This is a genomic window from Variovorax sp. P5_A3 (assembly GCF_056400665.1).
The window spans coordinates 166258-216002 of the sequence record NZ_JBFUKW010000009.1; the positions used below are offsets into that span (position 1 = coordinate 166258).

At 65.7% G+C, this 49745-nt stretch carries 62 protein-coding genes and 1 pseudogene (1 of these 63 running past the window's edge); 11 read left to right on the forward strand and 52 right to left on the reverse strand.

Annotated elements, in window-relative coordinates; genetic code table 11:
* The 7 genes from atpG to AC1D3B_RS16585 all read right to left on the reverse strand — a co-directional run.
* Positions 1 to 36: the 5' end (the start) of a F0F1 ATP synthase subunit gamma gene (gene atpG / locus AC1D3B_RS16555; protein WP_478191745.1), read on the reverse strand. 840 nt of this gene lie to the left of the window's left edge; the window shows 36 of its 876 coding nt (coding positions 1-36); its start codon is at positions 34 to 36; its stop codon lies beyond the left edge, outside the window.
* Between the two features lie 21 nt (positions 37 to 57).
* Positions 58 to 1611 carry a F0F1 ATP synthase subunit alpha gene (gene atpA, locus AC1D3B_RS16560; protein ID WP_478191746.1) on the reverse strand — a complete coding sequence of 518 codons (1554 nt, stop codon included), beginning with the start codon at positions 1609 to 1611 and terminating at the stop codon, positions 58 to 60.
* A 36-nt stretch (positions 1612 to 1647) separates the two neighbouring features.
* Complete coding sequence (locus AC1D3B_RS16565) at positions 1648 to 2181, reverse strand: F0F1 ATP synthase subunit delta (protein WP_478191747.1); 534 nt, start codon at positions 2179 to 2181, stop codon at positions 1648 to 1650.
* A 7-nt stretch (positions 2182 to 2188) separates the two neighbouring features.
* Positions 2189 to 2659: a F0F1 ATP synthase subunit B gene (locus tag AC1D3B_RS16570; RefSeq protein WP_478191748.1), complete on the reverse strand. Its 471-nt coding sequence runs from the start codon at positions 2657 to 2659 to the stop codon at positions 2189 to 2191.
* 80 nt (positions 2660 to 2739) lie between these two features.
* Positions 2740 to 3003 (reverse strand): F0F1 ATP synthase subunit C, encoded by a 264-nt coding sequence (atpE, locus tag AC1D3B_RS16575; protein ID WP_019657641.1) that lies wholly within the window; start codon positions 3001 to 3003, stop codon positions 2740 to 2742.
* A 58-nt stretch (positions 3004 to 3061) separates the two neighbouring features.
* Entirely contained in the window at positions 3062 to 3931 is an 870-nt protein-coding gene (gene atpB / locus AC1D3B_RS16580; protein ID WP_478191749.1) for a F0F1 ATP synthase subunit A, read from the reverse strand.
* 12 nt (positions 3932 to 3943) lie between these two features.
* A complete protein-coding gene (locus tag AC1D3B_RS16585; RefSeq protein ID WP_478191750.1) occupies positions 3944 to 4432 on the reverse strand; it encodes an ATP synthase subunit I in 489 nt (162 codons plus the stop codon).
* A 173-nt stretch (positions 4433 to 4605) separates the two neighbouring features.
* Here AC1D3B_RS16585 and AC1D3B_RS16590 point away from each other — a divergent pair, with 173 nt between their 5' ends.
* Genes AC1D3B_RS16590 through lipA form a run of 4 tightly spaced genes read left to right on the forward strand, consistent with a single transcriptional unit; the run spans position 4606 to position 7532 of the window.
* On the forward strand, positions 4606 to 5511 hold the full coding sequence (locus AC1D3B_RS16590) for a D-amino acid aminotransferase (RefSeq protein WP_478191751.1): 906 nt from the start codon (positions 4606 to 4608) through the stop codon (positions 5509 to 5511).
* A complete protein-coding gene (locus AC1D3B_RS16595) occupies positions 5508 to 5816 on the forward strand; it encodes a YbeD family protein (protein WP_478191752.1) in 309 nt (102 codons plus the stop codon). The genes AC1D3B_RS16590 and AC1D3B_RS16595 overlap by 4 nt, the downstream gene beginning before the upstream one ends.
* Positions 5813 to 6499 carry a lipoyl(octanoyl) transferase LipB gene (lipB, locus tag AC1D3B_RS16600; protein WP_478191808.1) on the forward strand — a complete coding sequence of 229 codons (687 nt, stop codon included), beginning with the start codon at positions 5813 to 5815 and terminating at the stop codon, positions 6497 to 6499. The genes AC1D3B_RS16595 and lipB overlap by 4 nt, the downstream gene beginning before the upstream one ends.
* A 19-nt stretch (positions 6500 to 6518) precedes the next feature.
* Positions 6519 to 7532: a lipoyl synthase gene (gene lipA / locus AC1D3B_RS16605; RefSeq protein ID WP_478191753.1), complete on the forward strand. Its 1014-nt coding sequence runs from the start codon at positions 6519 to 6521 to the stop codon at positions 7530 to 7532.
* Here lipA and AC1D3B_RS16610 read toward each other — a convergent pair.
* The 20 genes from AC1D3B_RS16610 to AC1D3B_RS16705 are packed head-to-tail and all read right to left on the reverse strand — an operon-like array spanning position 7510 to position 26757.
* A complete protein-coding gene (locus AC1D3B_RS16610) occupies positions 7510 to 8913 on the reverse strand; it encodes a serine hydrolase domain-containing protein (protein ID WP_478191754.1) in 1404 nt (467 codons plus the stop codon). The genes lipA and AC1D3B_RS16610 overlap by 23 nt on opposite strands.
* Positions 8910 to 10268 carry a SulP family inorganic anion transporter gene (locus tag AC1D3B_RS16615; RefSeq protein WP_478191755.1) on the reverse strand — a complete coding sequence of 453 codons (1359 nt, stop codon included), beginning with the start codon at positions 10266 to 10268 and terminating at the stop codon, positions 8910 to 8912. Before AC1D3B_RS16615 ends, AC1D3B_RS16610 begins: the two co-directional genes overlap by 4 nt.
* A gap of 7 nt (positions 10269 to 10275) precedes the next feature.
* Entirely contained in the window at positions 10276 to 11085 is an 810-nt protein-coding gene (locus tag AC1D3B_RS16620) for a c-type cytochrome (RefSeq protein WP_478191756.1), read from the reverse strand.
* 7 nt (positions 11086 to 11092) lie between these two features.
* Positions 11093 to 11569 (reverse strand): DsrE family protein, encoded by a 477-nt coding sequence (locus tag AC1D3B_RS16625; protein WP_478191757.1) that lies wholly within the window; start codon positions 11567 to 11569, stop codon positions 11093 to 11095.
* Between the two features lie 13 nt (positions 11570 to 11582).
* The gene (locus tag AC1D3B_RS16630) at positions 11583 to 12635 is read right to left on the reverse strand and encodes a 3-oxoacyl-[acyl-carrier-protein] synthase III C-terminal domain-containing protein (RefSeq protein ID WP_478191758.1); all 1053 of its coding nucleotides are present in this window, start codon (positions 12633 to 12635) and stop codon (positions 11583 to 11585) included.
* Complete coding sequence (locus tag AC1D3B_RS16635; protein ID WP_478191759.1) at positions 12608 to 13591, reverse strand: hypothetical protein; 984 nt, start codon at positions 13589 to 13591, stop codon at positions 12608 to 12610. The genes AC1D3B_RS16630 and AC1D3B_RS16635 overlap by 28 nt, the downstream gene beginning before the upstream one ends.
* On the reverse strand, positions 13591 to 14472 hold the full coding sequence (locus tag AC1D3B_RS16640) for a hypothetical protein (protein WP_478191760.1): 882 nt from the start codon (positions 14470 to 14472) through the stop codon (positions 13591 to 13593). Before AC1D3B_RS16640 ends, AC1D3B_RS16635 begins: the two co-directional genes overlap by 1 nt.
* The gene (locus tag AC1D3B_RS16645) at positions 14469 to 15341 is read right to left on the reverse strand and encodes a hypothetical protein (RefSeq protein WP_478191761.1); all 873 of its coding nucleotides are present in this window, start codon (positions 15339 to 15341) and stop codon (positions 14469 to 14471) included. The genes AC1D3B_RS16640 and AC1D3B_RS16645 overlap by 4 nt, the downstream gene beginning before the upstream one ends.
* Entirely contained in the window at positions 15338 to 15940 is a 603-nt protein-coding gene (locus tag AC1D3B_RS16650; protein ID WP_478191762.1) for a hypothetical protein, read from the reverse strand. The genes AC1D3B_RS16645 and AC1D3B_RS16650 overlap by 4 nt, the downstream gene beginning before the upstream one ends.
* A complete protein-coding gene (locus AC1D3B_RS16655; protein ID WP_478191763.1) occupies positions 15937 to 17076 on the reverse strand; it encodes a type III PLP-dependent enzyme domain-containing protein in 1140 nt (379 codons plus the stop codon). Before AC1D3B_RS16655 ends, AC1D3B_RS16650 begins: the two co-directional genes overlap by 4 nt.
* Positions 17073 to 17333 carry an acyl carrier protein gene (locus tag AC1D3B_RS16660; protein ID WP_478191764.1) on the reverse strand — a complete coding sequence of 87 codons (261 nt, stop codon included), beginning with the start codon at positions 17331 to 17333 and terminating at the stop codon, positions 17073 to 17075. Before AC1D3B_RS16660 ends, AC1D3B_RS16655 begins: the two co-directional genes overlap by 4 nt.
* A 34-nt stretch (positions 17334 to 17367) precedes the next feature.
* A complete protein-coding gene (locus AC1D3B_RS16665; RefSeq protein WP_478191765.1) occupies positions 17368 to 18477 on the reverse strand; it encodes an ABC transporter permease in 1110 nt (369 codons plus the stop codon).
* The gene (locus AC1D3B_RS16670) at positions 18477 to 19391 is read right to left on the reverse strand and encodes an ATP-binding cassette domain-containing protein (protein WP_478191766.1); all 915 of its coding nucleotides are present in this window, start codon (positions 19389 to 19391) and stop codon (positions 18477 to 18479) included. Before AC1D3B_RS16670 ends, AC1D3B_RS16665 begins: the two co-directional genes overlap by 1 nt.
* A complete protein-coding gene (locus AC1D3B_RS16675) occupies positions 19388 to 20935 on the reverse strand; it encodes an acyl-CoA ligase (AMP-forming), exosortase A system-associated (RefSeq protein WP_478191767.1) in 1548 nt (515 codons plus the stop codon). Before AC1D3B_RS16675 ends, AC1D3B_RS16670 begins: the two co-directional genes overlap by 4 nt.
* 46 nt (positions 20936 to 20981) lie before the next feature.
* Positions 20982 to 22355: a hypothetical protein gene (locus AC1D3B_RS16680; protein ID WP_478191768.1), complete on the reverse strand. Its 1374-nt coding sequence runs from the start codon at positions 22353 to 22355 to the stop codon at positions 20982 to 20984.
* Positions 22352 to 23161 (reverse strand): outer membrane lipoprotein-sorting protein, encoded by an 810-nt coding sequence (locus tag AC1D3B_RS16685; protein WP_478191769.1) that lies wholly within the window; start codon positions 23159 to 23161, stop codon positions 22352 to 22354. The genes AC1D3B_RS16680 and AC1D3B_RS16685 overlap by 4 nt, the downstream gene beginning before the upstream one ends.
* The gene (locus AC1D3B_RS16690; protein WP_478191770.1) at positions 23154 to 24548 is read right to left on the reverse strand and encodes an ABC transporter permease; all 1395 of its coding nucleotides are present in this window, start codon (positions 24546 to 24548) and stop codon (positions 23154 to 23156) included. Before AC1D3B_RS16690 ends, AC1D3B_RS16685 begins: the two co-directional genes overlap by 8 nt.
* Complete coding sequence (locus tag AC1D3B_RS16695) at positions 24542 to 25252, reverse strand: ABC transporter ATP-binding protein (RefSeq protein ID WP_478191809.1); 711 nt, start codon at positions 25250 to 25252, stop codon at positions 24542 to 24544. Before AC1D3B_RS16695 ends, AC1D3B_RS16690 begins: the two co-directional genes overlap by 7 nt.
* Before the next feature lie 6 nt (positions 25253 to 25258).
* Positions 25259 to 26464, reverse strand: coding sequence for a beta-ketoacyl-[acyl-carrier-protein] synthase family protein (locus AC1D3B_RS16700; protein WP_478191771.1), 1206 nt, complete (start codon positions 26462 to 26464; stop codon positions 25259 to 25261).
* Positions 26461 to 26757 (reverse strand): acyl carrier protein, encoded by a 297-nt coding sequence (locus AC1D3B_RS16705; RefSeq protein ID WP_478191772.1) that lies wholly within the window; start codon positions 26755 to 26757, stop codon positions 26461 to 26463. Before AC1D3B_RS16705 ends, AC1D3B_RS16700 begins: the two co-directional genes overlap by 4 nt.
* A gap of 289 nt (positions 26758 to 27046) precedes the next feature.
* Between AC1D3B_RS16705 and AC1D3B_RS16710 the strand changes: the two genes are divergently transcribed.
* The 4 genes from AC1D3B_RS16710 to AC1D3B_RS16725 all read left to right on the forward strand — a co-directional run bounded on the left by AC1D3B_RS16710 (position 27047) and on the right by AC1D3B_RS16725 (position 31374).
* Complete coding sequence (locus tag AC1D3B_RS16710; protein WP_478191773.1) at positions 27047 to 28600, forward strand: class I adenylate-forming enzyme family protein; 1554 nt, start codon at positions 27047 to 27049, stop codon at positions 28598 to 28600.
* Positions 28581 to 29705, forward strand: a complete 1125-nt coding sequence (locus AC1D3B_RS16715) for an SLC13 family permease (RefSeq protein WP_478191774.1) — start codon at positions 28581 to 28583, stop codon at positions 29703 to 29705. The genes AC1D3B_RS16710 and AC1D3B_RS16715 overlap by 20 nt, the downstream gene beginning before the upstream one ends.
* 37 nt (positions 29706 to 29742) lie before the next feature.
* Positions 29743 to 30453 carry a helix-turn-helix transcriptional regulator gene (locus AC1D3B_RS16720; RefSeq protein ID WP_478191775.1) on the forward strand — a complete coding sequence of 237 codons (711 nt, stop codon included), beginning with the start codon at positions 29743 to 29745 and terminating at the stop codon, positions 30451 to 30453.
* A 72-nt stretch (positions 30454 to 30525) separates the two neighbouring features.
* Complete coding sequence (locus AC1D3B_RS16725; protein ID WP_478191776.1) at positions 30526 to 31374, forward strand: DMT family transporter; 849 nt, start codon at positions 30526 to 30528, stop codon at positions 31372 to 31374.
* Here the strand turns inward: AC1D3B_RS16725 and AC1D3B_RS16730 are convergent, their stop codons facing one another.
* The 9 genes from AC1D3B_RS16730 to AC1D3B_RS16770 all read right to left on the reverse strand — a co-directional run bounded on the left by AC1D3B_RS16730 (position 31375) and on the right by AC1D3B_RS16770 (position 38879).
* Positions 31375 to 32409, reverse strand: coding sequence for an NADP-dependent oxidoreductase (locus tag AC1D3B_RS16730; RefSeq protein WP_478191777.1), 1035 nt, complete (start codon positions 32407 to 32409; stop codon positions 31375 to 31377). It abuts the gene before it with no gap.
* Between the two features lie 89 nt (positions 32410 to 32498).
* A complete protein-coding gene (locus tag AC1D3B_RS16735; protein ID WP_478191778.1) occupies positions 32499 to 33782 on the reverse strand; it encodes a HAMP domain-containing sensor histidine kinase in 1284 nt (427 codons plus the stop codon).
* Positions 33779 to 34468, reverse strand: a complete 690-nt coding sequence (locus AC1D3B_RS16740; RefSeq protein ID WP_478191779.1) for a response regulator transcription factor — start codon at positions 34466 to 34468, stop codon at positions 33779 to 33781. The genes AC1D3B_RS16735 and AC1D3B_RS16740 overlap by 4 nt, the downstream gene beginning before the upstream one ends.
* Before the next feature lie 34 nt (positions 34469 to 34502).
* Complete coding sequence (locus AC1D3B_RS16745) at positions 34503 to 35006, reverse strand: DUF4260 domain-containing protein (protein WP_478191780.1); 504 nt, start codon at positions 35004 to 35006, stop codon at positions 34503 to 34505.
* Positions 35006 to 35455, reverse strand: coding sequence for a Spy/CpxP family protein refolding chaperone (locus tag AC1D3B_RS16750; protein WP_478191781.1), 450 nt, complete (start codon positions 35453 to 35455; stop codon positions 35006 to 35008). The genes AC1D3B_RS16745 and AC1D3B_RS16750 overlap by 1 nt, the downstream gene beginning before the upstream one ends.
* Before the next feature lie 139 nt (positions 35456 to 35594).
* Positions 35595 to 37394, reverse strand: a complete 1800-nt coding sequence (ptsP, locus tag AC1D3B_RS16755) for a phosphoenolpyruvate--protein phosphotransferase (RefSeq protein ID WP_478191782.1) — start codon at positions 37392 to 37394, stop codon at positions 35595 to 35597.
* A gap of 146 nt (positions 37395 to 37540) precedes the next feature.
* Complete coding sequence (locus AC1D3B_RS16760) at positions 37541 to 37810, reverse strand: HPr family phosphocarrier protein (protein WP_478191783.1); 270 nt, start codon at positions 37808 to 37810, stop codon at positions 37541 to 37543.
* On the reverse strand, positions 37779 to 38234 hold the full coding sequence (locus AC1D3B_RS16765) for a PTS sugar transporter subunit IIA (RefSeq protein WP_478191784.1): 456 nt from the start codon (positions 38232 to 38234) through the stop codon (positions 37779 to 37781). The genes AC1D3B_RS16760 and AC1D3B_RS16765 overlap by 32 nt, the downstream gene beginning before the upstream one ends.
* Before the next feature lie 111 nt (positions 38235 to 38345).
* Positions 38346 to 38879, reverse strand: a complete 534-nt coding sequence (locus AC1D3B_RS16770) for a hypothetical protein (protein ID WP_478191785.1) — start codon at positions 38877 to 38879, stop codon at positions 38346 to 38348.
* 102 nt (positions 38880 to 38981) lie between these two features.
* On the opposite strand from AC1D3B_RS16770, the gene AC1D3B_RS16775 reads away from it, so the two are divergent.
* Positions 38982 to 39482: a TlpA disulfide reductase family protein gene (locus tag AC1D3B_RS16775; protein WP_478191786.1), complete on the forward strand. Its 501-nt coding sequence runs from the start codon at positions 38982 to 38984 to the stop codon at positions 39480 to 39482.
* Positions 39483 to 39607: 125 nt separating this feature from the next.
* Here the strand turns inward: AC1D3B_RS16775 and AC1D3B_RS16780 are convergent.
* Positions 39608 to 39754, reverse strand: a pseudogene (locus AC1D3B_RS16780) (cytochrome c); the annotation flags it as partial.
* Between the two features lie 137 nt (positions 39755 to 39891).
* Here AC1D3B_RS16780 and AC1D3B_RS16785 point away from each other — a divergent pair.
* Both AC1D3B_RS16785 and AC1D3B_RS16790 read left to right on the forward strand, forming a co-directional pair.
* A complete protein-coding gene (locus AC1D3B_RS16785; protein WP_478191787.1) occupies positions 39892 to 40605 on the forward strand; it encodes a cytochrome b/b6 domain-containing protein in 714 nt (237 codons plus the stop codon).
* Complete coding sequence (locus tag AC1D3B_RS16790; protein ID WP_478191788.1) at positions 40602 to 41183, forward strand: GNAT family N-acetyltransferase; 582 nt, start codon at positions 40602 to 40604, stop codon at positions 41181 to 41183. The genes AC1D3B_RS16785 and AC1D3B_RS16790 overlap by 4 nt, the downstream gene beginning before the upstream one ends.
* A 36-nt stretch (positions 41184 to 41219) precedes the next feature.
* Here the strand turns inward: AC1D3B_RS16790 and AC1D3B_RS16795 are convergent, their stop codons facing one another.
* From AC1D3B_RS16795 to AC1D3B_RS16865, 15 genes are all read right to left on the reverse strand, one after another.
* Positions 41220 to 41726 carry a redoxin family protein gene (locus AC1D3B_RS16795; protein ID WP_478191789.1) on the reverse strand — a complete coding sequence of 169 codons (507 nt, stop codon included), beginning with the start codon at positions 41724 to 41726 and terminating at the stop codon, positions 41220 to 41222.
* A gap of 69 nt (positions 41727 to 41795) precedes the next feature.
* Positions 41796 to 42065, reverse strand: coding sequence for a 30S ribosomal protein S17 (gene rpsQ / locus AC1D3B_RS16800; protein WP_478191790.1), 270 nt, complete (start codon positions 42063 to 42065; stop codon positions 41796 to 41798).
* A 9-nt stretch (positions 42066 to 42074) separates the two neighbouring features.
* Complete coding sequence (rpmC, locus tag AC1D3B_RS16805) at positions 42075 to 42326, reverse strand: 50S ribosomal protein L29 (RefSeq protein ID WP_478191791.1); 252 nt, start codon at positions 42324 to 42326, stop codon at positions 42075 to 42077.
* Positions 42327 to 42340: 14 nt separating this feature from the next.
* On the reverse strand, positions 42341 to 42757 hold the full coding sequence (rplP, locus tag AC1D3B_RS16810) for a 50S ribosomal protein L16 (protein WP_028250943.1): 417 nt from the start codon (positions 42755 to 42757) through the stop codon (positions 42341 to 42343).
* A gap of 28 nt (positions 42758 to 42785) precedes the next feature.
* Positions 42786 to 43706 carry a 30S ribosomal protein S3 gene (rpsC, locus tag AC1D3B_RS16815; RefSeq protein ID WP_478191792.1) on the reverse strand — a complete coding sequence of 307 codons (921 nt, stop codon included), beginning with the start codon at positions 43704 to 43706 and terminating at the stop codon, positions 42786 to 42788.
* 16 nt (positions 43707 to 43722) lie between these two features.
* Positions 43723 to 44055 (reverse strand): 50S ribosomal protein L22, encoded by a 333-nt coding sequence (rplV, locus tag AC1D3B_RS16820; RefSeq protein WP_478191793.1) that lies wholly within the window; start codon positions 44053 to 44055, stop codon positions 43723 to 43725.
* 9 nt (positions 44056 to 44064) lie between these two features.
* Positions 44065 to 44343, reverse strand: coding sequence for a 30S ribosomal protein S19 (gene rpsS / locus AC1D3B_RS16825; RefSeq protein ID WP_007838132.1), 279 nt, complete (start codon positions 44341 to 44343; stop codon positions 44065 to 44067).
* 10 nt (positions 44344 to 44353) lie between these two features.
* On the reverse strand, positions 44354 to 45178 hold the full coding sequence (gene rplB / locus AC1D3B_RS16830) for a 50S ribosomal protein L2 (protein ID WP_478191794.1): 825 nt from the start codon (positions 45176 to 45178) through the stop codon (positions 44354 to 44356).
* A 2-nt stretch (positions 45179 to 45180) separates the two neighbouring features.
* A complete protein-coding gene (gene rplW / locus AC1D3B_RS16835) occupies positions 45181 to 45516 on the reverse strand; it encodes a 50S ribosomal protein L23 (protein WP_093162195.1) in 336 nt (111 codons plus the stop codon).
* Complete coding sequence (gene rplD, locus AC1D3B_RS16840) at positions 45513 to 46133, reverse strand: 50S ribosomal protein L4 (protein ID WP_478191795.1); 621 nt, start codon at positions 46131 to 46133, stop codon at positions 45513 to 45515. Before rplD ends, rplW begins: the two co-directional genes overlap by 4 nt.
* A complete protein-coding gene (gene rplC, locus AC1D3B_RS16845) occupies positions 46133 to 46813 on the reverse strand; it encodes a 50S ribosomal protein L3 (protein WP_478169980.1) in 681 nt (226 codons plus the stop codon). The genes rplD and rplC overlap by 1 nt, the downstream gene beginning before the upstream one ends.
* A gap of 179 nt (positions 46814 to 46992) precedes the next feature.
* Positions 46993 to 47496 carry a hypothetical protein gene (locus AC1D3B_RS16850; protein ID WP_478191796.1) on the reverse strand — a complete coding sequence of 168 codons (504 nt, stop codon included), beginning with the start codon at positions 47494 to 47496 and terminating at the stop codon, positions 46993 to 46995.
* A 41-nt stretch (positions 47497 to 47537) separates the two neighbouring features.
* Positions 47538 to 49139 carry a hypothetical protein gene (locus tag AC1D3B_RS16855; RefSeq protein WP_478191797.1) on the reverse strand — a complete coding sequence of 534 codons (1602 nt, stop codon included), beginning with the start codon at positions 49137 to 49139 and terminating at the stop codon, positions 47538 to 47540.
* A gap of 124 nt (positions 49140 to 49263) precedes the next feature.
* Positions 49264 to 49578, reverse strand: a complete 315-nt coding sequence (gene rpsJ / locus AC1D3B_RS16860) for a 30S ribosomal protein S10 (RefSeq protein WP_028250951.1) — start codon at positions 49576 to 49578, stop codon at positions 49264 to 49266.
* A gap of 23 nt (positions 49579 to 49601) precedes the next feature.
* Positions 49602 to 49745, reverse strand: a 144-nt coding sequence (locus tag AC1D3B_RS16865; protein WP_478084152.1) for an EF-Tu C-terminal domain-related protein, incomplete at its 5' end; no start/stop codon positions are given.

The window sequence follows — 49745 nt, forward strand, 5'->3', positions numbered from 1 at the left end:
TTTGATCTTGCCGCGGATTTCCTTACCAGCTGCCATTGGGGCTCCTTGCGTGGTCGATCAGGCGAACGACTTCTTGAACGACGTGACGGCTGCGGTCAGCTCGGCCTCGGCGTCCTTGTCGATGGCCTTGGCCTGTTCGATCTTGTCGAGCAGCGGACCATGGCTGGACTTGAGGAACTGGTGCAGGCCGTGTTCGAAAGGCAGAACCTTCTTGACGTCCAGGTCGTCCATGAAGCCCTTGTTCACCGCGAACAGCGAGGCACCCATCAGCGAGATGGGCAGCGGGCTGTACTGGGCCTGCTTCAGCAGTTCCGTCACGCGGGCACCGCGGTCGAGCTGCTTGCGGGTTGCTTCGTCGAGGTCGGAAGCGAACTGCGCGAAGGCAGCCAGTTCACGGTACTGCGCCAGGTCGGTACGGATACCGCCGGACAGGCCCTTGATGACCTTGGTCTGCGCCGACGATCCCACGCGCGACACCGAGATACCGGCGTTGATGGCGGGGCGGATACCGGCGTTGAACAGGTTGGTTTCCAGGAAGATCTGGCCGTCGGTGATCGAGATCACGTTCGTCGGAACGAAAGCGGACACGTCGCCGGCTTGCGTTTCGATGATCGGCAGTGCGGTCAGCGAACCGGTCTTGCCCTTGACTTCACCCTTGGTGAAGGCTTCGACGTAGTCGGCGTTCACGCGGGCTGCGCGTTCGAGCAGACGGCTGTGGAGATAGAACACGTCGCCGGGGTAGGCTTCGCGGCCTGGCGGGCGGCGCAGCAGCAGCGAGACCTGGCGGTAGGCCACGGCTTGCTTGGACAGGTCGTCATAGACGATCAGCGCGTCCTGGCCACGATCGCGGAAGTATTCGCCCATCGTGCAGCCCGAATAGGCCGACACGTATTGCATGGCGGCCGATTCCGAAGCGGAGGCGGCGACCACGATGGTGTATTCCATCGCGCCGGCTTGTTCCAGGGCACGCACCACGTTCTTGATCGACGAAGCCTTCTGGCCGATCGCGACGTAGACGCAGGTCATGTTCTGACCCTTCTGGTTGATGATCGCGTCGATCGCCACGGCCGTCTTGCCGGTCTGGCGGTCGCCGATGATCAGCTCGCGCTGGCCACGGCCGATCGGCACCATCGAGTCGATGGACTTCAGGCCGGTCTGCATCGGCTGGTCGACCGATTTACGGGCGATCACGCCCGGAGCGACCTTTTCGATCACGTCGGTCATCTTGGCGTTGACCGGGCCCTTGCCGTCGATCGGCTGGCCCAGTGCGTTCACCACGCGGCCGATGAGTTCGGGGCCGACCGGCACTTCCAGGATGCGGCCCGTGCACTTGACGGTGTCGCCTTCGGAGATGTGCTCGTACTCACCCAGAATCACGGCGCCGACCGAGTCGCGCTCGAGGTTCAGCGCAAGGCCGAACGACGGCGTGCCGTCGGCGCTGGGCGGGAACTCGAGCATTTCGCCCTGCATCGCGTCCGACAGGCCGTGCACGCGCACGATGCCGTCGGTCACCGACACCACGGTGCCTTCGTTGCGAATGTTCGCGCTGACGCCGAGACCCTCGATGCGGCTCTTGATCAGTTCGGAAATTTCTGCGGGATTGAGTTGCATGACTCTTTCCTTCTTTCTTTGTAAGGGCTGACGGCCTCAGGCGGCTGCCAGCGCAACTTTCATTTGTTCAAGACGCGCTTTGACGGAGGTGTCGAGCACCTCGTCGCCGACCACCACGCGGATGCCGCCGATCAGCGACGGGTCCTGCTGGACCGTGACCTGCAGCTTGCGGCCGAAACGCTTTTCGAGCGTCGCGGCGACGGTTCCGAGTGCGCTGGCATCGATGGGAAAGGCGCTGTACACCACGGCATCGGACGAACCGCTCTGCGCGTTCGCCAGCGTCCGGAACTGCTTCGCGATTTCCGGCAGGGCGGTGATGCGACCGTTCTCGAGCAACGCCGCCAGGAAGTTGTTCGCTGCGGGCGGCAGTGGCGAACCATGGGCGCCGGCGATCACACCGAGCACCTGTTCAGGCGTGGCCTTGGGGTTGTCCGCGAACTGCTGGAGTTCGGGATTGCCGGCGATGGCCGCGACGCTGTCGAGCCATGCGCTGGCACCGGCCAGGTCCGACGAAGACGCCTTGAACAGCGCTTCGGCGTAGGGACGTGCAATGGTGGCGAGTTCTGCCATGGCTTGATCAGAGTTCCGTTTGCAGGCGGGCCAGCAAATCGGCGTGGACGGCCGGATTCACTTCCTTGCGCAGGATCTGCTCGGCGCCCTTGACGGCCAGTGCAGCGACCTGCTCGCGCAGTGCTTCGCGCGCCTTGACGGCCTGCTGGTCGGCTTCGACGCGGGCGGCCGCAACGATCTTGTTGCCTTCTTCCGTGGCGCGGGCCTTGGCCTCTTCAACGATGGCCTGCGCACGACGTTCGGCATCGGCAAGACGCTGGGCGGACTCGTTGCGCGCCTGACCCAGTTCGACTTCCACGCGCTTGTTGGCGGCGGACAGTTCGGACTTGGCCTTGTCGGCGGCTGCGAGGCCTTCGGCGATCTTCTGGGCACGATCGTCCAGCGCCTTCGCGATCGGCGGCCACACAAACTTCATCGTGAACCCGACAAGAATCAGGAACACGATCATCTGGATGATCAGGGTACCGGTAATGCTCACTTTTCACCCTCTCTTTGGGAATGAATCCGAGGCCATTCAACGAAGAACGACATGGGTTCGACGAGAAAGCCTGGACCCGATTACTTCGGCAGGTTGGCGATTTGCGAGAGGAAAGGGTTGGCCGTTGCGAACCACAGCGCGATACCGGTACCGATAATGAACGCGGCGTCGATCAGACCGGCCAGCAGGAACATCTTGGTTTGCAGTTCGCCCATCAGCTCGGGTTGACGCGCGGCCGATTCGAGGTACTTGCTACCCATGATGCCGATACCGATACAAGCGCCGACAGCGCCCAGACCGATGATCAGGCCGGCGGCCAGTGCGACAAAGCTGATAACTTCCATGATGACTCCTAGAGGACTTTGGTTGAAGAGAAAAGAAAAACGAAATCGAACGGGGTGATCAGTGGTGATCGTGCGCCTGGCCCACGTAGACCAGCGTCAGCATCATGAACACGAAGGCCTGCAGCGTGATGATCAGGATGTGGAAGATGGCCCAGGCCGTGCCCGCGATGATGTGGCCCAGCGCCAGGAAGATGCCGGTGGCCGACAGCGTCCATGCGCCACCCATCAGGGCGATCAGCAGGAAGATCAGTTCGCCGGCATACATGTTGCCGAACAGACGCATGCCGTGCGAGACGGTCTTGGCGACGAACTCGATCATCTGCATCGCGAAGTTGAAGGGGTACAGCGCCCAGTGGTTGCCGAAGGGCGCGGTGAAGAGCTCGTGCACCCAGCCGCCCATGCCCTTGATCTTGATGTTGTAGTAGATGCAGATGAGCAGCACCGAGACCGAGAAGCCCATGGCCACCGAGAGATCGGCCGTCGGCACGACGCGCAGGTAGGCATGATGCGGATCACCGCCGGCGACGGTGTAGGCCTGCCCCCAGAGGTACGGGAGCAGATCGACTGGCAGCAAGTCCATCGCGTTGAGCATGAAGATCCACAGGAAGATCGTCAGCGCGAGGGGGCCGACGAACTTGCGGCTTTCCGCGTTGTGGACGATGCCCTTGGCTTGCTGGTCGACGACTTCGACCAGGATTTCGACGGCGGCCTGGAACCGGCCCGGCACGCCCGAGGTGGCCTTGCGAGCCGCCAGCCACAGAAGCCAGCAACCCAGCACGCCCAGCGCGATCGAGAAGAAGAGCGAATCGAAATTGAGAACGGAAAGGTCGGCGACCCCTCCGGGCTTGGAGCTTTGAAGATGCGTCAAATGGTGAACGATGTATTCACCAGCGGTCATCCCGTGTTCCGCAGCGTTTTCAGCAGCCATCCGTTACTCGTCTCAAAGTTTCAGGCGCCTGGGAGCCAGCATCACTGCCACCCAGGCCGCCTTCATTGTCACCACCAAGCCCACCAGCATCGCCGGCCAACTCAGCGCCACTACCAGCCTTGGCGCGGCGATCAGCATCGCCACCGTCAAGGCCATCTTGACCATTTCCCACAAGAAGAACCCGAACACCGCAGTGCCCGGATTCAGGGAAGAAAACCTCCCGGTCAGACCCCGTGCGAACACCGCAGAGGGAATGACCACTGCCAGCGCGCCATATCCGGCGGACCACCCTAGATTTTGCCTCCCTGTCAGACCCCAGGCGGCCAATGCCACCAGCAGCCCCGCAACGACCTGAATCGCGATCACGCGCCACGGCGAGATCGACGGCTTCCTGTCGCGCAGCCGTTGGGCCTCCTCGGCGGTCAACGGCTTGAAGTCGTCCTCCAGGTCAGGCATGTCCTCATGGACGTCCTTCGAGGCATCACGGGCGATTGTTTTCATTTCGAATGAAGCCCGGATGACGACCCAGAATTTCTACAAAGCCATTGATTATAGGTAAAAAGACACGCCAATCCGGCGGGTTCCAGGGGTGGATCGCGGAAATGATCCTTGCCCCTGACCGTGGAATCACCCTCGGCTTGGAAACCGTTGGGGCGGCCCCACCATAATTCCTCATGCACCCGATCACAGACGCTCTCCCCGACGCACCCTGCTACCTCGACGGCCACTTCACCCCGCTGCGGGATGCCAAAGTCAGCGTGCTGGACCGGGGCTTCATCTTCGGCGACGGCGTCTACGAGGTCGTCCCCGTGTACGGCGGCCATCTCTTCTGCTTCGACGAACACATGGCACGCCTCGGCCGCTCGCTGGCTGAACTGCAGATCAAGAACCCGCTGTCCGTCGCGCAATGGCGCAGCATTGCCACCCGCCTGATCGACGCCGCTCCAGCGACAGTGCGGGCGGGCATGCAGGGCGTCTACATCCAGGTGACGCGCGGCGTGGCGCCTCGGGATCATGCGATGCCGCAAGGTCTGACGCCGACGGTGTTCGTGATGGTCAACCCGATGAAACCGGTGCCCGAGGCGGTGCGCGCCAAGGGCGTGGCCTGCGTGAGCGCGCCGGACTTCCGCTGGCAGAAGGCGCACATCAAGAGCACCAGCTTGCTGGGCGCCGTGCTGGCACGACAGATCAGCATCGAGGCCGGCGCGGCCGAAACCATCATGTTCCGCGGCGACGGGCTCAGCGAGGCTTCGTCGAGCAATGTCTGGGTGGTCAGGAACGGCGCCGTCAGCGGTCCACCCAAGGACGAGTTGGTGCTGGCGGGCATTCGCTACGGCGTGATCGAGCGGATCTGCGCCGACGCCGGGATCCCCTTCACGCTGCGGCGCATTTCGCGCGAAGAGGTCTTCGGCGCCGACGAGCTTCTGCTGTCCTCGGCCAGCAAGGAAGTGCTGCCGGTCGTGACGCTCGACGGACAGACCATCGGAGCCGGTCGCCCCGGCCCCATCTATCAGGCGCTCTACGCCGGCTACCAGCAGGCGAAGGCGCGCAGCACGCACGACAACGGAGTCACCGCATGAGCACCCCCACCCCTCCGGACGCACCGGCCGCGGCCATCGACGCACGTAAGGAATCACTGATCGAGTACCCCTCGAAGTTCCCGATCAAGGTGATGGGCGCCAAGGTCGACGGCTTCGTGCATGCGGTGACGCTGATCGCGGAACAGTTCGACCCGACCTTCGACGCGTCGACGATCGAGCTTCGACCGAGCAAGGCCGGCAACTACCTGGGCGTGACGATCACCGTCACGGCGACCAGCCGCGAACAGCTCGACGACATCTACCGGGCCCTGTCGGGCCACCCCATGGTGAAGGTGGTGCTCTGAACGCTGCCTCGGCGCCTGAAGTCGCGCTGCTCGGCCGCGTCGACTACGCCGAGACCTATGCGGCAATGCGGCAGTGGACGCAGGATCGCGCCCCGGAGACGGCCGACGCGATGTGGATCTGCGAGCACGCACCGGTCTACACGCAAGGCTTGGCGGGCAAGCCCGACCATGTGCTGAACCCAGGCGACATCCCGGTGGTGCAGACCGACCGCGGCGGCCAGGTCACCTTCCACGGACCCGGCCAGGTGGTCGCCTACCCGTTGATCGACCTGCGGCGCGCCGGCTACTACGTGAAGGAATACGTCTACCGCATCGAGGAATCGGTGATCCGTACGCTGGACCATTTCGGCGTCACGGGCCATCGCATGGGCGGCGCGCCCGGCATCTATGTGCGGCTCGACGACCCCTTCTCGCATGCGGCACTGACCGGCCCGGTGCATCCCGACGACCCCTTCCGCGGTCTCGGGAAGATCGCCGCGCTCGGCATCAAGGTCAGCCGCCATTGCACCTACCACGGCGTCGCGCTCAACGTGGCCATGGACCTCGAACCCTTTGCGCGCATCAACCCTTGCGGCTACGCGGGGCTGAAAACCGTCGATCTTTCTACAATCGGCGTTCAAACAACCTGGGACGAAGCCGCGCGGGTGCTGGGCAGCAAGCTCGGCGCCTACCTCGCACCTTGAGCCCCGCCAGAGAGAAGCCATGAGCACACTCAACGTTGTCCGCGACGCGCAAAGCACCGAGGACTACAACCCCCTCGCCAAGCAGAAGGCCGCGGCCAAGCTCTCGCGCATCCCCGTCAAGGTCGTGCAGGGCGAAGTCCTGAAGAAGCCCGAATGGATCCGCGTCAAGGCCGGCTCGCCGACGACCCGCTTCTACGAGATCAAGCAGATCCTGCGCGAAAGCAACCTGCACACGGTCTGCGAGGAAGCCTCCTGTCCCAACATCGGGGAATGCTTCGGCAATGGCACCGCGACCTTCATGATCATGGGCGACAAGTGCACGCGGCGCTGCCCCTTCTGCGATGTCGGCCACGGCCGGCCCGATCCGCTCGACAAGGACGAGCCGCTCAACCTCGCCAAGACCATCGCCAAGCTGCGCCTCAAGTATGTCGTGATCACCAGCGTGGACCGCGATGACCTGCGCGACGGCGGCAGCCAGCACTTCGTCGACTGCATCCGCAACATCCGCGAGTTGTCGCCGCAGACGCAGATCGAGATCCTCGTGCCCGACTTTCGCGGCCGCGACGATCGGGCGCTCGAAATCCTCAAGGCCGCCCCGCCGGACGTGATGAACCACAACCTGGAGACCGCGCCTCGCCTCTACAGGGAAGCGCGCCCGGGCAGCGACTATCAGTTCAGCCTCAACCTGCTGAAGAAGTTCAAGGCACTGCATCCGAATGTGCCGACCAAGAGCGGCATCATGGTCGGCCTCGGCGAGACCGACGAAGAGATCCTGCAGGTGATGCGCGACATGCGCGCGCACGACATCGACATGCTGACGATCGGCCAATACCTTTCGCCCAGCAACAGCCACCTGCCGGTGCGCCGCTACGTGCATCCGGACACCTTCCGGATGTTCGAGGAAGAGGCCTACAAGATGGGCTTCAGCCACGCGGCCGTGGGTGCGATGGTGCGCAGCAGCTACCACGCGGACCAGCAGGCGCACGCCGCCGCCACGCACGCGGCAGACGTCAACGCGTTGCCGCAAGCCTGACGCCCGCCTGCGGAGGCAGGCGCGGACGCAGGCTCTCGATCGCCGCCGCCACCAGGCGATTGATGCCCACGATGTCGTAGCGCTCGGTGTGTGTACGGCCCAGTCGCACCACGACCAGTTGCTCCGAGGGCACGACCACCACGTACTGCCCCAGGTTGCCCAGCGCGTAGAAAGCATCTGCCGGGACATCGGGCATCGGGCGCCTGCCCGAGCCGGCACGGCGATTGATCCACCAGCCCGCGCCGTAGGGCGTCCCCAAGGTCGGCGTGGTCGACCAGTCCACCCAGCCCTCCGGCAACAGGCGCTGCCCTTTCGCCGTGAGCCCGTCGCGCCGGTACAGTTCGCCGAAGCGCGCCCAGTCGCGCGCCGAGGCCAGCACGTAGTGCCCGCCGACCGGTGTTCCGGACTCGTCCATTTCCATCGTGGCATGTCGCATGCCCACAGGACCGAACAAGCGCTCGTGCGCGAAGCGCTGCACCGCGTCGGCATTGCCGCCGACCGCGTCGCGAACCTCGCGCGCCGCGAGCTGCGTGCTTGCGCTGCTGTAGCCCCAGCGCCTGCCCGGCGGCGCGAGGACGCGAGCCTGACGGGCGAACGCGGCCATGTCTTGGCCGTGCACGTAGAGCATTCGATTGGAAGGATCGAAGCCGCTGCCCACCTCGTCCAGGTCGAGGCCGCTCGTCATGCGCATGAGTTGCTCGAGCTTGATGCCCGCCCTCTCCCCGACGGCCCAGGCGGGCCTCGTATCGACATTCAACCGACCTTCGCGCACGAGCACGCCGACCAGTGCATTGGTCACCGACTTGCTCATCGAGAACCCGAGCAAGGGCGTGTCGGGCCCGTAGCCCGACGCGTAGCGCTCGCCGATCACGCGTCCCTTGCGCATGACCACGACAGCCTTGGTATGGCGCGCGGCATGCGGGTCGTTTTCGGCGAAAGCCTCGGCCAGCGCCGACTGCAGGATCGGTGACCGTGCGGTGATCGCGGCGCCTTCGGACGGCCCCGGCGCGGCGGACCGCGCGGAAACGCCGGCTGCGGGCACACGCGCGTCGTGATCCTCGACCAGCATGCATCCTGTGGCGCCAAGATAAGCCGCGCGACTCGCGAACGCACCGCCGATGGTGGCTCGAACTTCGTGGCGCTCTCGATCAACTTCGTAACGCGTGAGCGGTGCCACCCAGCGAAACCCCGGACGAGGCGCCAGACTCTCACCGAAGGCCTCCTGCGGATCCAGTCCGCCGACGAAAGTGTCCGAGCAGATGTCGTGGGCCGTGACGCCCGTCGCGACGCGCAGCGCCAGATCCGGCCGCAGCCACGCGCCGAGCCCCCAAATTCCGACACAGAGAAGGGCCGCGACAAGCGACCCGCGCAAGAGTTTCATCCTGAAGATTCCGGAGGCTCCGCAGGCCGGCCGCGGGTCTGGTTCAGGACCAGTTGCACGATCACCAGAACGATCGCGAGCAGCAGCGTGGTCTCAATGCCCGCCAGCGGCACGCAGAGGCCGAGCGCGATCGCTGCGAAGCGGGAAAAGCGAGTGTCCCGGCGAGCGCTCCGCCAGCCCGAGCGCACCATGCGCCATCCGACCAGCGCCAGCGTCCCCGCAATGGCGGCGTGGGTCACATGGGCCAGCGCCGGCGACGCGATCCAGGCGAGCAGGAGCAAGAGCATGGAAGACATCACGGCCGCCGAGCGCGTGACGGCGCCGGCCTCGATGTGGGCCGAGGTCCGATTGAAGGAACCCGAACAGGCGAAGCCGCTGGTGGCGGACGCAGACAGGTTGGAGAAGGCCTGCGCCAGCAGCTCACGCCGGCAGGCACGGTGATCGGCGTCGGGGGCGACCGAGCGAAGGATGATGACCGACTGGAGACTCGCCACCACCGCAATGCCGAACGCGCTCGACACCAGTTGCTTGAGGATGTAGAGCTCGTCGGCATTGAAGGTCGGCCATCGAAGGACGTCCCATGTCAGTTGCAGATGGCCCACCCGTTCGAGCCGTGTCGCCCCGGCACCGACGAACAGGTCCAGCACGCCGCCCGCGATGGCGCCGAAGAGCATGGCGGCCACCAGCGACGGCATCCACGGCGTGCGCAGTCTGGCGAAGCATTGCCCGGCCGCGACGGACGTCAGCGTGACCAGCAAGGCCCATGGATTTGCATCCGCCCATCGCTGGAAATACACCCAGGGCATTGCCCAGGTCGGCAGGTCGGGCGCGACCAGCAGGCCCATCGCTGGCGCCATCTGGCTGCCCAGCATGAGCATGCCGATCCCCATGTTGAGGCCGGTCGCGGTGTACTGCGGCAGCAGTGAGAAGAAGCGGCCGATGCCGCACCAGGCGCCGGCGAACTGCACCATGCCGACCATCGCGGTCAGCGTGGCTGCGAACAGCAGGTATTCCCCGCTGCCGGGCACGCCGAGCGGAAGCAAGGCGATGCCGAGCATCATCGCGACGGCCGTGTTGGGGCCCGACAGCAGGACGCCGGAGGGTCCGAGCAGTGACGCGACGATGACGGGGATGACCGACGCGTAGATGCCCATCTCCGGCGGCAGCCCCGCAAGCACGGCGAACGCGATGCCCTGCGGCAACATGATCAAGGCCGACACCCAGGCGGCCCGCAGGTCGCCCCGCAAGGGACGCCACGCCAGGACGGCACTGCGTCCGGGCAAGGTGCGGCGGCGCCGCATCGGACGCGCGGCGCCCGGGGCCACGACCAGGGCTTTGGCGGAACTGTCGGACACCAGCGAGCTACTGCGCGAGAAGGCCGGGCACCAAGCCCTTGCGTGGATCGGGCCAACGTTCCTGAAGCCCCATCCACGCGGCCACGTCCAGGGCTTCCTGGTCGGTCAGGTTCGGATTGCCCAGCGGCATGTTGGCCTTCAGGAAGCCGGCCAGCAGGTCCATGCGGTGCATCCCAGCGCCCTTGTTGAAACTGCCGAAGCCCCACACCGGCGGCACGGCATAGGTGCCCGAGCTGTCCTGGTAGCCCTGGCCTTCGCCTTGCTCACCGTGGCAGCTCGCACAGCGCTGCGCATAAATCTGCTTGCCCCTCAACGGGTTGGGATCGGAGCCAGTACGCGGAATGGTGGGGAAGCCTCGCCCCGGCTGTTCGACACCGATGGGTCGATCGATCGCCAGCCATTGCAGGTACGCGATCAAGGCCCGCATCTCATGGCTGTCCTGCGGCGGCGAGAAGCCGTTCATGCTGAAGCGGAAGCACTGCTGGATGCGCTCTTCGAGCGTGACGACGCGATCGACCTTGGAGACATAGGCCGGGTACATGCCGAACGCGGCCCACATCGGCGCCGCGTTGGCCTTCCGCCCCGCGTCCAGGTGGCAGCTCGCGCAGGTCAGGCGATTGCCGGTGTAGATGCGCGCGGCCTTCGGCGTCTGGGTGAACACCCGGTAGCCCTGGTAGACCAGTTCGCCGTGCTTGTCCGGCGGGAACTGCGCGCGCGCGCTGCTGTCCCCGCCCTCGGGCTCGGGCTCGGCGGGGAGACCGCAGCCCGCCAGCGCCAGCCCCAGTGCGGCAGAGAGCCAAAGCACCAGACGTTTCATTCGGCAATCAGGGCTTGATGTAGGCGTAGCGTTCGGCGCCCTGAAGCCGCGTCAGCTCGACCACGCCGGACGGAACCGTCGAGACATTCGCAATGAGCGACGACGCGGCGATGTTGGTCTTCTTCATCGACATTTCGCAAGCCACGAAGTGCACGCCCTTGGCCTGCAGGCCCGCGATCGCGCTGCCGAAGTCGCCCTGGCGATCGCGCTCGCCCTTGACCAGCGAGAAGATGCCGCGCCCATTGGCCACCAGCGAAATGCTGGCATTGGGCGTGGCCGCCAGCTGGTTGTTGATGTTGTTCAGCGCATGCCGCAGGGAGCCGACGTCGTCCACGTGGTAGACCACGCGAAGGCCCGCGGGCGCGGTGTTCGCGGCGGTCGCCGGCTCGGCCGCGTTCGCCTGGGCGATGGCCGCAGGCGCTGCTGCCGCGATCAGCAAGCCGGCAACGACGGCCGAGACAAGGGAAGCATTTTTCGATTTCATGAGAGTTCCAGGTTCAGGATGAGACAGGGGAGTGAGGGCTGACGGTCCAGGGCGACGCATCGACCGCCCCGGCCCACGAGCGGGAGATGCCAAGGGCGCAGAAAACACCCGAGGTCGCGGAAGCGAACAGGACCGCGTTGCCGCTGTCCAACGCATCCGGCTGCGCGAAACGCTGAAGGAAGTTCGCGAAGGGATCGCAGCAGAAGACATGGCCGACCTCGCCGATGTTCTGGCTGTGCAGCTTGTGCCGGGGCAGACCCAGCAGGTCCATCACGCGCTTGAACGCCGAGAGGTTGGCGTTCATCGGCAGCACGGCATCGACATCCTCGGGCTGCCATCCCGATTCAGCCATCACCTGCGCCATCATCCGATGGGCGAGCAAGGGGTAGTTGAGGACATAGCGCTGGCCCAGTTCGGCGCTCTTGGCGGTGCCGCGGTAGTAGCGGCTGTCGATCGAGTAGGCGATGTGTCCGATCCGGTTGAGCGGGTTGTCGCGACGGATCAGCAGCGCCAGCGCGCCATCGCTCTGGATCGCGTAGGCCCCGACGTTCCGGTACGGCTCGCCGAAGACCTTGTCGGCGCTGACGATCAGCACGTTGTCCAGCGTGCGGTGCTGCCACATCAGGGTTCGGATGAGGCGCACCGCGCACATGACCGATGCGCAGTTCTGCTGGGAGATCGAATACCCGATGGCGTTGCGCATCCCGAAGCGCTTCATGACCACTGCGGGGACGCTGGCCGGCGCGGCCATCGTGCTCATCGTGCCGGCATGGCAGAAGATGACCAGGTCGATGTCGGCCGGCGTGAAACCGCCGGCGTCCAGCAGCTTCTGCACACCCGCGCAACCCAGGCCTTCGATGTCGAGGTCCGGCGCCACGTGGTAGTTCGCCAGGCCGTTGGACACCATCGTGGGCAGCAGCTTCCGTGCGGCCGGTCCTGCGGACGCGGCCCATTCGTCGAGATGCTTCCTGATCGGCGGCACGTAGCTGGCGCCGGCCGCGATGCCGAACTGAGGAAGCGCCAAGGGGTCGACGGCCTTCAGACCGATCGTGTCAGGACGCAGCATGCGAACTCTCCGTTGTTGCCGGCGCACCAGGCCAGCACCGGGCGGTCGAGGCCGGGCTGGCGCTCGAGCGCCGACAGCCGCACCAGCAGATCGGCCGATGCGATGTACTCGGCCCGGAAGCCGGTGGGCCTTTCGGCCCGCAGCGCTGCCAGGCCGGCCAGGCTGTGGACTTGACGCTCCAGCGCGGCATCGGGACATACCGGCACCACCGCGCCAAGGTCGCCGGCCGTGAGGCCCAGGTGGCCCAGGCATCCCGCGATGTGCGCCGCGCAAGAATCGGCGAAACATTCCCGTTCGGCGCGGGGCCAGCGCTGATGCGCCCGCAGATCGGTGGCGAAATGATGAACGGCGACGTGATGCAAGCGCCAGCCGACCCGCTTCTCGCGGCCGATCACCGCCGCAGCGGCCACGTCACGCCAGTGCATGCGCCACGGCCGGTTGGGCGCCTGGCCGAAGAGCAGCTTGTCGGCCGCGACCACGAGCACGTTCTGCAGCGCCTCCGGTCCTTCGATGAGTCCCGTGGCCAGGTCCAGCGCAATCGGCACGCCGGTGTTGTGCACCTGTGAGATCGAGAAAGGAAAGGCGCCGCGCAATCCCAGTTCGAACTGCACGCGTCCGACACTGGAGTCCGTCGGCTGTTGGTCCGGCGCGGCGTGGCAATAGACGAGACCGCCGACTGTCTCCTTGTCGAATCCGACGACGGCGCGCTTGGCGACGAGCAGCGCCAGCTCCACGGCACTGAGATCACCGTCCCGCTTGCTTGCCAGCGGTATCACTGCGGCGGGGTAGCGCATGGACGACCGGGACAACACGCGGCGAAGGACGCTGGGCGCATCGAAGCCATCGCCCAGGTTGGCGCGTCGTGTGACGAGCGCACGACGCAAGCCCATGCATTCGTCGATGGAGCCTTCGTGCGAAACGATGGAAGAGAGATAGACCATGACGTGCGAAGCCATCAGTCGCAGAAGGTGGGCAGGCGCGCACCCTCCAGCGGGACCATCCGGCGCGGCATTGCGGGCCGCACCTCGATATCGGAAAGGGTGTAGTAGCCGGCGAATCCGACCGCCCCGGCCAGTACGCGGCAGCCGGCGGCGGCGCCATCGATGTCGAGCCAACGCATCAATCCGATCCAGGGATCGGCGCCGAAGCAGTGTCCCCATTGCGCATAGAAGTTGGGCATCAATGCGGCCTTGCCCACCACGCGCTGCGCCGTGGCATACAGGGGCGGCCGGCTGAACGGAATGAAGGTCGGCAAGGCCGCGTCGCGCCCGGCATTGCGCTTTCGCAGTGCCATCAGGAGTTCGCCGTAGGCGCTGTTGGCGAACGGCCCGCCGCACTCCGGCGGCTGAGCCTCGGCCGGCAGCTCGAACAAGAGGCTGGTGATCCCGAATCCGGATCGTCCGACCACGGGATGCTCCAGCACCCAATCCAGTTGATGCACGTCGACATCCACCAGCAACAGCGCCACCCGTCGCACAACGGTATGCCGCATCAGATGACGCAGCGCATAGCCCCAGCCCGCACACTGATAGGCGTTGACGATGCCCTGTGGCCGGTGGCCCGAATGCGCTTCGACGGCGGACACGAAGCGTTCCACCGCGAGCGCCGAACTCGTGAAGTTCGGCCCGAGGATGCTCGATGCCACGACCACCGTTTCCGGGATGAAGCCCGTCGTGGCGCATGCGTCGCGCAGTTGCTCGCCGGCGAGCCGTCCGGCCAGCGCAACGCGCTCTACCCAGTCGGCCTGGTCGCTCGCGAAGGGCGGCTCGACGCGCCCGTGCCAGATGCCGCAAAGCTGCGGCACGGCGGCATGGTCCGGCGTGGATGCGCTGCTCATGACGACGGTCCCGCGCGCACAGGCTCGTTGCGAAGTTCGACCCGGGTCCAGGGGCCGACCTGCACACTGCCGATCGCGTAGTAACCACTGAAGGCGAAGGACCCGAGCGTGACGCACTCCGGCACTGCCGGCGGCTGGGCACGCAGCCGCTCGATCACGCCGATCCACGGGTCGGCGCCGAAGCAGTGGCCATAGTCGGCGTGCCGGTTGGGCGCCAGGCAGTCACCGACGGAGCGCCTGGCAATGCGGTCGAGCCCTTCAGGCATGAACGGCAGGAAGGTCGTCACAGGACCGGTGGTCCTGCGGCGCGCGCGCAGCGCATGCAGCATGTCCGTGAAGCCATGGTTCGGAAGCGGCCCGTCGCAACAAGGCGGCACGAGGCCCGACGGCATTTCCAGCCCGACCGTCGTGACGCCGTAGCCGATCTTTCCGAGATTGACTTCGTACTCGCGCGAGAAGAGTTCGTGCAGGTCCGCGTCGAGGATCGTGAGCGTCAGCCAGCGGCAGTCCGTGTGCTGCGCCGCGAAGCGGATCGCGTAGCCCCAGCCCGCGCACTGGTAGGCCTGCAGCAACCCGGCCGGACGTTCCCCGCAGCGCGCCGTCACCGCATCGAAGAAGCCCCGCCGGTAGACATCCCATCCGGTCGCGACCTTGCTCAGCATCGAGGTGCAGACCAGGTGCATGCGTGAGCCGCCCATCATGGCCTCTCCCACGCGCGCGGACTGGTCGCCAAGCTCGTCCCGCAGCCACGCCAGGCGATCCTCGAAGGACGCCTCGTCGCCCAACAGGGGCGCGACGACGCGTGCATGCACGATGGCATGCAGCTTCGCCAGGGGGCGGCCATCCGCCGCATGGACGGTCTTGCTCATGCGGCCTCGGCGAGGGATTGCACCTGCAAGCCCTTCAGTCGCTGCATGAAAGCGCATTCGCCGACGAAGCGCGAGAACGCCGCCAGCCCGGACTCGATAGCGACCGGCGCCAGCAGCGCCACCGACAACGCATTGCGCCCGTGCTCGATACCATCGGCCCGCAGATCATGCTGGACCACCACCACATTGCGACGCCCGGAAGCCAGCACGCTCGGCACCATGTCCGCCGGCCAGTGCACCAGGATGACATCGGCCGCGAGCAGGTCGGCAGGCAACTGGACGTTGAAATCAGGTCCATACGAACGGATCAGCATGCAGCCCAGGTCCGGAACATGGGCTCGCAGATCCCGCGCGATGCCGGCCAGGATGGCGTTTCGCTCGCTCAGGGACATCAGCACCGGCGACTCGCAGCGGTGCTCGAACTCGACGACGTGGGCGTATTCCTCGGCCCGGTTCATCGGCACGCACTGCAGCTCGGCCTTGTGATGGCCGCCGGCGAATGGCGAGCGCGCATAGACCCCGCCAGCGCACCAGCCGCTCAGGGGCCCCAGGCCCGCCAGATGACCCGTCATTCCGCTCATGCCGTTGCTCGCGTTCATGCAGTGATGTAGCGCTGGGCCTGGCGCAGGTTGAGAAATCCCGTGGGCGAATAGCTGTGGTACGCGCCGCAGTGGTCGAACACCAGCATGTCGCCGGGGTTCGGCAACGCCGCAACGGGCAGGCTCCCGATCACGTCGGCCGGGCTGCAGCTGCTGCCCACCACCTTGAGCGATTGCGCGCCAATTGGCATCGGTGCCGGGCTCTCGGACAGCCGCACCAGCACCGGCTCGCGCCGGCGCTTCACGAAGTGCTCGGTCTGCGCGAGGCTGAAGCACTGGGCCATGCCGCCGTCGCACACCACGATCGGTCCTTCGCGCAGTTCCTTGGTCGCGACCACGCGCGTGACGAAGCGACCGGCGCGCGAGAACATCGAGCGTCCGGCTTCATGCAGCACGCGCACCTGCGCTTGCAGGCCCTTGAGGCTTTCGCGATAGCCGGCGAAGTCGGGCGCGGTCTGTCGCCAATCGCCGCCGAGGCCCGCGCCGATCAGCGCCAGTTGAAGATCCACCGCGGAATACCGGCCGAGTTCGTCGACCAGCGCCGTCAGCCGCCGCGCGATCGGCTGGGCGCTGGGCGCAAAGCTGTGCGAGCCGGCGAAGACGTGCAGTCCGATCACCTTGAGCTTCGAACCACCGTCGGACAGACGCGCGATCTGGCCGTGCAACTCGCTCACTTCCATCCCGAAGTGATCCGCAGCCGGACCTTGCTGTTCGAGCAGGCCGGCCGCGTTGACGCGCAGCACGATGCCCAGGGGCGCGCGATGCGCGGCCTTCGGCTCTTCGAGGACCTGCTCGATCAGCCGGATCTGGTGCGGGCTGTCCGCCACCAGCGTTGCGCGGCAGGCCACGGCGGCAGCGGCCAGTTCACGGTCCATCGCAGGCGTGTTGACGAAACGCGGGACGCTCATCCGGCCCATCGTGAGGTTCAGCTCGCCGAGGGAGGCGACCTCGATCCCACCAGTGAGCGCATGGCTGCACCGCACGAGCAGGTCGAGCAATGGGCAGGCCTTGACGGAAGCGACAACCTCGGTTCCGAGCTGGCGCCGCAACTCGGTCAGGTCGTCCATCACGACCGCCGGGTCGAAGAGATAGCAAGGTGTTTCAAGCTGGGCCAGCGCGGCCGGGTCCGACGTCATCGCTTCTGCTCGACTTGCCGGGGCGCCAGGGCGCCGAGCTGGGTGTCGATGTCGCGCAGGGTCGTGTACTGCGTCAGTTCGATCGACGTTGGATCGATGCCGGTGCGATAGATCTGCTCGCAGATCATGACGAGCTCGACGACGCGCATCGAATCGAAGCCCAGTTCGCCGATGGCAACGTCCGGGTCGATGCTGTCGCGTTCCATCGCGTTCTTGACGTGGTCCGTCAGCAGGCCGAGGGTGTCTTGTTCGATCATGTTGTCCATTCCTTGAAGATGAAATCGGTGATGGCTATTGCTCGTGCCAGCGGAAGCTGAGCGACGCGACCAGCGCGAACACCCCTGTCCACCCCGCCATCTCGGCCAGGCTGCGCAGGTGCGGTCCGAAGCCGTCGCCCTGGATGAAGACGTGGCGCAGCACGTCCACCAGCAGTGCCGGCGGCAGGTGCGCCATCACCGCGCCGACCGCCGGCGGCATGGCGTTCATCGGCATGGTCAGGTCGCACAGGAAAAGCAGCGCGATGTAGACCAGGCCGGTGAGGAAGTTGGCGGCGGAGAGCGTCGCGATGCGCGCGCCCATGGCGGTGCCGAGGGCGAGCAGCATGCAGCCGCCGAAGAGCATCACCAGGCCGCCGCGCAACACCTGGCCCACGCCCAGGGAAAGCGGAACGTCGAAGAAGCAGTGCGCTCCGGCGACCAGCGCGCACGAGGCCAGCATCAGCAGCAACAGGCGCGACAGCAGCATGCCCAGCAGGAAGGTGGAAGCCCTGACCGGCATGCATGCCAGCATCTTGAAGCCGTTGCGCTCGCGGCGGTAGGCCAGCGAATTGCAGATGGAGTTCATGCCGGCGGACAGCATCGCCATCACCATCGTGCCGGTCAGGACGTAGTGCACGAAGGACAGCGCCGGCAGCGCGCCGCGCGGGTCGTCCCTCACCTCGATGAGCGGTCGGTGGTCGCGCACGTCGGCCTCGAACTTGAGCGTCAGCGCTCGCATCACGCGAACCACCAGCTGCGCGGGCAACCCATCCTGTGCAAAGGTGACGCCGACGGGAATCGGACGGCCTTGCTCGATGTAGTGGCCGAAGCCTTCGGGGATGGTGACCCGGGACGCGCCGTCGGCCACCGGTGCCTCCTCCTCGGCGATGCTCAGTTCGGCCGGAATCGACTCGCTCGCGGAGAAGGTCCTTCGGATCTCGTCGATGTAGCGCCGGGAGATCGCCGTGCCGTCCAGGTCCACGATCTCGACGGTCTGCTGCGGGAGATTTCCCTCGCGGCCGAACGCGAACAGCATCATGAACATGAAGAAGAACGGGAACAGGAAGATCCAGAACAGGGCGGACGAATCTCTGGCCAGGATCTTCAGTTCGTTGACGACCAGACGGGGCAGCTTCCAGCGCATCACGATGCCTTGGCGCAATGGCGCAGCAGGTCGGCGAGATGGCTGCGCCCGACTTCGACGGCCAAGGCGTCGGGATGGCCCATCAGGGCATTCGCGACGTCGGCCAGGGACGTGGACGACGCCACGCTGAGGTTCTGCTGCTCGACGAGCGGCACGCGTTCGAGATTGAACTTGCGCTGCAGATGGAATGCCAGGCTTCGCGCGCTCTTTGCGTCCCTGCATTGGACGGTCAGCCTGAACGCGCCGACCAGATCGCGGCACAGGTCCGCGGTCGGCGCGTGGCGCACGATGCCCTCGCGGCTCAGCCAGGCCGTGTGCGAGACCAGCGCGAGCTCCTCGGCGGTGTGGCAGCACATCACGACGGTGGTGTCTCGCATCTCGCCCAGCAGATCGCGCAGGCGGTGGGCGAACTGCGGGTCCAGGCCCGTGAACGGCTCGTCGAGGAACAGGATGCGCGGCGCGTGCGCCAGGGCGAGGAACAGCTCGACCCGCTGCGTCTCGCCGCGAGAAAGGAATTCATAGAGCCGCCGCGACAGGGCGGGAATGCCCAGCGCATCCATGACGCGCCCGGAGGTCGAGGGGTACAGGCTGCGGTGCAGCGCGACCATTTCGCTCACGCGGGGACGGCCCGGAAAGAACGCCCGCTGAAGCTGCACGCCCAACTGCCGACGCAAGGCCGGGCGGCGCTTCCACTGACCGAGCGGGATGTCGAGCATGTCGCCCTCCGTCACCGTCGTGGCGCGCAGGCCGAGGATGGCCTCCACCAGGCTGGTCTTGCCGACGCCGTTGCGGCCGATGATGGCGACCTTTTCGCCTGCACCGATCCGCCAGTCGCTCACCTGCAGGTGGCGCTCCGGCATCGGCACGACGAGCCGGTGCAGGTCCAGGGCCCAGGACGACGCTGCGCTGCTCACACCCCGCCTCCGCTGTGCAATTCGACGCACAGCCTTCGCAGTTGGGGCCGGTCGATCTTGCCGTTGACCGAGCGTGGCAGCTCGGGCAGGAGCACGATCCGGGGCACCATGTAGGACGGCAAGGCCTTGCGGCACTGCGCTTCCAGGCTGCTCTTCAGCAGCTCCGGCTCGCCGCTGTCGACGGCTGCCACGACGGTGGCATAGATCGCATCGCCCAGGTCGCCGGCCGGCACACCGAACACGGCGACCTCGCGCACCTCGGGCCACGCCGCGATGAGGCCCTCGATCTCCGTCGGACTGATGCGGTAGCCGCTCGACTTGATCATTTCATCGCGCCGCCCGATGAAGTACAGGAAGCCCTCGGCATCCCGCGTCACGATGTCGCCGGACCAGACGGCGTATTCCGGCGTCAGGCCGCCGCACAGGCGGCTCGGGAGCGGTCGGAAGCGCTCGGCCGTCCGGCCCGGGGCATTCCAGTAGCCCAGCGTGACCAAAGCCCCGCGATGGACCAACTCGCCAGGCTCGTCGGCAGCGCAGACCTCGCCGTCGGCATCCAGCACCAGGATCTCCGCACCGGGGATGGCCTTGCCGATGGAGCCGGCACGGCGATCCACTTCGGAAGGATCCAGATAGGTCGAACGGAAAGCCTCCGTGAGCCCGTACATGAGGAAGGGGCGTGCGGCGGGAAAGATCGCTCTCAACTGCGCCAGCAAGCCCGCATTCATGTGCCCGCCGGTGTTGGCGAACAGTCGCACGCCGCGGGTGTCGACCTTGTCCCACGGGGCTTGCACCAGCAGCGACCACAGCGGCGGCACTGCGGTGATCATCGTCACGCCCTGGCTCGCGACAAGGCGCGCGATGACCGGGGCGAGCATCGGCGTGTGCAGTACCACGCGTGCGCCGACGGCCAAACCGGTGGTGAGTTGGCTCAGGCCCGCATCGAAGCTGATGGGGAGCAGCGCCAGCACGACATCGTTCTCCGTCGTGCCCAGGTAGCTGTTCACGGCCCGGCACCCGGCCACCAGGTTGCGGTGCGAAACCACGACGCCCTTGGGCTGGCCGGTCGAACCCGAGGTGTAGAGCAGTGCCGCGGGATCGTCGTCGATGCTGCGATGCAAGGGCGCCGACCCGCGGACGATCTCCGGCAGCGAGCCGGGCTGGTCGCACAGGACCACGCGGATCTTCAGGTCCTCGAAGCCGCCGCCTAGTTCGTCCTGGCGCGTGGTCGTGGTGAACAGCAGCTGCGCAGTGCAGTCGAGCAGGATGTGGCGCAGCTGGTGCTGCTTCAGCTTGGGGTTCAGCGGCACAGCGATGCCGCCCGCATGCATCGCCGCGAGGACGACCGCGCAGGCGTCAATGGACTTGTCCATGAAGACCGCGACGCGGCCCTTGTCGCGCAGCCCAAGCGCGATCATCGCCTGCGCAAAGTACGCGACCCGCTGCACCAGCGCGGCGTAGCTCAGTTCGCTTCGCTCGTCGACCAGGGCGACCTTTTCGGGATGGCGTGCCGCCGAGTCGAGCAGCAGGGTAGCTATCGATTCCATCAGGAAAACTCCCCTGGCATGCAGGTCGCAATGAATTCGCTCATGACTAGAGAAAGTAGGTGAAGCCGAGAAGCAAGGCCCGGCGAACGGGGTCGCTGCCGTACAGGCTGTCCGCGCCGCCACCGGTCGTGACGAGCGTGCCGCGCAGCCGGGCGGCCGGACTCAACCTGTACTCGAGGGCCATCTGGAAGAGCCAGGACTGGTCGTCCAGGCTTCGGTTGATGAAGGCGCTGAAGTAGAGGTCGCGGAATCCGACCTGGTCCCACTGCGCGCGAAGGAAAACGCTGCGCTGCGACAGCGGCTCCTGCATGGCATTCGCGTAACTCCTGACGTACCAGGCGAGCGCGGCCCCCGCGGGGCCGGATGAACCCGTGGCCAGCCACCGCTGCCATTCGGCCGAATCGAACCCGGCCTGGTGGTAGTTCAACTGCGCGCTGAGGCTCAGGCCCGAGCTGCCGGTCCATGTGGCGCCGATCGCCGCGTCGTTCTGCCAGGACTTGCCGGGCCGCGCCTGCCCCATGGCAAGGGCCTGGGGCGGCAGGTCGCCGATCGCGACGCCGCTTCGCAGCGCCTGCTGCATCAGCGAATACCCCTGTCCGCCCGAATATTCGAAGAACATCGTGGTCTGCTGGCCGTAGCCCCGCGTCAGGTTGGTTCCGACGTGCCACCCCTGCGTGTCCCTGAAGGCCAGGACCTCGGGACTGCCGAGCGACGGCGCATCCAAGGCCGCCTTCAGCAGCACGCGCCGCTCGCCGTTGGTGTCTGCGAGGCGCAGTCGCTGGGTGGGCGGGTCGAACGCAATCCCCTCGGGGCTGGTGAGCTTCGGCGCCACCGCCACCATCAGCGCGCTCTGCGCGTCGATCCGCTGGGCGGCCAGCATGACCGTGCCCAGGCGATTGTTTCGTTGCACCTCGGGATCGCGGGTGCTGTAGTCGACGGCCGAGCGCGACTTGAAATAGTCGGTCGGGTTGTAGCCCACCGCGGCACCGTTGCGGACGTTGATGCGGCCAGCCTCGACCACATCGCGGTCGTTGGCCCGCCATTGAACAGCCGCCTCCCGCAGGTCGAACTGTTCGTCACGTGAAGTGATGCCGTCGCGCGTGCGCGACACGCCAGCTCTCGCGCTGGCCCGGGCGCTCAGGTCCGGTCGCATCTGCCACTCTCCTCGCGCATCGATGATGCCGCGCTCGACCTGGCGCGTGGATGCGGCCGAGGCGATCGGCACCAACGGCTTTCGCCGATCGTCGGATTCCACGTTCAGTTCGACGTAGATCGCGCCGATGCGCTGCGGCTTCAGCAGTGGCTCGTCATCGTCGACGAGCACGGCAGACGGAATGCGGTCGGCGTCGTCCGGGGCGTGCTGCGCCGCAAGACCGACATGGACCCCGAGCATGCAGAGGCTTGTCACAAGCAGCTTCATGGGCGTGCGGCCTCGCCGCCATCGCGCAGCCTGGGCAGGTATTCGCGGTTGAACCAGTTGTCTGGAATCTCCTGGGCGACGTAGCCGGTGAGCACGAGTCGGGTGATCACGCTCTTGTCCACCTCGTCCAGGATCACGACCTCGCCGGGCCGCAGCTCGCCGAGCTGCTGGCTGAACTTCCGATAGAAGGCCAGCTTGAGAGCCCGCCCGCTGTCCACGAAGAAGCGCGCCTTGACCGGCTGAAAGGTGCCGCGCTCGATCCAGTATTCGATGCGCATGTAGACCGCCGCCGGGGACGCGGCCTTCAGTTCGATGCGCCAGGTCTCGCGCTGGACGTTGTCGGCGTCCTTGACGGTCTCTTCGCTCACCATGCGCGGCGTGTAGTCGAGCCCGAAATTCACGCTCATGACGTCGCCGTTGGCCGCTTGCCCGACCAGGCGCTGCTGAGGCGAGATCCGGATGCTGGCGGAGGAAGCGGGGTCGTAGAACCAGAAAGCCTTGTCGTCCATCAGGATGGCCTTGCCATGGTCGGCGGCCGGCTCCAGATAGCGCGCCAGGTTGCGAAAGCGCCCCGTCGCGGCTTCGGGCTTGGAATGCAACACCAGCGTTGCCGCGTCGCGTGCGCGTCCGTTGCGGAACTCGGTCAGCCGCAGCCGGACCCGGAAGGGCTGCTGCGGATTGCGGATCCGGTCGGCGCGCGCAACGGCACGCCGGGCGAGATCGTCGTCCTGCGCGAGGACGCGGAATGGCGAGATCGCGATCGGCGATGCAGAAGCAAGCTGCAGGAGTAGGCGTCGACTAAACATGGCGAAGCGCATCGACGATGGGCATGCGGGAGGCGCGGTGCGCGGGAAGCCATGCAGCCAAGGCCGCGACGGCGATCAGCAGCACCCATGTGCCCCCGATCAGGCCGGGACTGCCGAACAGGTACAGCCTGAAAGGCAGCACGCCCGCTGAAGTCGGCGGACTCCAGACGAGGCCACAGCGGTTGACCACGAACACGATCAGGATGGCCAGCACCACGCCGACCGTGACGCCGAGAAGCCCTTGCAGCGCACCTTCGAGGATGAACAGGTTTCGCAGGCTGCTGCGCTGCACGCCCAGCGCGCGGGCGGTGCCGATCTCGCTGAACCGCTCCATCACGCTCATGCCCATCGTGTTCATGATGGTGAAGAGCACGATCGCGCCGATGACCAATGCGACGAAGCCGAACAGGAAGGCGAAGAAGGCCTGCGTCTGAGCGTAGAGCGAATTGAGTTCGACGAAATCGCGAACCTCGAGATCCAGCCCGCGCGCCTCGAAGAGCCGCCGCAGCGCGGTGCGCGCCGCGGGCACTTCCTCGGTTCGCTGGAGCTGGATGTTGATCGCGGTCGCGCGCGGCGCGCCACGGCCGTAGACCAGGCGCTGGGCGTTGCCCAGCTGCATGACGATCAGGTTGTCATTGAGTTCCTTGACGCCATGGACGTCAACCCGCTCCACCGCGGCCGACATGACGTTCGGCGCCCCGCCCGCGGTCGCGGCCAGGAGTTCGATGCGGGGCACGTCGTCCGACGGCGCATCGTCGTCGCTCGTGTGTTCGCGCTGGCTCAGCAGGACCAGGTCCTCGTCTTGCGCAGCAGGCACGGCCGGCTCCGTCCGGACCTTGGGGTGTCGGGGGCAGGTGCCAAGGCTCGCGCCGCCGCACAAATGCAGGATGCGGGCTAGACCTGATCCGACAGCCACACCATCGTCGCGCGCCAGCGGCGAACTGGTCGCCTCGATGCCTTCGAGCCCATGCTGATTCCATGTCAGCATGCGAAGCCGGTCCGCCGGAACGACGCCTTGGCCGAAGAAGGTCTTGGAAGCGCCCGCCTGGTAGTTGCCAGCCACGCCGGCAACCACCTGGACCGGCGTCGCGACCCGCAGCAGCGGCTGCATGCCGGGGTCGCTGCGGATGGCATCCATGAGCGCGACGTAGTCCTCGACGCCATAGGCCGCCGGGTTGCCGGCGCCATAGAGGAAGTAGCCGTTCTGGAACACGGCGACGTGGCCGCTGCGCCGCACCGTCGAGGTCTGGAACTCCAGCACGATGTAGTTCATGAGCGCGCCAAGCAGCAGCAACGCCGCCGCGCCCAAGGCGATGGTCATCGACGTGATGCCGGTGCGACGCCGGTTGCGACGCACGTTGCGCCAGGCGAGGGACAGGTTCAGCACGCGGCCACCCCCTTCGTGTGCGTGGTCCGCGCCTCGCGCGTCACCCGGCCATCGTTGGCGTAGAGGACCTGGTCCGCGTGCCCCAGCAACATCGGGTCGTGGGTAGAGAAGACGAAGCTCGTCCTGAACTGCCGCTGCATGTCGCGCATCAGCTCGACGATGGCGAGACCGTTCGACGAATCCAGGTTCGCCGTCGGTTCATCGGCCAGCACCAGGGCCGGCCGCTTCACCAGTGCGCGGGCGATGGCCACTCGCTGGCGCTGACCGCCGCTGAGCTGGTTCGGCCGATGCGTGCGATGTGCTCCCAGTCCTACGGCCTCGATGAGCTCGTCGGTCCGCGCGCGTCGCTGCGACCTGGACATGCCGCTTTGCAGCAGCGCGTACTCGACGTTCTCGTAGGCGCTCAGCACCGGCATCAGGTTGAAGGACTGGAAGATGAAACCGATGCGCTCGGCGCGGAAGCGCGTGAGTTCGCGGTCGGAAAGGAGGTTGACGTCGCGCCCCTCGATGACGATCCGGCCGCGTGTAGGCCGATCGAGCGTACCGATCAGGTTCAGCAAGGTGGACTTGCCGCTGCCCGACGGCCCGACGACCATGCAGAAGCTCGATGCATCGAGGCCCACGTTCACGTTGCGCAGGGCGTGGACCTCGATGGCGCCCTCCCGATACGTCCTGCTGACGCAATGAAGCTCAAGCATCTGCAGCGCCGATCAAACTGTCGCGGCCGATGCGACGGCGAGAACGGCGTTGTGTCCGCCGAAGGCAAAGGAGTTGCTGAGCGCACAGTGCCCGCTGCCCAGCACTTGCGCTTCGTTGGGCACGCAGTTCAGGTCGCACTCCGGATCGGCCTCGAGATGGTTCAAGGTCGGCGGTGCGAATCGCTCCTGCAAGGCCACCAGCGTGGCCAGCAGTTCGATGGCGCCTGCCGCGCCCAGGGTGTGGCCGTGCATCGACTTGGTCGAAGACACCTGCAGGCGATCGACCCGGGCGCCCAGCGCCTGCCGCAGCGCACGCGTCTCGGCGACGTCGTTGGCCGCGGTGGCGGTGCCGTGGGCATTGACGTAGACGAGGTCCTCGGCCTCCATCCGCGCATCGCGCAGGCAATTCCGCACCGCATCGGCCTGGCCGTCGATCGAAGGACTGAGGATGTGATGCGCGTCGGATGTCAGTGCGTAGCCGCGAATCTCGCCGAAGACGGCGGCGCTGCGTTGCCGCGCGTGCGCCAGCGACTCGATGACCAGCATGGCCGCGCCCTCCCCCAGGACCAGCCCGCGGCGATCCCTGGAGAAGGGACGGCAGGTATCAGGCGCCAGGACGCGCAGCGACTCCCAGCCTTTGAGGTTGCCATCGACCAGGCTCGCTTCGGTGCCGCCGACGATGGCGACATCGACGGCGCCCGATCGGATCAGTTGCACGCCCAGCCCGACAGCGTAGGCGGAGGATGCGCAGGCGGTGGACACGACGAACGCCGGCCCGGTCACGCCGAAGGCCATGCTGATGTGGCTGGCCGGCGAATTGGCCATGATCTTCGGCACGGTGAACGGCGGCAGCCGCCGACGCCCCTCCACCAGGTTGGACCGGTAGGACTCCTCGATGCTGCAGATGTTGCCGGAAGCCGTGCCCACGATCACCGCTGTGCGCGGCCCCAACCCGCCGGAGACATTCAGGCCGCTCTCGGACAAGGCCTCTCGCGCGCTCAACAATGCAAATTGCGCCGACCGGTCCAGGAATGGCAATTCGCCCGGACTGAATTCCGCCGACGCGTCGAAGCCGGTCACCGGCGCCGCCACCTTGACCGGCAGGCCCTGCACCGGAACGATGCCCTGGACGCCGGCGCGCAGCGCGGCCGAGAAGGCGGGCACACCCCGGCCGATCGCGGACATCACGCCGCGGCCGGTGACAACCGCCCGATTCATGCAGCGACAGCCGATTCGGACTGCTTGGCCCGCACGAGCTCGACCACCTGCTCCATCAATTGCCCGACCGACTCGAAAGCAGCCGCGGACCGCCCCTGCTCGTTGGCATTGAATGGAATCGAGATGTCGTACTCGTCCTCGATCGCGAAGATGAGTTCGACCAACCCGAGCGAATCGATGCCCGTGTCGGCAAGCAGCGCTTCCGACCGGAAGTGCGCTACGTCGAGCCTGGTGGTCTGGACGAAAAGCTCGACAACTCGTCGCTCGATGGATTCACGACTAGTGTCGGCCATGGTCTTTATCAATCCCTGAAATATGGTTCGCAATATCCGATGGAGAAAATCGATCTCCCCGGATCACGTAGAGCACGCGAGATGAACATCACGCAGAAGCGCCAGTTCACGGTGTGCACATTGCGTATGAAAAAAGGCGGAGGCGAAGTCCGAACGGCCTCGCCAGAAGGGAACGGATTGGACCACCGCATTGCTCGAATTGACGGACCGGATCAGCAATCCAGACGTTTCTCTACTCAATAAGGAGCTTTCCGTGCGCTATCCTTTCAGCAACACACGGGTTGCACTCATGAATGAAATCCTGGCGGCCATTGACCGTGACTTCGGCGTGATCGCCGACCTGATACGGCTTCACGCGCGACAAGCGCCTCACAGACCCGCGCTGGCCGATGCGACGCACGCGCTCAGCTATGGGGCGCTCGACGCGCTGATGGACCGCATCGCGGCCAGCCTGCAGCGCGACGGCCTGCGTGCCGGCGATGCGATCGCGGTGTGCGCGGCGTCCAGCGTCGACTACGCGGCCGTATTCCTGGGCGCGCTGCGCGCGGGCGTCGCGGTCGCACCGCTGGCGCCCGGCTCCACGCCTGCGGGTCTTGAGCGAATGATCGAGGACGCCGGCGCGCGCATCCTGTTCGTCGATGAAGCGGCGGCACACGTCATCGGACCCGCCTCACCGTCATCGGCCGGCGCCATACCCCGCATCGCGCTCGACGGCTCTAGCGCGGGGCGCGAATTCGAAGCCTGGCTCGCGCCGGCCGGCGTGCGGCCGGCAGCGGTCGAACTGCAACCTTCGTCGCCCTTCAACATCATCTATTCGTCCGGCACCACGGGCGAGCCCAAGGGCATCGTGCAGGGCCACGGCATGCGCTGGGCACATGTGAGGCGCGGCGCGAAGTATGAGTACGGGTCCGAGACGGTGACGCTCCTGTCCACGCCGCTCTACTCCAACACCACGCTGGTCGTGTTCTTCCCGACCATCGCATTCGGCGGCTGCGTCGTGCTGATGCCGAAGTTCGACGCCGCCGGCTACCTGAAATTGGCGGAGCGCCATCGCGTGACGCACACGATGCTGGTGCCGGTGCAATACCAGCGGCTGATGGCGCATCCCGATTTCGGCGCACACGACCTTTCGAATTTCCGCTTCAAGTTCAGCACGAGCGCGCCGTTCAACGCAGCACTGAAGGCCGATGTGCTCGCGCGCTGGCCCGGCGGCCTGATCGAGTTCTACGGCATGACCGAAGGCGGCGGCACCTGCATCCTCGAAGCCCACCTGCACCCCGACAAGCTCCACACCGTCGGCCAGCCCGCCGAAGGCAGCGACATCCGGCTGATCGACGAGGCCGGCAAGGAGGTCGCGCACGGCGAAGCCGGCGAGGTCGTGGGCCATTCGGCAGGCATGATGGTCGGCTACCACCGCCAGCCGGACAGGACGCGCGAGGCCGAATGGTTCGACCCGGCCGGCAAGCGCTTCATCCGCACCGGCGACGTCGGCCGCTTCGACGACGACGGCTTTCTCACGCTGTTCGATCGCAAGAAGGACATGATCATCAGCGGCGGCTTCAACATCTATCCGAGCGATCTCGAAGCGGTGCTGCGCGGCCATGCGTCGGTGGCGGACGTTGCAGTGACCGGCGTGCCTTCCGAGCAATGGGGCGAGACGCCGGTGGCCTTCGTGGTGCGTCGCGCTGGCGATCACACGACGGCGGAGGCCCTCCTGCAGTGGGCCAACGCCCAGTTGGGCAAGACACAGCGGCTCGCGCGCCTGCAGTTCATCGACGAACTTCCGCGAAGCGCAATCGGCAAGGTGCTCAAGCGCGAGTTGCGTGAACTCGCCGCCCGCTGAGTCTGTTGCCGACGCCGAGCACGGCGGGGGCAATGGCCTGCTGTGGGTTCTGTTGGCCGCGGCTGTCGTCTTCGCGGTGGTCCGGCCGCGCGCCCCGATGGACTACGTCCGGCTCGTGGACTGGCAGACCGTCGGGGCACTGGCAGGCCTGCTCGCCATCACGCAGGGCGTCGAACGCAGCGGCATGCTGCAGGCTGCGGCGGCCCGCGTGCTGTCACGCACGACCGAGCTGCGCAGCCTGGTCTTCCTGCTCGCTGCAAGCGCCGCGGTGCTGTCCGCACTGGTGACCAACGACGTGAGCCTCTTTCTCCTCGTCCCACTCACGCGGGTGCTGGCGACACAGGCGCACCTGCCCCTGGCCCGGCTGGTGGTGATCGAGGCCCTGGCCGTCAATGCCGGCTCCGCGCTGACGCCGATCGGCAATCCGCAGAACCTCTTCCTCTGGCATCGATCGGGCGAGAGCTTCATCGGCTTCATGGCCATGATGGGGCCGACCGTGGCGGTGATGCTGTTCTGGCTGTTCGCGGCAATCCGCTTCCTGGTGCCTCGTGCACCGATCGCGCTCAAGCCGTCGAGCCAAGCCACGCCGATCCAGCCGCGCCTGTTGGCCTTGTCGGGTGTGCTGTTCGTCGGCTTCGTCATCGCGCTCGATCAGCGCTGGCTGCTCGCCGGACTGGCGGTCGTGTTCGGCGCCTTCCTGCTGCTGCGTCCGCGCGTGTTGCTCGGTGTGGACTGGGCCTTGCTCGCGATCATCGCGCTGATGTTCGTCGACCTGCGGCAATTGGCCGAGTTGCCTGCGGTAGCGGCGCTGCTGGGTGGGTTGCCGATCGGCGAAGGCTGGCGCGCCTATCTCGCGGCCATCGCCACTTCGCAGTTCATCAGCAACGTCCCAGCCACCATCCTGCTGGACGGCTTTGTGCGTGACTTGCCCGCGCTCGCGGCGGGCGTGAGCGTCGGCGGCTTCGGGTGTGTGCTGGGCTCGCTCGCCAACCTGATCGCGCTGCGCCTCGCAAGAGTGCCGAACGGATTGCGCGAGTTCCATCGCATGAGCATTCCTTTCCTGCTGGTCTGCGGCGCGTCGGCGCTGCTCTTGCGCCTGGGGTGACAGGCGACGTCGGGGCGAGGAGAATCATTCGCTTCCCATGCAGATCCAAGACGCCTCACCCCACTCGTCCGGCCTTTCGCTGCGCCGCTACGGCGCTTCGCGCGGGAGCCACGCGCACGCGCATTTCCAGGTGCTGGTCGGACTCGATGGCGTACTCGAACTCGAGGTGGAAGGTCGCGGTCGCCGGATCGGCACCGGCGACGGCTGGGTTGTCCAGCCGGGCGACGCCCATGATTTCGAATCGAGGAACGGCAGCCGCTGCCTAGTGCTCGATTCGACACAGGATCTCTGGGCGCAGCGCGCGGGGCGCTCGCCGCTTGCGCCGCAGCTGCTGTCGCTCGCCCGCTACCTTGCGGTCTGCCTGTCGCAGCCATCGACGCCTACCCTGGCGCTTCATCACGGGCAGTCCTTGCTGCTGGAAGCCTGGGGCCCTCCCTTGCAAGACACGCGCGGGCGGCCCATCGATTGGGCGAATCTGTCCGTGTGGGCGCAGGCACGCTGGCATCGCCCCCTGAGCGTGGCGGATCTCGCCTCGGTCGCCTGCCTCAGCCCCAGCCAGTTCGCCCAACGCTGCCGCGACGAGTTGGGCGTGAGCGCGATGCAGTGGCTGCGCACGCAACGGCTGATGCATGCGCGGCAATTGCGCGCGGGCGGAATGGCCGTCGCCGAGACGGCCCGACGAACAGGCTACCGTTCGCCTTCTGCGCTGACAGCCGCGCTGCGCAGGGCCTCCGGCCGCGACGACTGACCCTGCCAGATCGTCGCCACGCGACGATGGTCCGGCGTTGCGCGACGACCGGCCCGCTTAAGCTCGGCGGCCATGTCTTCCACGCTGAACGCTCTCGCCGCCATCGCGCTCTGGGCCACGCTCGCCTCGCTGGGCACAGCGCTCTCGCATCTGCCGCCCTTCCTGCTGACCGGGCTCGCGCTGATGATCGGCAGCGTCATGAGCTGGCCTCTGGTGCTGCGCAATCGCCATGCATGGGCGGTGCCGGCGCGCACGTTGGCGCTGGGGATCTATGGCCTGTTCGGCTTTCACTTCCTGCTCTTCATCGCGCTGCGGCACGCGCCGCCGGTCGAAGCCAACCTGGTCAACTACCTGTGGCCGCTGTTCATGGTGGTGCTGGCGCCGTTGCTGCTCCCTGGCGTGTCGCTGCGCCCGCTGCATGTGGTGGCGGCGCTCCTTGGTTTTGCGGGCGCGGCCATCGCGATCCTTGGTGCGCGCGGTGGCGCCTCGACGGATTCCGGCGGGAGCTACTGGGGCTTCCTGCCCGCACTGGGCTCGGCGTTCATCTGGGCCAGCTACTCGCTGTGGACGCAGCGCGTGCCGAGGTTCCCAACCCCTGCGATCGGCCTCTTCGGGCTCGTATCGGGTGCGCTGTCGCTGGTGTGCCATGCGTTGCTGGAACCTTCGGCCACGCTCTCTGCCCATGACTGGCTGCTTGTCACACTGTGCGGACTCGGCCCGCTGGGTGCCGCGTTCTTCTTCTGGGACATGGCCCTCAAGCGTGGCGATGCGCGGCAGATCGGCATCCTGAGCTACATCACGCCGCTGGCATCGACCGCGCTGCTGCTGATCGTCACGCAGCGCCCGCTGAGCTGGACCATCGCGCTCGCCGCAGCCCTCATCATCTCGGCCGCGGTGATGGGGACGCGGGCGCGACGATAGTCAGTCGGCTATCTTGAGAACCAGCTTGCCGAAGTTCTCGCCGGTGAAGAGCTTTGTCAGCGCTTCGGGAAAGGTCTCGATGCCTTCGACCACGTCTTCGCGGCTCTTCATGCGGCCGTCCTTGAGATAGCCCGACATCTCGGCCACCGCGAGGTGATAGCGGTCGGCGTAGTCGAACACGACCATGCCCTGCATACGCGCCCGGTTGACGAGCAGGCTCAGGTAGTTCTTCGGCCCCTGCACCGGCGTCGTGTTGTTGTATTGGCTGATGGCGCCGCAGATGATGATGCGGGCACCGCGCGCGAGCTTGGCCAGCGCTGCGTCGAGGATCTCGCCGCCGACGTTGTCGAAGTAGACGTCCACGCCCTTCGGGCAATGCGTCTTCAGGCCTTCGCGCACCGCGGCAGGCCCGGCCTTGTAATCGATGCAGGCGTCGAAGCCCAGTTCCTTCACCACCCATTCGCACTTGGCCTGCCCGCCGGCGATGCCGACGGCGCGGCAGCCCTTGATCTTCGCGAGTTGCCCGACGGTCTGGCCGACGGCGCCGGCAGCGCCGGAGACCAGCACGGTTTCGCCGGGCTTGGGCGCGCCGATGTCCATCAGGCCGAAGTAGCCGGTCATGCCAGGCATGCCCAGCACGTTGAGCCACTGCGTGATCGAACCGACGTTCAGGTCGATCTTCGTGAGCCCGTTGCGCTTGATGTCCTCTTGCGGGATCAGCGCGTACTCCTGCACCCCGAGCGTGCCGTAGACGATATCGCCAACCGCGAACGCCGGGTTGCGCGAGGCGGCCACGCGCCCCACGCCGCCGGCGCGCATGACGGCGCCGATCTCGACCGGCGGGATGTAGCTCTTGCCCTCGTTCATCCAGCCGCGCATGGCGGGATCGAGCGAGAGCGACAGCGTCTTGACGAGAACGCCGCCTTCGGCCGGCTCGCCCGCCGGTTCGGTCGTGAACTGCCAGTTGTCTCGCGTGGCCATGCCTTCGGGCCGCTTGGCGAGTCGGACCTGGCGATTGGTGAGGGTGCTGCTCATGCTCGTGTCTCCTTGAGGGGCTGTTCGGGGCAGCCGCATCGTAGCGCCGGGCCCATCACGCGCCGGTAGCGAAGGCGACAATGCGCCGCTCAGGCGGCAGGCAGCACGACGCTGATGGCGAGACCCGGATTGGCGTTGCGCACGGTGAGCGTGCCGCCATGGGCCTCGGCGACCAGCCGACACAGGTACATGCCGAGCCCGACGCCGCCGGTCGCGCGCTGGCGGGCACTGTCGGTGCGGTAGAAGGGCTCGGTCAGGCGCTCCAGCTGGGCCGCATCGACGCCCGGGCCGAAGTCGCGCACCTCCAGTTCCACGCCCTGCCCCGATCCTTGCAGCGCGATGCGGGGAGGCTGCGTGGCATCGCTGCCATGGCGCAATGCGTTATCGAGCAGATTGCGCACCAGGAGTCGGATGCGCGAGCGATCGAATGCCAGTGTCGGAAGGTCCGCGGCGAGATCCAGCGTGACGCGTTGGCCTTCGGGATGCTCGTTCACTGCCTCGCGGACGAGCGCCGCGAGGTCGACCGGCTCGCGGTGCAGCGCGGCATGCGGACTCGCAAGGCGTTCGCTTTCGAGAAGGTCACTGATGAGGTCGCGCATTTCTGCCAGATCGCGCAGGAGCGCGGCACGCTCGGTCGCGCCCTCCGGCGTCGCCGGCAGCAATTCGGCATTGAGCCGTGCGCGGGTCAGCGGCGAGCGCAACTCGTGGCTGAGCGCGAGCAGCAGTGCGCGCTTGGCGTCGAGCATGCCCTGGATATCGCGCGCCATGGTGTTGATGCGCAGTGCCAGGTCGCCCAGTTCGTCTCGGCGGCGCAGCGGGATGGGGACATCGAAAGCCCCGCGACCGAAGCGTTCGGCGCCGGCACGGATGTCGTCGAGCGGCCTCAGAAGCCGGCGGACGTAGGCATAGGCGAGCACGATCATCACCAGCAACAACGCCAGCGTGATCCAGCCGATGCCCTGCGGCTCGCGCTGCCAGGGCAAGGTGCCGATGCCGAAGCTCACGCGATGTCCGTCGGCGGTGGTGCGGCTGAGCCAGTCGCCGCGCGGGCCGAAGCCGTGCGCATGGCGATCGGGATGCGAGTCCCAGTTCACGCTCGGGCCTTCGATGCGGATGGAGATCGGCAACCGTGCCACGAGCGCCTGTGCGCGACCCACGTCGGGCGGCGTGCCGAGCTCGGCCACGATGCGATCCATGTAGTCGGCGACGACAGGCCGGGCCGCGTCGCGCCAGCCGGTGGAGAACGCGCGCTGCATGCCGCCCAGGAACACCGCCGTCATCGCCAGCGCGAGCAGCACGAACACGATGATCAGGCGAACGCGCAGGGAATGGCGCCAGCGGTGACGCCAGCGCCGGCTCCGGCCCGTGTTCACGTCGGTCCGCCCCGGCCGACGGCCAGCGTGTAGCCGGCGTTGCGCAGCGTCTTGATGCAGTCCAGCGGCTCCAGCTTTTTGCGCAGCCTGCTCACCACGATGTCGACCGCGCGCGTGTAGAGCTCGGCCTCGTGGCCTCGCAGACGGTTCAGGATGTCGTCACGGCTCCAGACCTTGCCGGGCTGGTCCGCGAGAAGGGCCAGGAGTTCGAACTCCGTGCTGGTGAGATCGACGCGCTCGCCTTGACGGAGGACCTCGCGCTTCTCGAGGTCGATCGAGAGCCCGTCGAACACGCGGCGCTGGGGCGGCACGGCCGAAGGCGCGGCGCGTTGCCGACGCAGGATGGTCTGCACGCGAGCGACCAGTTCACGCGGCTCGAAGGGCTTGGGCAGGTAGTCGTCGGCGCCGAGTTCGAGGCCAACGACGCGATCCATCACGTCGCCGCGGGCGGTCAGCATGACGATGGGGATGTCGCTTTCCTTGCGGATCTCCCGGCACAACGCGAAGCCGTCCATCTCGGGGAGCATCACGTCGAGGATCGCGGCGTCGTAGCGTTCCGCCCGCAGCCTGGCCAAGCCGTCGCTCGGGCTGGTCGCACTGTCGAGCACGCAATCGAAGCGGGCGAAGTAGCTCGCGAGCGGCGCGCCCAAATGCTCGTCATCATCGATCAGCAGGATTCGCGGCATGAAACATTCTCGCTCGCCCCCAGCGCGCAACGCATCACCATGGATCCACAGGCCCGATGCGCCCGAGATGGGTAGCACCGAAGCCGGTCGCGTACTTGAGGCCGTAGCCCAGCGCGCGGTCGAAGCCGATGTGGGCGCACCAGATCAGCCCCATGGCCATTGCCACCGGCGCATCGCCGAGCGAGCCGAGCAACAGGGTCGCCACCGGCACGATGTACGAATGCGCCGCGTTGTACGCCGCCGCGCCCACCCGTGGCCCGGCCAGGTAGCCGAGGAATGAGAAATCGGGCAACAGGAACAGCATCGCGAAGGCGCCCCAGCCGGCACCGAGTTGCGTATAGGCGACAACCGCCGCGACCAGCACGAGCAGGCCCTCCACCCGCAACACCCAGCGAACACCACCGGAAGCGGCCCCGACCATCGCACCGGACTCCCCTTCCAGAGGGCCGCCGCGCAGGGCCGCTCCCAAGCGGCCGGCCCGCCCCCGGTAGGGGGTTGGCGAAGCGACACGAAGTGCGCGCAGCCTGGGGGCGAGCATCAGGATCTCCGTCCGCGTTCCATGAAGTCGCGGACCTTTTGCTGCTGCGCCGGATTGAGGCTGTCGAAGAAATCGGCAGCGGCAGCGATCACGTCCGGACTGCCCGCCTGCACCGCCGCCGTCTTCTCCTCGACCAGCTTCTTCGCCCGCTCCTGGTCGAGCTTGGCGCCGGCGAACAGCGAGCGGAACTCGGCGCGCGGATCACCGCCACCGCGCAGCGCAGCGCGTTGTGCCTGGATCTTCTCGGTGAGCACCGTGAGTTTCTGCTTCTGCGAGGCGTCGAGTTCGAGCTTGCCGCTCACGCGCTCGACCATCCTGGCGCGGAACTCGGCGCGGTCCTGCTCCGAGGCCCCGCTCCAGCCATGACGACTGCCACAGCCCGCGAGGCTGCCGGCGACCAGCGCCGCGCCGGCGATACCGAAGATTGAACGTTTGAACCAGCGATTCATGAGAGTCTTCCTTCAATAACGATCGAAATCGATCAGGAGACTCGATGGTGCTTTCGACGCGCCGCGAAGTCCTTTCGGGGCGGTTTCGCTGTGTTTCGGTTTATTGCATGGCTCGCTCGAGAGCGCGCTGCGGGGGCGGCTAGCGAATCAGCGCCGCGGCGGGTTCCTCGGACTCCAGCACGCCCTGCGCCCAGGCCTCGAGCTTGGTCGTGTCGGCCCGCAGGACCTCCTGCTTCACCGCCAGGATCTGCGAGGGATGCATCGAGAAGCTGCGCAGGCCCAGGCCGAGGAGAAGGCGCGTGAACACGACGTCGCCCGCCATTTCGCCACACACGCTCACGCCCTTGCCCTGCCGGCGGCACTCGGCGATCGTGTCGGCGACCAGGCGCAGCACGGCCGGGTGCGCCGGGTCGTAGAGGTGGGCCACGGACTCGTCGGCACGATCGATGGCCAGGGTGTACTGGATCAGGTCATTGGTACCGATCGACAGGAAGTCGAAGTACTTGAGGAAGGTCTTCAGCGTGAGGGCGGCAGCCGGGATCTCGATCATCGCGCCGAGCTTGACGTTGCCGTGCACGACGCCGCGGTTGTCGAGTTCGGCGCGCGCGAAATCGATCAGCGAGAGCGTCTGGCGGATTTCGCTCACGTGCGCGAGCATGGGAATCAGCAGGTGGATCTCGCCATGCGCGGCAGCACGCAGGATCGCGCGCAACTGCGTGAGGAACATCGCCGGGTCGGCAAGGCTCCAGCGGATTGCACGCAGGCCCAGGGCAGGGTTCAGGTGCGAATCCTCGCGGACCGATTTGCCGTCGAGCGGCTTGTCGGCGCCGACGTCGATGGTGCGGATGGTGACGGGCATGCCCTGCATGCCCTCGACCGCGCGCCGGTAGGCCTGGTATTGCTCTTCTTCGTCCGGCAGGCGCGTCATGCGCTGTGCCTCGCGCCCCATGAAGAGGAATTCGCTGCGGAAGAGGCCCACGCCGACCGCACCGGCTTTCACGGCACCGACCGAGTCTTCCGGCATTTCGATGTTGGCGAGCAGGTCGACGCGCTGGCCGTCGAGCGTGACGGCCGGCTTGTGGCGCAGCCTGGACAGTCGTCCGCGCTCCAGGTCGCCCTGTCGCTGCTTGAAGCCGTACTCGGCCAGGATGATCGGAGAGGGGTCGACGATCATCACGCCGGAATCGCCGTCGATGATTACCCAGTCGTCCTGCCGCACCAGCTGGCTGGCGCTGCGTGCGCCGACCACGGCCGGAATGTCCATGCTGCGCGCCACGATCGCGGTGTGCGAGGTGCGCCCGCCGACGTCGGTCACGAAGCCGGCGAACACGCTCTTCTTGAACTGCAGCATGTCGGCCGGCGACAGGTCGTGCGCGATGAGCACCAGCGGCGCGTCGAAGGCGTCGTTCGCGGTCGGATCGGGCTGCTCGTCGTCGTTTTCCGCGGCCCGCTTGCGCCGCGGCGGGGTCGGCGCGAGCACCGCCGCGGTCCCCTTCATGCGGTGCAGCAGGCGTTCGACCACCTGTTCGAGGTCGGCCTTGCGCTCGCGCAGGTATTCGTCCTCCATCTCGTCGAACTGGCGCGCGACCACTTCAAGCTGTGTGGTCAGCGCCCATTCGGCGTTGTAGAGCCGCTCGACGATCCAGTGCTTGACGCCGCCCGTGAGCACCTCGTCCTGCAACAGCATCTGGTGCACTTCGAGCAGCGCGGCGAGTTCATGAGGCGCGTCGTTGGGCCCCATCAGCGCGACGCTCGCCTGGAGCTTCTGCAACTCCTCTGCCACCGCGTCCCGGGCCATACGGACGCGATCGATCTCGGTCTCGATCTCCTCAGGCTTGATGAAGTAGTGGGCCACGTCGATGCGACTCGACACCACCAGCACCGCACGCCCGATGGCGATGCCACGGGCAACAGGCAGTCCGTGGATCGAGAACGTCATCCCGGAACCCCCTACGAAGAAAGCGAGCGCGTAGCGCAAGCGCCGTTGGTGAAATGCCGCAGAACCGGCTCCGCCGGGCTGCAGGCATTGCCCCCTGAAAGGGGGTGGGCGTTTACACGAAGTGAAAAAGCCTGGGGGTAAGCCACTTATTCGCCTTCACCGAACTTGTCGTTCATGAGCGCGACGATCGCGTCCAGGGCTTCCTGCTCGCGCTCGCCGTTGGTTTCGATCTCCACCATGACGCCAAGGCCCGCTGCCAGCATCATCACGCCCATGATGCTCTTGGCATTCACGCGGCGGTCACCGCGCGCCAGCCAGACCTCGCAGGGATAACTCCCCGCAAGCTTTGTGAGTTTGGCCGAGGCCCGCGCGTGCAGGCCCAGCTTATTGCTGATGGTCACGGATGTCTTGATCACTGTGCTTTCTTCTTGCCTGATTCTGAGGCGCCGCCACCGCCACCTGCATCACGCCTGCGGTTCCGCCGGTCACGGCGCGCTGCACCAGAGTATCCAGCGGTTCGTTACGGTAACTCACGGCGCGCAGCAACATGGGCAGATTGACACCGGCAACGAGTCGGGAACGGATGCCGTCGACCAGCTTTTGCGCCACGTTGCAGGGCGTGGCGCCGAACACGTCGGCCAGCACCAAGACCTGGGAGCGTGGGGTGCGCTGAAGTTGCGCCAGCGTGATGCGCGCGGCGGCGAGGGTTTCCTCCGGCGACACGTTGGGCAGGACGTCGAGCGCGACGATCGACTGTTCGCTCTCGGGAAAGACATGCAGCGCGCACTGCCGCAGCGCCTGGGCGAGCGGTGAATGGGCGATGATGAAGATGCTGTTCATGCAGGTCGGTGAATGTCCGCCAATTATGCGGGGGCGTTCATCAGATGTAGAAATAAGACAACACACAGCATCCCACAAACGGACCGGGCGCGCGCCACCGTCTTCCGTGGATCACGGTATGTGCAATCCCTCGAAGAACGTCTGGAGCGCATCGGAGGACGACGGCGATCCGACCACCGTGGCCTGGTAGACGGCCACACCGTCCGGACGCTGCTGCGCAAACCATAGGACATGCGCCGCCTCGGCGTGGTCTCCTTCCCCTTGCGTATCCAGGCGCACCGGCGCCGGCGATGGCGCCGCCCGGGGGAGGATTGCAGGGGTTTCTGCGACCGATGCGCCCGCCAGCTGAAGACGCGCCGCCGCGCGCCAGGCCCGGATCCAGCTTTCGGCCTGCCCCAGACTGCTTGCCGAGGCGTGGGCGACGGCGAAGGTGGCTCCTCCAGCCCTGCACCCCGCCATGTCCACGGGCACCGATTCGGTGCCGAGCGGCAGCACGCGTGTTGCGCGGTCGGGCTTGCATGGCAGCAGCACGATCACGCCGTCGTTCCCGACCGGGACTTCGCGCCAGTTGAAGGTGGGGCTGCATGCGACGGCGGCGGCGGCCACGGAGACGGCCGCGACGCGTAGATACGGAGAGAGGGGCATGGGAAGTTCGATTATCGAACGCCGCACCGGCCGCCCGGAACCGAGGTCCGGGCACGGTCAGGCGATGGGAACTAAAATTCGCAGGCTCGCCCACCATCTGCCATGAAAAAAGTCATCTACGCCACCTCAGTCGCGCTCGCCTTGGTCGTCGCCGGCGTTGGCGTCTACCTGAACACGGGAGTGTCCGCAGCCCCGGCTTCGACCTTCGTGCTCCTGGATGGCAGCAAGAAGACCACCGAAGATCTCAAGGGCAAGGTGACGCTGGTCAACTTCTGGGCGACCAGTTGTGTCACTTGCGTTGGCGAGATGCCCAAGGTGATCGCGACCTACGACAAGTACAAGTCACAGGGTTACGACACGTTGGCTGTGGCCATGAGCTACGACCCGCCGAGCTACGTCGTCAACTTCGTCGAAACGCGCAAGCTGCCGTTCAAGGTGGCGATCGACAACACCGGTGCCGTCGCCCAGGCCTGGGGCGATGTGAAGCTCACCCCCACCACCTACGTCGTCAACAAGCGCGGCGAAATCGTCAAGCGCTACGTCGGCGAGCCCGACTTCGCCGAACTGCATAAGCTGATCGAAAAGCTGCTTGCAGAGGCGTAAGTCCTCGCCGAACACCGCCGATCGCTTCCAGAAATGCCGCGGATCCGGCTCCGCCGGTCCGCCGGTGTTGCCCCCGATCAGGGGGTAGGCGAAGCGACACGAAGTGCGCGCAGCCTGGGGGCGAGCTACTTGTTCCTGAAGGTGTCGTGACAGGTCTTGCAGGTCTCGCCGAGCGCACCCATGGCCGTCTTGAGCGCGTCGAGATTGCCGGCCTTGGCTGCAACCAGGAGCTTGTCGGTGTCTGACATCAATCGGTCGCTCAGTTCCTTGAACTTGGCCTGCTCCTTCTACGGCGCTCGAGCCAGCTTAGGGATTTGCCGTCGTTCACGACTAGAGACAACCCACAGGACGCGCCGCGCCGGAAGTTTGCTAATCTGCGAACCCAGCCGCCATGCGCAAGCCGCCACCGATGACCGCCTCCTTCGAGCCTACCTCCCGCCGTTATGGCCTGGACGGCGCCAGGGTGGGTCGCACACGGATCTGGGACCTGCCGACACGGCTTTTCCACTGGGCGCTGGCGGCGGCGGTGATCGGGCTGATTGCCACCGGTCTGGGCGGCGTCATGGAATGGCACTTCCGGCTGGGCTATGTCGTGCTGTCGCTCTTGCTTTTCCGCGCGGTCTGGGGCTTCGTGGGCGGGCGATGGTCCCGCTTTGCGGCATTCTTCTATGCGCCGAACTCGCTCGTCGCCTACCTTCGGGGCAGAGGCCATCCCGATCACCTGATCGGGCACTCGCCGCTCGGGGCGCTGTCGGTGTTCGCCTTGCTTGGCTTCCTCGTCCTTCAGGTCTCGACCGGACTGGTCGCGGACGATGAGATCTCGGCATCGGGGCCCCTGACACGCTTCGTTCCGGGAGCCGTGGTCAGCGCGGCCTCGACCTGGCACACGACGGCGGGCAAATGGATCCTCATCACGCTGGTGAGCTTGCACGTGCTCGCCGTGCTCTTCTACGTGATCGTCCGGGGCCGCCGGCTGGTGCGCCCGATGATTACCGGAGACAAGCTGGTCGCGGACGGGAGCGCCGCGCCGAGCCGCGACGACGTTGCCTCTCGCCTGCTGGCGTTCGCCGTGTTCGCAGCTTGTGCCGGATTCGCGACCTGGATCGCGTCGTTGCGCGTATGACCTATTCTGTTTCACGTCCCCTGCCATTGGCAGACACCCCGGAAATCGTACTCATGACGCCCGATGAGCCGCATGAACTCGAAGCCACGCGTGCGATCTTTCGGGACTACGCGGCCTCGCTCGGAGTGGACCTTGGGTTCCAGAATTTCGACGAAGAACTCGCCAAGCTTCCGGGCGAATATGCAGAGCCAAGGGGCGCGTTGTTGCTGGCATTGGTCAACACGATCGACACTGCAGTGCCAATCGATACACCGCCGATGCAGAGATTGCAAGGCGGATTGGCGCACGTTGCCGGCTGCTGTGCCTTGCGGCCGCTCGACACTGCCGACTATCCCAACGCCGCGGAGATGAAGCGTCTCTACGTGCGTCCGGCCTTTCGTGGCGTGGGGCTGGGGCGCCAACTGGCCGAGGCCGTCCTCGACGTGGCGCGCGGCGCCGGCTATGCCTGCGTGCTACTCGACACACTCGACGACATGGAATCGGCGCGGGCGCTGTACGAAGACCTGGGTTTCGTCGAGGTGCCGCCCTATTATCACAACCCGATTGCGGGGTCGCACTACCTCAAGGTGGACCTTTGAGCTCGCTCCGGGTCCTTCACGCGATAACGCGGCAGATCAGCCTTTGGCTTGGGCCAGCAAGGTATCGGCGTCGCTGACTTCGAATTTGCCGGGCGCTTCCACATTGAGCGTCGCGACCTTTCCATCCTTGACCAGCATAGAGTAGCGGTTGCTGCGGACACCCATGCCGCGCGAGGTCAGGTCCAGCGTGAGGCCGGTGGCGTTCGCGAACGCGGCACTACCGTCGGCCAGCATGCGAACCTTGGCGCCAGTCTTCTGATCGCGGGCCCAAGCGCCCATGACGAAAGCATCGTTGACGCTGACGCACCAGATTTCGTCGACTCCCGCGGCCTTGAAGTCCTCGAAATGCTGGACATAGCCCGGCACGTGCTTGGCGGAGCAGGTGGGAGTAAAAGCGCCGGGCAATGCAAACAGGGCGATGGTCTTTCCAGCTGAAGCCTTGGACACATCCACAGGGTTCGGGCCGATGCTGCAACCCTCGCCGTCGACTTCGGAGTACTCCTGCAGAGTCGCCGGGGGAAGGGTGTCGCCAACTTTGATCATCTAATGCTCCAAAAATGAAAAACGGCCCACATTGTGGGCCGTTTTTGAATGGGCTGCGTTTGCCTGCGTTCAGACCAAGACGGCCTTTTCGACCAACCGGGTCACGACCCAGTTCTTCGTCTTCGAAATCGGCCGGCTTTCGGTGATCTCGATGGTGTCGCCCAGCTTGTACTCGCCCTTTTCGTCATGGGCGTGGTATTTGCTGGTCTTCGCCACGATCTTGCCGTAGAGCTCGTGCTTTACACGGCGCTCGACCAGCACGGTCACGGTTTTCTCACGCTTGTCGCTGACCACCTTGCCGATCAAGGTGCGCTTGAGGGATTTTTTAGCTTCCGTCATGTTCACTCCTTACTTGGCGGCTTGGGCTTCTTGCTGCTTCTGAGCAAGAATGGTCTTGGCACGCGCGATGTCGCGGCGCGTCACGCGCAGCGTAGACGTGTTCGACAGCTGTTGCGTGGCTTTCTGCATACGCAGGCCGAAATGCGCCTTCTGCAGATCTTTGATTTCGGTCTGCAGGCCCGCAACGTCTTTGTTGCGCAGCTCGGCAGCCTTCGAAGTCTTGGCCGGAGCCGCAACTTCCTTCTTCTTACGTGTTGCCATGGTGTTCTCCTCGATCAGGCGCCGAGCTGGCGCGCGACAAAGGTCGTACGCAGCGGCAGCTTGGCAGCGGCCAGACGGAAGGCCTCGCGAGCCAGTTCTTCGGGAACGCCGACGATCTCGTAGATCACCTTGCCAGGCTGGATTTCGGCGACGTAGTACTCGGGGTTTCCCTTACCGTTACCCATCCGCACTTCTGCGGGCTTGTGGGAGATCGGCTTGTCGGGGAACACACGAATCCAGATGCGGCCACCGCGCTTGACGTGACGCGAGATCGCGCGACGTGCGGCTTCGATCTGACGGGCGGTGAGACGGCCGCGGTCGATCGACTTCAGGCCGAAGTCACCGAACGACACCGCGTTGCCGCGGGTCGCGATGCCGGTGTTGCGGCCCTTTTGTTCCTTGCGGAACTTTCTGCGTGCAGGTTGCAGCATGTTTCTTACTCCGTAGTTCTAAGACCGATCACTCGGTCTTGGCACCGTCAGCTGCTGCAGCTGGCGCGGCTTTGCGGACGCGCTTAACGGCGGGTTTCGAGTCTGCACCGAGAGCCGCAGGAGCGGCGCCCGTGGCTTCTGCGGGCTTGTCGCTGCCATCGGCCGGAGCGACGTTGCCGCCGATCGGACCGCGAGCACCGGCGCGCGGACCACGACGGTCGGAGCCGGGACGGTCGCCACCAGGACGGCCGTCACGACGCGGGCCGCGGGGGCGACGCTCTTCGTCAGGACGCGGGGTCTCGACGGCCGGCAGGTCATTACGGCCCAGCGTGTCGCCCTTGTACACCCAGACCTTGACGCCGATAACGCCGTAAGTGGTCTTGGCTTCCGAAGTGCCGTAGTCGATGTCGGCGCGCAGGGTGTGAAGCGGCACACGACCTTCGCGGTACCACTCGGTACGGGCAATTTCGATGCCGTTCAGACGACCCGCCGACATGATCTTGATGCCCTGGGCGCCCAGACGCATGGCGTTCTGCATCGCACGCTTCATGGCGCGGCGGAACATGATCCGTTTCTCGAGCTGCTGCGTGATGCTGTCGGCGATCAGTTGGGCATCGATTTCAGGCTTGCGCACTTCTTCGATGTTGACCGCGACCGGCACGCCGAGCTGCTTGCCCAACTCGCGCTTGAGGTTCTCGATGTCTTCGCCCTTCTTGCCGATCACGACGCCCGGACGTGCCGAGTAGATCGTGATGCGAGCGTTCTTGGCGGGACGCTCGATCAGCACACGCGAGACGGATGCGTTCTTGAGCTTCTTCTTCAGGTACTCGCGCACCTTGATGTCTTCAGCCAGCATGCCGGCGAAGTCACGGTTGCTTGCGTACCAGCGGCTGGACCAATTACGGCTGACCGCAAGGCGGAAGCCGGTTGGGTGGATTTTCTGTCCCATATTTCTTCCAGGCCTATTAGTTGCCAACCGTCACGTACACATGGCACGTGGGCTTGCTGATGCGATTGCCGCGACCCTTGGCGCGCGCGGTGAAGCGCTTGAGCGTGGCGCCTTGCTCGACGTAGATGGTCTTGACCTTCAGGTCGTCGATATCGGCACCGTCGTTGTGCTCTGCGTTGGCGATGGCCGACTCGAGCACCTTCTTCACGATCACAGCGGCCTTCTTCTGCGTGAATTGCAGGATGTTGAGCGCTTGATCAACCTTTTTGCCGCGAATCAGGTCGGCGACCAGACGGCCCTTGTCGACCGAAAGGCGGACGCCGCGGAGGACTGCACGTGTTTCAGACATGGTCGTTCCTTACTTCTTCTGGACTTTCTTGTCCGCGGGGTGCCCCTTGAACGTGCGTGTGAGCGCAAATTCACCAAGCTTGTGGCCGACCATCTGGTCGGTGATGTACACAGGCACGTGCTGCTTGCCGTTGTGCACGGCGATGGTCAGGCCGATGAACTCGGGCAGGACCATCGAGCGACGCGACCAGGTCTTGATCGGCTTCTTGTCCTTGGTCGTCACGGCCTTGTCGGCCTTAGCCACGAGGTGGTGATCGACAAACGGACCTTTTTTGAGAGAGCGAGTCATTTGCTAACCCTTACTTCTTGCGACGCGACACGATGAAGACCTGCGTGCGCTTGTTGTTACGGGTGCGATAACCCTTAGTCAGATTGCCCCACGGGTCGACAGGATGACGGCCTTCGCCGGTCTTGCCTTCGCCACCACCGTGCGGGTGGTCAACCGGGTTCATCACCACGCCGCGAACGGTCGGGCGAATACCCATCCAGCGCTTCACACCGGCCTTGCCGAGTTGGCGCAGGCTGTGTTCCTCGTTGGCAACTTCGCCGATGGTCGCGCGGCACTCGACGTGTACGCGGCGCACTTCGCCCGAACGCATGCGGACTTGGGCGTAGACGCCTTCGCGGGCGAGCAGCGTGGCCGACGTACCGGCCGAGCGGGCGATCTGAGCGCCCTTTCCAGGCTGCAGTTCGATGCAGTGGATCGTCGAACCCACAGGAATGTTGCGAATCGGCAGCGTGTTGCCTGCGCGGATCGGAGCTTCCGAGCCGCTCAGCAGCGTTGCACCGGCTTCCAGACCGCGCGGGGCGATGATGTAGCGGCGCTCGCCATCGGCGTAGCACACAAGCGCGATGTGGGCAGTGCGGTTCGGGTCGTACTCGATACGTTCGACCTTGGCCGGAATGCCGTCCTTGTTGCGCACGAAGTCCACCACGCGATAGTGGTGCTTGTGGCCACCACCCTTGTGACGCGTCGTGATGTGACCATTGTTGTTACGGCCGGCCTTCTGGAATTGCGGTTCCAGAAGGGCTGCGTACGGCGCACCCTTGTACAGGTGGTCCCGCGAAATCTTCACCGCGCCGCGTTGACCCGGCGAAGTGGGTTTCATCTTGATGACGGCCATGATTAAGCGCCTTCCCCGACGAGATTGAGCTCTTGACCAGCCTTGAGCGTCACATAGGCCTTGCGAACGTTGTCGCGGCGACCGACGGACTTGCCGAAGCGCTTGGTCTTGCCCTTGGTGTTGAGCACCGACACGCCCTGGACTTCGACCTTGAACATCAGTTCAACAGCTGCCTTGATCTCGGGCTTAGTGGCATCCTGCAGCACCTTGAAGGTGACGGCATTCGACTTCTCGCCGACCATTGTGGCCTTTTCGGACACGATCGGGGCGACCAGCACATTCATCAGACGACCTTCGTCGAACTGGCGTTGTGCAGGAGTAGGGTTCATGCGGCTCATGCGAACATCTCCTTGAGCTTGTCGACGGCACCCTTGGTAATCAGCACCTTCTTGTAGTGGACCAGCGACACCGGATCGGCGTAACGCGGTTCGACCACGAGCACGTTGACCAAGTTGCGCGAGGCCAGATACAGGTTCTCGTCAACTTCCTCGGCAATCACGAGCACGGACTCGAGGTTCATTGCCTTGAACTTGGCGGCCAGCGCCTTGGTCTTGGGCGAGTCGACCTTGATCGAATCGACCACAGCCAGACGCCCCTCGCGCGCAAGTTGCGAAAAGATGGACGCCATGCCGGCGCGATACATCTTTTTGTTAATCTTCTGCGAGAAGTTTTCGTCAGGCATGTTCGGGAAAATGCGGCCGCCCCCACGCCACAGTGGCGAGGAAGTCATACCGGCACGGGCGCGGCCCGTTCCCTTTTGCTTGAAAGGCTTCTTGGTCGAGTGCTTGACCTGTTCGCGATCCTTCTGGGCGCGCGTGCCTTGGCGTGCATTAGCCTGGAATGCGACGACGATTTGGTGAACCAGATCTTCGTTGTAGTCGCGGCCGAACACCGTCTCGGGGGCGTCGAATTTCGACGCGGCTTGCCCTTGTTCGTTCAGGAGTTCGAGTTCCATTACTTCGCCCCTTCAGCGGCTTGCGGCTTGGCCTTGACAGCCGGGCGCACGGTGACGAAGCCACCCTTAGAACCCGGAATCGCACCCTTGATCAGGAGCAATTGACGAGCCTCGTCAATACGGATCACATCGAGGTTCTGGGTCGTCACAGTGACGTCGCCGAGATGGCCCGTCATGCGCTTGCCGGGGAACACGCGGCCGGGATCCTGCGCCATGCCAATTGAGCCGGGCACGTTGTGCGAACGGCTGTTACCGTGCGACGCGCGCTGCGAGCTCATGTTGTGGCGCTTGATGGTGCCAGCGTAGCCCTTACCGATCGAGGTGCCTTGCACGTCGACCTTCTGGCCGACCGCGAACACGCTGGCAGCGGCAATGACGCCGCCCGCCTTGTGCTGACCAGCCGTATCGGCGGTTACGCGGAATTCCTGGATGATTTCGCCTGCTTCGACGCCCGCCTTGGCGAGGTGACCGGCTGCGGGCTTGGTGACACGCGATGCTTTGCGCGAACCGAACGTCACTTGCAGCGCGACGTAGCCATCGTTCTCTTGGGTTTTGATCTGGGTCACGCGGTTGTTCGACACATCCACCACCGTGACAGGAACTGCGTCCCCGTCATCGGTGAAGAGACGCATCATCCCCACCTTGCGGCCCAGCAACCCGAGGGAGTTGCTCAGACTCATTGGTTTCTCCAAAACTCCCGCCGCTGCCACTTCAATTGGCGACAGCGTTTGGCATACGGAAGAAGGTTGATAAAGATCTGCGCAAGAACGCTCGGGGAGCGCAAGTTTGGGCAGAGCCGTAGATTATAGCCCGCCGGCGCGCGAGGGCGCAAGCGCCCGTGAAGGACGTTCGTAGGAGGCTACTTCACGGGCATGGGCCGGATCTTGTCCCCACTCGGTGTTTGCTTGACATCCCCGCTGCCAGGCAGAGCGTTCGCAGCCTTACCGACCTGGATCGGAATCGACGTGGCGCTGGTCGCACCGTATTGCGTCGTGAACACGTGAAGATAGCCAACGCCTTCCGCAGCGGGCACGACCTCCACAGCCAGCGCAGTCGCTCCCCCTGGCGGCAGGGTCCTCGTCGCGTTGCTCGTGCCAAGTGACAATCCGCCGTCCACCGCCAGCCTCAGCGCGGCCCCAGTCGGATCGGTGATGCCATCGAAAGTCAACACGACCGCGACGACCTTGCCGACCTGCGGCGTCTCGGTGTCCACGCGAAATTGAACAACAACACCGGAGCCGTTCGCCTTCATGGGCGCAGTCTTCATCCGCAACCGTGAGTTCTCTTCCTTGGACCACGTGTTGCCTACGCCATCGGCACTTGCCGGAATGTGCGCGAACAGCGCCAGCATCAGCGCAATCACGCCTGCCCCGACTCGAATATGAGCGTCCGCGAGTGCGCGCCTCATTGAATGGTTATGTTGAAGCATGTTGCTGCCGAGGAGTTGTTGAAGTCGTTGATTACCAGAACGCTTTCGCCCGCGGGCAGGCTGACTGAGCTTGTCTCGGTCGTGCTAAAAGCATCGGCTTCAGCGACCTGTCGCCCGCTGTAGACGACAAAGTCCGGGTCGGAGCCCGATGGGCCGACCGCCGTGATCGTGTAACTGCGCGCCGTCGGCGTAGTGAATCTGAGGTAGACGTAACTTCCAAGCTTGTTGCCCGCCCCGGCCTGGTTTGAAACGCAGGCCGACGTGACGCCGCCGCCTACAGTAGCTGCGCGGTACATCGGGAGGGTGCTCGCAGCTCCTGAAATGCCGCCGTCATTTGTCTCCAGCGTCCCGAAGGGGTCATTGGCAGCGGCGCTGATGTTCTGGGCGGACAGCAGTCCGGCCAAGGCGGAGGCGCTGGTCGGTGCCGCCACGTCGAACGCTGCGGTGAAAGGATGGATGGAGGTAACCGCTATGCCGCCCTTAAACGTCGGGCTGGTCAGCGTATCGTGGATAGGCTTGAATCCGACCATGCTGTTCAGTTTCCACAAGATGGAGTGGATGGATGCCTCGCGATACCAGCCCGGGTTGGGGCTAGCTCCTGTCGACAGGTCAACATTGGAGCCCTGCGCCTGCCCTACCCCCACCGCGTCCGTGTAATTCATCCGGGCAAGTGCAATGCCAGACCACGCATTTCCCCAGCCTTCGGAAAAGGCTACCCGCCGATCCAAGCTATCAGCCATTGAATGGCTGCCTCCCGGTGAATCGTCGCGACTGAACGCGGATTGGTAGTAGTGCCCCCATTCATGAGCGATCACCGAGGCGTCGTATTCATCAGTGTCGACGTTTTCCTTTCCTAGCACATAGATCGCCGAGGTCCCGTCATCGTTGCTGAAAAACGTCGTGCCGATCTGCCCCAACGCCGGATTGCCAGTCGCAGGTACGTTGTTGGCGCTCCAGAAGAGACGCAGTGCCGGAAAGGCCGTGCTAGGCGCAATGGAAAGGATTTTCGTCTGTGCGGCGTAGACAGTGTCGAGTACAGCGAAAGGGGCTGCCACACGGCCCGAGGTGTAGCTCGCTCCCCCCCACCCGGATGGGGCATGGACGTTACGCGTACCCGCCGCCGCGCCGGTAGAAAATGACCCGCTTTCCATGGCGTAGATGGCATTCGACTGCGTATTGTCTCGAACGGTGACGTCCCATGTGGCGCCCGATCCTCCCTGCAGCATTTGGGCCTTGACTCGCACAACGACAGAGGTGTTAGCGGGAACGGAGGCGGAGTACGCGCCGTTCGCATCCGTTGTCGTAGTGGCCAGAATTGCTGAGGTACCGTCGACGATCTCCACGACCGCGCCCCGGACCGGTTTCGGCGTGCTCGCCGAATACATGAGCGCGCCTGTCGCGTTGGGGATCGAGTCGTAGGTCGCGACACCATTCAATGCGACAGTCGTCGCAGCAGGCGTACCGGCGCCGAACAGGGCCGCACCGCCCCCACCGCCCCCACCGCCGCCTCCGCCGCATGCTCCAAGCAAAGCCAGACCGACCAACGCCATTCCTCGCAAGAACCAAGTTCGAATCATGCTCCGAGCCTCTCTGAGCGTTCGCGGCTGCAGATAGCCGCTATTTCTAGGATGCCACAGCTAGCGGCAAAAAAACAAAGCCCGCGTGCATTTCTGCAAGCGGGCCGGGTAGTCTGCGACCTACTTATTGCAGCTTGATCTCGACGTCGACGCCAGCCGGCAGGTCGAGCTTCATCAGCGCGTCCACGGTCTTGTCGGTCGGGTCCACGATGTCCATCAGGCGCTGGTGGGTGCGGATCTCGAACTGGTCGCGGCTCGTCTTGTTGACGTGCGGCGAACGCAGGATGTCGAAACGCTTCATGCGGGTCGGCAGGGGCACCGGGCCCTTGACGATCGCGCCGGTGCGCTTGGCAGTGTCCACGATTTCAGCTGCCGACTGGTCGATCAGCTTGTAATCGAACGCCTTCAGGCGAATGCGGATTTTTTGCTTGGTAGCCATAGGGATTCCTTTGCGCGTTCGAATCAGATGTCAAGGATCTTGGCCACGACGCCCGAGCCCACGGTACGACCACCTTCGCGGATGGCGAAGCGCAGACCTTCTTCCATAGCGATCGGGTTGATCAGCTTCACGGTGATCGACACGTTGTCGCCGGGCATGACCATTTC

Excerpts from the sequence above, each read along its gene's own strand:
- atpA (WP_478191746.1), bottom strand. The coding sequence starts at position 1,611 with ATGCAACTCAATCCCGCAGAAATTTCCGAACTGATCAAGAGCCGCATC.
- AC1D3B_RS16565 (WP_478191747.1), bottom strand. The coding sequence starts at position 2,181 with ATGGCAGAACTCGCCACCATTGCACGTCCCTACGCCGAAGCGCTGTTC.
- atpE (WP_019657641.1), bottom strand. The coding sequence starts at position 3,003 with ATGGAAGTTATCAGCTTTGTCGCACTGGCCGCCGGCCTGATCATCGGT.
- atpB (WP_478191749.1), bottom strand. The coding sequence starts at position 3,931 with ATGGCTGCTGAAAACGCTGCGGAACACGGGATGACCGCTGGTGAATAC.
- AC1D3B_RS16585 (WP_478191750.1), bottom strand. The coding sequence starts at position 4,432 with ATGAAAACAATCGCCCGTGATGCCTCGAAGGACGTCCATGAGGACATG.
- AC1D3B_RS16590 (WP_478191751.1), top strand. The coding sequence starts at position 4,606 with ATGCACCCGATCACAGACGCTCTCCCCGACGCACCCTGCTACCTCGAC.
- AC1D3B_RS16595 (WP_478191752.1), top strand. The coding sequence starts at position 5,508 with ATGAGCACCCCCACCCCTCCGGACGCACCGGCCGCGGCCATCGACGCA.
- lipA (WP_478191753.1), top strand. The coding sequence starts at position 6,519 with ATGAGCACACTCAACGTTGTCCGCGACGCGCAAAGCACCGAGGACTAC.
- AC1D3B_RS16610 (WP_478191754.1), bottom strand. The coding sequence starts at position 8,913 with ATGAAACTCTTGCGCGGGTCGCTTGTCGCGGCCCTTCTCTGTGTCGGA.
- AC1D3B_RS16620 (WP_478191756.1), bottom strand. The coding sequence starts at position 11,085 with ATGAAACGTCTGGTGCTTTGGCTCTCTGCCGCACTGGGGCTGGCGCTG.
- AC1D3B_RS16625 (WP_478191757.1), bottom strand. The coding sequence starts at position 11,569 with ATGAAATCGAAAAATGCTTCCCTTGTCTCGGCCGTCGTTGCCGGCTTG.
- AC1D3B_RS16630 (WP_478191758.1), bottom strand. The coding sequence starts at position 12,635 with ATGCTGCGTCCTGACACGATCGGTCTGAAGGCCGTCGACCCCTTGGCG.
- AC1D3B_RS16635 (WP_478191759.1), bottom strand. The coding sequence starts at position 13,591 with ATGGCTTCGCACGTCATGGTCTATCTCTCTTCCATCGTTTCGCACGAA.
- AC1D3B_RS16640 (WP_478191760.1), bottom strand. The coding sequence starts at position 14,472 with ATGAGCAGCGCATCCACGCCGGACCATGCCGCCGTGCCGCAGCTTTGC.
- AC1D3B_RS16645 (WP_478191761.1), bottom strand. The coding sequence starts at position 15,341 with ATGAGCAAGACCGTCCATGCGGCGGATGGCCGCCCCCTGGCGAAGCTG.
- AC1D3B_RS16650 (WP_478191762.1), bottom strand. The coding sequence starts at position 15,940 with ATGAACGCGAGCAACGGCATGAGCGGAATGACGGGTCATCTGGCGGGC.
- AC1D3B_RS16655 (WP_478191763.1), bottom strand. The coding sequence starts at position 17,076 with ATGACGTCGGACCCGGCCGCGCTGGCCCAGCTTGAAACACCTTGCTAT.
- AC1D3B_RS16660 (WP_478191764.1), bottom strand. The coding sequence starts at position 17,333 with ATGATCGAACAAGACACCCTCGGCCTGCTGACGGACCACGTCAAGAAC.
- AC1D3B_RS16665 (WP_478191765.1), bottom strand. The coding sequence starts at position 18,477 with ATGCGCTGGAAGCTGCCCCGTCTGGTCGTCAACGAACTGAAGATCCTG.
- AC1D3B_RS16675 (WP_478191767.1), bottom strand. The coding sequence starts at position 20,935 with ATGGAATCGATAGCTACCCTGCTGCTCGACTCGGCGGCACGCCATCCC.
- AC1D3B_RS16680 (WP_478191768.1), bottom strand. The coding sequence starts at position 22,355 with ATGAAGCTGCTTGTGACAAGCCTCTGCATGCTCGGGGTCCATGTCGGT.
- AC1D3B_RS16685 (WP_478191769.1), bottom strand. The coding sequence starts at position 23,161 with ATGTTTAGTCGACGCCTACTCCTGCAGCTTGCTTCTGCATCGCCGATC.
- AC1D3B_RS16700 (WP_478191771.1), bottom strand. The coding sequence starts at position 26,464 with ATGAATCGGGCGGTTGTCACCGGCCGCGGCGTGATGTCCGCGATCGGC.
- AC1D3B_RS16705 (WP_478191772.1), bottom strand. The coding sequence starts at position 26,757 with ATGGCCGACACTAGTCGTGAATCCATCGAGCGACGAGTTGTCGAGCTT.
- AC1D3B_RS16710 (WP_478191773.1), top strand. The coding sequence starts at position 27,047 with ATGAATGAAATCCTGGCGGCCATTGACCGTGACTTCGGCGTGATCGCC.
- AC1D3B_RS16720 (WP_478191775.1), top strand. The coding sequence starts at position 29,743 with ATGCAGATCCAAGACGCCTCACCCCACTCGTCCGGCCTTTCGCTGCGC.
- AC1D3B_RS16725 (WP_478191776.1), top strand. The coding sequence starts at position 30,526 with ATGTCTTCCACGCTGAACGCTCTCGCCGCCATCGCGCTCTGGGCCACG.
- AC1D3B_RS16730 (WP_478191777.1), bottom strand. The coding sequence starts at position 32,409 with ATGAGCAGCACCCTCACCAATCGCCAGGTCCGACTCGCCAAGCGGCCC.
- AC1D3B_RS16740 (WP_478191779.1), bottom strand. The coding sequence starts at position 34,468 with ATGCCGCGAATCCTGCTGATCGATGATGACGAGCATTTGGGCGCGCCG.
- AC1D3B_RS16745 (WP_478191780.1), bottom strand. The coding sequence starts at position 35,006 with ATGCTCGCCCCCAGGCTGCGCGCACTTCGTGTCGCTTCGCCAACCCCC.
- AC1D3B_RS16750 (WP_478191781.1), bottom strand. The coding sequence starts at position 35,455 with ATGAATCGCTGGTTCAAACGTTCAATCTTCGGTATCGCCGGCGCGGCG.
- ptsP (WP_478191782.1), bottom strand. The coding sequence starts at position 37,394 with ATGACGTTCTCGATCCACGGACTGCCTGTTGCCCGTGGCATCGCCATC.
- AC1D3B_RS16765 (WP_478191784.1), bottom strand. The coding sequence starts at position 38,234 with ATGAACAGCATCTTCATCATCGCCCATTCACCGCTCGCCCAGGCGCTG.
- AC1D3B_RS16770 (WP_478191785.1), bottom strand. The coding sequence starts at position 38,879 with ATGCCCCTCTCTCCGTATCTACGCGTCGCGGCCGTCTCCGTGGCCGCC.
- AC1D3B_RS16775 (WP_478191786.1), top strand. The coding sequence starts at position 38,982 with ATGAAAAAAGTCATCTACGCCACCTCAGTCGCGCTCGCCTTGGTCGTC.
- AC1D3B_RS16785 (WP_478191787.1), top strand. The coding sequence starts at position 39,892 with ATGACCGCCTCCTTCGAGCCTACCTCCCGCCGTTATGGCCTGGACGGC.
- AC1D3B_RS16790 (WP_478191788.1), top strand. The coding sequence starts at position 40,602 with ATGACCTATTCTGTTTCACGTCCCCTGCCATTGGCAGACACCCCGGAA.
- AC1D3B_RS16795 (WP_478191789.1), bottom strand. The coding sequence starts at position 41,726 with ATGATCAAAGTTGGCGACACCCTTCCCCCGGCGACTCTGCAGGAGTAC.
- rpsQ (WP_478191790.1), bottom strand. The coding sequence starts at position 42,065 with ATGACGGAAGCTAAAAAATCCCTCAAGCGCACCTTGATCGGCAAGGTG.
- rpmC (WP_478191791.1), bottom strand. The coding sequence starts at position 42,326 with ATGGCAACACGTAAGAAGAAGGAAGTTGCGGCTCCGGCCAAGACTTCG.
- rplP (WP_028250943.1), bottom strand. The coding sequence starts at position 42,757 with ATGCTGCAACCTGCACGCAGAAAGTTCCGCAAGGAACAAAAGGGCCGC.
- rpsC (WP_478191792.1), bottom strand. The coding sequence starts at position 43,706 with ATGGGACAGAAAATCCACCCAACCGGCTTCCGCCTTGCGGTCAGCCGT.
- rplV (WP_478191793.1), bottom strand. The coding sequence starts at position 44,055 with ATGTCTGAAACACGTGCAGTCCTCCGCGGCGTCCGCCTTTCGGTCGAC.
- rpsS (WP_007838132.1), bottom strand. The coding sequence starts at position 44,343 with ATGACTCGCTCTCTCAAAAAAGGTCCGTTTGTCGATCACCACCTCGTG.
- rplB (WP_478191794.1), bottom strand. The coding sequence starts at position 45,178 with ATGGCCGTCATCAAGATGAAACCCACTTCGCCGGGTCAACGCGGCGCG.
- rplW (WP_093162195.1), bottom strand. The coding sequence starts at position 45,516 with ATGAGCCGCATGAACCCTACTCCTGCACAACGCCAGTTCGACGAAGGT.
- rplD (WP_478191795.1), bottom strand. The coding sequence starts at position 46,133 with ATGGAACTCGAACTCCTGAACGAACAAGGGCAAGCCGCGTCGAAATTC.
- rplC (WP_478169980.1), bottom strand. The coding sequence starts at position 46,813 with ATGAGTCTGAGCAACTCCCTCGGGTTGCTGGGCCGCAAGGTGGGGATG.
- AC1D3B_RS16855 (WP_478191797.1), bottom strand. The coding sequence starts at position 49,139 with ATGATTCGAACTTGGTTCTTGCGAGGAATGGCGTTGGTCGGTCTGGCT.
- rpsJ (WP_028250951.1), bottom strand. The coding sequence starts at position 49,578 with ATGGCTACCAAGCAAAAAATCCGCATTCGCCTGAAGGCGTTCGATTAC.